Raw genomic sequence first — 43064 nt, forward strand, 5'->3', positions numbered from 1 at the left:
GCAGCTGCCAGAGTTTGTAGTCAAACCCCTGCGGATTTAAAAAACTGCGCGGCGGCTTAGCCCTCACCACCAACTCCAAAGGCGCCCCCGCTGGCAGACGCGCCAGCCAATCGGGAGCGCCATACCAACTAAGCTGCCAGCGCTGTGGCAACCCGGGGGCTTGCGTTTGCAAATCAAAACGCCAGCGCCGCCCTTGACGTTCAGCCTCATTGACTAAATGTCCTTGTAGCGTGATATCTTGCCCGGCCAGGTGATTCGGCAAAAGGTTGGCCGTTAACTGTAACCCGTGCCACACCGCTAATACCAAACCTAAACTCAATCCCAGCAACGCAGGACGGGCTGAGCGGTAACGCCAGGCAAGCATTAACGCGATGGGCACAGCGAGATAAATACCGATCAACGGGGGTAATTGGGGCGCCAAGGCAATGGCGAGTAAACTTGCGGTAAAGGCGATGGCAAATAAATACATATTCATCCTTGAATACGGGGTTTTGTGCCTTCAGTGTAGCAAGGGTTGCTCAGTTATGCGGTTATCGGCAATGAGAGATAGCGACCCGACACATTTACGGGTAAAATGCGCGCACTTTTGAGGTGAAGAAGTAACTATATGGCTCGCAAGGTAATAAGACGGTATCTACCTGACCCTGCCGCCTTCAAAGAAAAACCAGCCCTGCAGTTTTTAGGCGACCTGCTCCACGACCCTAATCTGTTCCACTTAAACCGTCACTCGGTTTCGCTGGCCTTCTTTTTTGGGGTGTTTTTTGCATTTCTGCCGCTTCCAGGACAGATGGTGCTTGCAGCCCTGTGCGCCCTTTGGGTGCGTTGCAATATGCCTATTACCCTCGCGTTGGTGTGGATCACCAACCCTTTGACCTACGCGCCGGTTTTCTTTGCCACCTACCAACTGGGCCGCTGGATACTGGATGCGCCCCCGCTCGAACGAACATCGGAACACAATTGGGCTTGGCTGCTAGAGGAGTTTTCACTGATTTGGAAACCCTTGATGCTGGGCTCGATTTTAACCGGCCTGGTGTTAGGTGGGGCCAGCTATATAGCGATGCAATTGTTTTGGCGCTGGCATGTCGTGCGCGCTTGGGAGCAACGCAAACGCACACGTCAAAACCGCGAACAATAAACTATTCGTACCGCAAGGCCTGGGCCGGTTCAATTCGCGCCGCTTTTAGCGCTGGATAGATGCTAGCCACCACACTCAACACCACCGCTGAGCCACAAATGTAAGCAACGTCCTGCCACAAAATTTGTGAAGGTAGGTAGCTGACTGGATACACATCCGAATGCAAAAACTGAATGCCGGTTAGCCGCTCTAAGCCGGCCACCGCCGAGGTAATAACCTGCGACAAAGCAACCCCTAAGAGCGCACCGATAACCGTTCCCAATAAACCAATGATCGCCCCCTGTACCACAAAAATACCGACAATATCACCACGGCGTGCACCTTGAGTACGCAAGATAGCTATGTCCGATTCTTTATCCACCACCACCATAACCAAGGTGGCAATTAAATTAAACGCAGCAATACCAATCAGTAGCAGCAGCAATAAAGCCACCAGCTTTTTTGACATTTGAATGGCTTGGTAAACATCGCCGTGAGTGCGCATCCAGTCGCGGCCGTAATAGCCCACCGGCAATTGCGCGGCAAGATCAAGAACCGTTTGGTTGGCTTTAAATAAATCTTTAACGGTAAAACGAATACCGCTGACCATCCCTGGATGCAAAGTTAGCTTTGAAGCCGCCATTAAATTCATCAGGGCGAGGTGTTGATCAACCTCTGTGCCGGAGTCAAATATATCGACTACAGTTAAAGCCACAGTATTGGGCGCGCCGCGAGCACCACCGCGCGGTACAATTAACGTGAGCCGGCCGCCCACATCAAGACTTAATTGTTGAGCTAGAGCGCCGCCTAAAATAACCGCTCGTGGATCATCGGCGAGAGCATCAAGTGCTTTTAAGCGCAAAAATTTATCGATGGTAGACGTTAGCCGCTCCTGCTTAGGTACTACCCCAAACGCCTGTACCGGCACCACTTTACCGCGCGCATTCATTAACCCCTCTAGACTGACATAAGGGGCGCTGGCAACGACTTCTGGGTGATCTTCTATTTGCGCCATAACAGCGCCCGGGTTTTTGATCCCACTGTAATTATAGATAGTACCCTGGGGCATCAATTGCAGAATTTGTTCGCGTAATTCGCGGTCAAAGCCATTCATCACTGACAATACAGTAATCAGCAAAGCCACCGAGATAATCAGCCCGCCCACCGACATGCGGGAGATAAAACTCACCAAATGACTGCCGCCTCTGGCCAAGGCGTAACGAGCACCCACCTTTACTGTAAACCGATTAAACACTCTGTTCGACCTGAGTGGCTGAGGGGGTTGCAGTCAATGTCCCTTCGTGCAAGGTCAGGGTACGATCCATTTGCGCGGCCAGGTTTAGATCGTGAGTCACAATAATAAAACTGATGCCGATGCGAGTGTTCAGCGATTTGATTAACGCCTGTATATCCGCTGCGGTATGAGTATCGAGATTACCGGTTGGCTCATCCATGAGTACGCAGGCAGGTTCTGTGACCAGCGCTCGGGCAATCGCAACGCGCTGTCTTTCACCGCCGGAGAGTGCCGATGGTTTGTGACCGACCCGGGACTCCAGCCCAACACTTGCTAACATAGCCCGGGCACGCTCTTGGGCTTGGGCTGGGCTCAGCTTGCCAATCACCAATGGCATGGCGACGTTTTCCAGCGCGGTAAATTCGGGCAGCAAGTGATGAAACTGATAGACAAAACCCAACGCCTGATTGCGCAGCCGCCCGCGGGCATTATCACTCAGGCCGGACAAGTTTTGCCCCGCCACACTCACCTCTCCCGTATCCGGAGTATCCAAACCGCCCAAAATATTCAGTAAAGTTGATTTGCCCGAACCCGAAGCACCGATAATGGCAACCCGCTCGGCGCGCTCAATGGCCAAATCAACGCCCTGTAAAACAGACACCGCCTCTGGCCCCTGGCGATAAGTTTTCGCCACAGATCGACACATAAGCACCGGTGAATTACTCATAACGCAAAGCCTCTGCAGGTTGTATTTGTCCGGCCCGCCAAGCGGGGTAACAGGTTGCCAGCAAACTCAAAATAAAAGCCGCCAGACAAATAATAAATACATCTGACAGGTACAACTGTGAGGGTATTTCACTGATGAAATAAACACTGGGGTCGAATACTTTAAGCCCCACCATGGTCTCAATCGCACTGACCAGAGCACTGATATTGAGCGCAACCAGAACACCCAAGACACCACCAATGGTGATACCCAAAAGCCCTACGCCTACCCCCTGCACCATAAAAATCTTAATGACTTGCCCTGAGGTCAGCCCCATAGTGCGTAAGACGGCAATATCGGAGCGCTTGTCGGACACCATTAACACCAAAGAAGAGACGATATTAAACGCGGCCACGGCAATTATGGTACTGAGCAAAATCCCTACAATCATTTTTTCCATTTTAACCGCTTGAAACAGACTGCCTTGACTGTGACTCCAGTCGGTTAGCGTCATATTTTGTTGCAGGTCTGTGGCCATTTCCGATTGCAATTGAGCCAGTACCCGCCCCGTCTGATAGATATCGTTTACCTCTACTTGCAGCCCAGTGGGTGCGCTTAATCGCAACAAACGCTGCATGTCGTCCAAATGCAACAAAGCCATGCGTTGGTCCACCGGCGCTCCGACTTCAAACACACCTATCACCTCGAACCGTTTTGCCCTTGGGTAGACACCTGCCGGGGTGATGCGTACCTCAGGCAAGGTGACGGTGACTTTATCGCCGGGCATCACCCCGAGCTGACGGGCTAACAACACCCCAAGCACAATACCAAAACGCCCCGGCTGCAACTGCTCCAAATCCCCGAGAATCATACTGCGCGCTACTTGTGACACCTCGGGCTGTAAGGTCGGCTCTACAGCGGCGTACTCAATTCCCGTGGTGCGTCTTGCGCTACTGGCCAGGGCATAACCATTAATACTGGGCGCCGCACCCACAACATCGGGGTGCTGCAAGACGTTTTGACGCAGCGCCTGCCAATCGTCTATTCCGTTTGGTTGCTCAATAAAGCCGTGTGGAACCACTTGCAAGACGCGGGATTTCATTTCCCGGTCAAAGCCATTCATTACCGAAAGCACCACAATCAGCGCCATCACGCCCAAAGCCATCCCCAGCAACGAGAAGCCACTGACGAAAGAGATAAATTGAGTGCGGCGCTTAGCACGGATATAACGCAAGCCGATCATTAGAGGGACGTTTTTTAACATTCGCGCATTTAACCTTAATGGCGGCACTATCACAAGAGACGCCGCTTGGCAGGCTGTGCTATTGTGAGATAACCGGTGTCGTGTTGGCGGAGAGATAACAGTGAAAGAACGTCGCGAATACTTCCGAATGGAAGTACAGGCCAGTATCAATATGGCAACCCTAGCGGGTAAACCCACAGAGCAGGCTGATCCTGCCAGTCATTTTTCTGCCAGCCCAGTGCTGCGCACCATGGCCGAACTTAAAAAGCTCGATGGCGATGCCATGCAGCTACAGCAGCAAATCAAAGTCAGTGATCGTGCCTTGGGCGAGTTTCTGCACGTTTTATCGCGCAAGATCGATGTACTGGCGATGTACTGCCTAACCAGCAGTGCCGAGGAATTAGGTAGCTACCACACCACAACACTCAGTGAAGGCGGCATCAGTTTCGCCTACTCCACCCCTGCCCAAGTGGGTGACTGGGTCGCCCTGATGGTGATCTTCAGCCACCCTACCATGGCAATTGCCTTACACGGCCAAGTAACACGATGTGAACCAGATCCAGACACAGGCTACCAACTTGCGGCAGAATTCAGGTACGAAAACAGCGCGCAACGTCAACAGATTAGCCAGCAGATTATGCGATCCCAGATGGAGTCCATCCGCAGCAGCAAATCTTGACCGCGCCCCTTTAACGTTTAGGAGACGCCAGATGAAACACCGGTATAGCGCTTTGCTGCTTTCATTGATAGCAACTTTTATCACAAGCACCAATGTCAGTGCCGACGTAGTGGAAATACCTATCGGCCAGCAAACCGAGCAAGCCGAGCTGAAAACCCCAACCACCGGTCAAACCAAAGACACCGTCGAGCAAGCGTTTGGTGAACCCGAGTACAAATCGGGGCCAACTGGCGAGCCCGCTATTTACCGCTGGGAGTATTCAGATTTTGTGGTCTACTTTGAAGATAACTGGGTAATTCACTCAGTGGTAAAATTTACCCCCAAGCTCACCAGCAGATAGAGCATCGTTATTAGAAACCGATGAGGTTCACAATATCGGCAAATAAAAAAGGCGACTCAATAGGTCGCCTTTTTTATTTGAGCGCTGAACGCTCGAGAACATTGCTCATGCTTTTTGAGTTTGGTAACAGTGGTCACCAGTTCAAAGTCTGAATCTGTGCCCTACCCAGTTAAAAGCTATAGTTGACCGACAGCCGGATATCACGCCCCGCCTCCCAAGGACCAACCACCAAGCCATAACCCTCTACCGCTGAATAATCCCCCACACTGGAGTGATCGCGGTAATGCTCGTCAAACACATTGATGATAGCGGCATTAAGGCTCAAGCCATTAACAACTTCCCACTCGGCAAACAGATCAACTGTGGTATAGCCTTCCTTTTCTAATTCATAGAGTGAGGGCAACCAACCTGCATCAAAATCTTGATAAAGTGTACCGATGGTTAAATCGTCAACGTAACCGATGTTAAACCCCGCTTTAAAACTCTCTACCGGACTGTACTCCAAACCCAGGTTCCAAGTGTCACCGCGGGAATTACCCAAATGTCTAAACTCATAGGCACTTAAATGAATAGTGCCAAAGTCTTGCGTATAAAAGCCCGCTTTGGGGTCGAACTCGGAGTCGACATTGGAGTAACCCATATGAGCATAGAAATCACCCAAAACGTAACCGAGATCGAACTCAACGCCACTGGTGTTTACCGTGCCCGCATTGTCGTAGAACGGGCCGCCGTAGAGTTGATCAAACATAGCGTTTTCAATTTCCGAATCGAAAATCGCTAATTTTGCATTCAAGTTTGACCCCGTGTACTCCACCGATGCTTCCACATTACTGACCGTTTCACCGACGATATCCTCAGCAAAGGGAGAACCTGCCGCTTCAGGCGTTTCAATGGTAAAACCATCGCCAATTTCTTTGCCTCGAAAGGCTTCAGCGTAACTCAAACCCAGCGCCCAATGCTGAGTCACTTCATACAATAGGCCGGCATTGAAGCTGACATCCGAGTCTTCAAATTCACCCGGCTCGCCCGCGGCCCCGGCCAGCACCTGCTGTTGGAATTCATAGTTGTCGTAGCGAACGCCATAGCTTAGTAACAACTGATCAGTGACTTGCGAGTAAGCCTGAACATAAGCGCCGAGCACTTCACCCTTCTCTTGTGCATACAAAGGGTCGCCACTATCGACCTGGTCATCGCGATAATCAACACCATAGGTCAGGCGATGATCGCCTATTTCGGTGGTATTTCTCAGATCAAAACCAAACGTAGCAATTTCGGTATACCAATCGAAGCGGCCACCTTTAAAGGATGAGACCGTATCGTATAGCGTGGCCTCAAGGTTTAGCGCCGGCCCCTGGTGTAGCGCATAATTAGCGACAACAGTGTCGCGCTCGGCCTTGCTCGGGTACAACAGCTCATCGGGCTGTACGTGCCAATTGGGGCGGCTGCTGAACATCGCCTCTTCCTCACGGGTTTCATAACTCAAGGAAAGATTTTGGTTCGAGCCAATCGCACCGCTGAGTTTCACAAAGCCCATATTTTGGTCGGATGCTGTGCCCAATACCTCGTCGCCATTACCGTCTTCAAAATTGTCGCGGCTGGTGTCGTTGTAATAACCCAGTAAACCCCAATCGTCGGTCAGACGGCCATAGAGACTGACATTGTACTGCTCGCCGGCATTGGTGAAATGGCTGGCACTGAGTTTGCCGCCAAAGGATTCATCGCTCGCTAGCAGGTCGTCAACACTTTTCGTTTTAAAGCGGATCGCACCACCAATGGTTCCGGCCCCACTGCTCGCCTCGCCGGCGCCCGCTTGAACATCCACCTGCTTTAACAGATTGGGGTCGATGCTAACCCGGCCAATATGATGAAACAGGGTTGAAGCTTGGGGCGCACCGTCGACAGTGACGTTAACGTAGTTATCTTCCAGGCCGCGAACATAGATTTTCTGCGCGATTCCGAGTGAACCGCCGACATTGACCGAAGGCGTCAAACGGAACACATCTGACAAATCGTTCGCCTGATAGGACTCTAATTGCTCCGAGGTGACCTCAAAGTTGGTTGCCTGCCCGACCACGGTAACCGTTTCAATGGTGCCCAGCTCGCTGTCATTGGCCAGAGTTGATGCGGACACACCGCTCAGCGCTGCAATAAACGCGGCGAGAATTCTTTTCTTTCCTACAGTAATCATAGACACCCTACGTTTAAGATAATAGAAGAACACATGATACTGATAATTATACTCATTTGCATAATTATCTCAAGCACCAGACGTAAGACTTCACAGCCCGCCAGTTAATGAGCCGACAAACCGTCAAGAAACGTAATACAAGTGGGCTTTTAGCCACGCACCTGCCACCCCTCAACGCAGTGTGCTACATTCGTTCTACTTCTAATAACCCTTCGGAAAACGGAGACAGCGATGAAACTCGAATCCCTTGCCCTGCATTGTGGCTATACATCAGAACCCACCACCAAGGCAGCAACCACGCCTATATATCAAACGACGTCTTATACCTTTGACGATACCCAGCACGGCGCCGATTTATTCGATTTAAAGGTCGCCGGCAACATATACACCCGTATTATGAACCCGACCAACGCAGTGCTAGAAGAACGCGTAGCAGCAATGGAAGGAGGAATTGCCGGCTTGGCCCTCGCCTCGGGCATGGCCGCCATTACCTACGCGATTCAATGCATTACCGAGGCCGGCGACAATATCGTCAGTACCAGTCAGCTGTACGGTGGCACCTACAATCTGTTTGCCCACAGCTTGCCGCGCCAGGGTATTGAGGTACGCATGGCCTCGTTCGACGACTACGACAAACTGGAAAGTCTGATCGACGACAAAACCAAAGCGCTTTTTTGCGAGTCCATCGGCAACCCGGCGGGCAATATTGTCGACCTACAAAAACTGGCCGACATCGCCCACAAGCACGGCGTGGTTTTAATTGTCGACAACACGGTCGCCACGCCCTTTTTGTGCAAACCTTTCGAGTACGGCGCCGACATCGTGGTGCACTCGCTGACCAAATACATCGGCGGCCACGGCACCACGGTAGGCGGCATGATTGTCGACTCCGGCAAATTTGACTGGGTGGCCAACAAAGCGCGCTACCCCATGCTCAACGAGCCCGACCCCTCTTATCACGACGTGGTCTATACCGAGGCTTTGGGTGAAGCTGCCTATATCGGCCGCTGCCGTGTCGTGCCGCTGCGCAATACGGGCTCTGCCCTAGCGCCCCACAGTGCGTTTTTAATCATGCAGGGTCTGGAAACTTTGGGCCTACGCATGGAGCGCCACTGTGAAAACGCACTGGCCGTGGCCAAGCACTTGCAAGCGCACCCCAAGGTAACCTGGGTTAACTACGCTGGGCTTACCGACAGCCCCTACCACGCCCTCAGCCAGAAAATAACCAAAGGGCAAGCGTCCGGCATTCTTAGCTTTGGTATTCAGGGTGGTAAGGAAGCGGGAACTCAGTTTATCGATGCGTTGCAGATGATTCTGCGACTGGTCAACATCGGTGACGCCAAATCTCTGGCTTGCCACCCAGCGACCACCACTCACCGCCAGCTCAATGAAGAAGAGTTAAAGTCGGCCGGGGTTTCTGAGGACTTGGTGCGCCTATCGGTAGGCATCGAGCACATCGATGATATTATCGCCGACATTGATCAAGCACTAGAAAAAGTCAGCTAACCCTCTGCAGCCGGCGCGAGATAACGCGCCGGCTATCTTTTCACTCCTCGCCATCACTCCTCAGAAAAAATAGTTGACAATATCAACCTTACTTTTATATAGTTGACATTGTCAACCATTGGGGCGAGACGATGACTACAAATATTGCTTTAAACGACACCCTTCATCGACTTATTCATATCTACAAAAAGCAGCTAGTACAAAACATTCGGGCTGAGGGTATAGCCCTGCCCATCACTCATATCCGCACTCTCAAAAGTATTCGCGCCTACCCTCTCAGCACGGGAAAATCGATTGCCTCTAGCCTCAATCGAGACAAGGCCCAGGTTGCCCGGGTACTGAATGATTTAATTGCCACTGGGTTTATTGAAAAGCAGCCAAACCCAGACGACAAACGCAGCCAACTGCTCGCACTCACGCTAACGGGAAACCAACTGCTGGATGAAATACAACGCATAGAGCAACGGGTCGGCATTCAATTAACCCGTGGTATCGACCCGCTAGCGCTAGAGCAATTTATGCAAACCTCCGCTCGCATCATAAAAAATGGGGCTGAGGAATCTGATCACAACCAGTGTGGGGATTAATATTATGGCAAAACCACCAGTCTTTGACTTGAGTGTCGAGCGAGTCCAGCAAGTCTCTCGTCATATGCGTCGCGTAACGCTCGGTGGGCAGGCACTTGAAGCCTTTCCCGCCAACCAAGCCAGTGCCTACGTTAAGCTGTTATTCCCACAGACCGGCAGCTCCCCGTTGATGCGAACTTACACTGTTAGCGCCCAGCGGACGGGGGAAATTGATATAGACTTCGTCTTGCATGATGCGCCGGGGCCCGCTGCCCAGTGGGCCAGCACGGCGCAGCCCGGTAGTCGACTATCGCTAGCAGGCCCCGGCCCCAAAAAATTAATCAACCACAATGCCGATTGGTTTTTATTGGCGGGGGATATGACGGCACTGCCAGCACTCCACGTCAACCTCGCTCAACTGCCGGCCCACGCACAGGGATACGCCGTGATCGAGGTGCCCTGCAACGAAGATATACAACCCCTAACCCACCCGCCCGGGCTCGAGGTGCACTGGCTGATCAACCCAACTCCCGACCCAGAGGGCAACCCCTTGCTCAATAAGGTGGCCACACTGCCCTGGCTACCCGGAAAAGTTGCCGTTTGGGCCGCGTGTGAATTCAACAGCATGCGCGCTCTGCGCCAGTATTTTAAACACCAACGCGAAATCGAAAAAACGCACCTATATTTATCCAGCTATTGGAAGCTGAGCGACAACGAAGACGGGCACAAACGGGCTAAACAGCAAGCTAACCTATCGCTCTAAGGCGACAGGTTAGCCGATAAAATTATACTTAGACTAGGCTGTGTTGATCGCAATAAAGGCTTCTCGCTCAGCAACCGAATTATCGATAGGCAAGCCACCGCGCATAGGACCGTTCATTAAAAAACAGGCCTAGGTTATGATGGTAACGATAAGGTGAATCAAGTAAAAACTCGGCGATCGCTGACGCATCAAAAAATCCTATACTAGATTAAATGACGTTAGTCTGTGGGCGATTAAGCTTTTTTAATAACCCGTATCAGCGCCAGCAGTATGACAGCCCCCACAGTCGAAGTGATTATAGCCCCAATGATACCTCCGGCCGTGATCCCCAAAAGACCAAACACAAAGCCTCCGACTAGTGCACCGATAATACCGACAATGATATTACCCAGTATGCCAAAACCTCCGCCTTTCATAAGAGTACCGGCCAACCAACCGGCGATGGCGCCTATGGCTAAAAAAATAGCTAATTCAGTAATACTCATACCTTAATCCTCTGTGATTATTGTTATAACAAGACTGCAGGAACAACAGTGCCATAGCCCCCGGGGATTGTAAATACGATATAAACGGTTGCTAGAACGCCCATAACCTGCAGGGACGACAACCACCAACACCATCGTTGGCCAGCACTTCAGCCCTGTACGGTTTTTCGCAAAATGGGCCTTCGAGACAGGCCAAAGGCAATTTTTGGCCTTTGTTTTTCTGCGGGCAAATGACTGCCAAAAAGCCTGTCCCAAAGTGCCAAGCAAGTGCCAAAGTTTTTATTGCGGTGCTCGCTTAAGCGACTGTGATGCAGTTGATGCCCGGCCGGGGAGATAAACCAGCGCTCTAACCGGCCAAAGCTGAGCCAAATATGACTGTGGCGAAGGTTGGCTCCCAAAAAGTTAAACGCAAAACCTAAAGCATCGACTCCGAGAATATCCCAACCACTTAGCTGGCCGCCAAACAAATATACAAATACACCGCTTACGCTGCCAAACACGAGTAAACCGCGCAGATAATAAAGTGTCATCTCAAACGGATGAACACGAAACAGGGTAAGCGGCGTAAGGCGGCGCGCACTGTGGTGAACTTGATGCAAGCGCCATAAGAACGGCACCTTATGCATGGTTCGGTGCAGACCAAACCGACTAAAGTCTTCCACCAAAAAAAAGCACAGGGTATAAAGCGCAGCGACCGTCATGCCCGACAGGGCAAACTCAGGAGCATTGCCCAGCTCTGATTGTAAACCTCTGGTTACCCACAAAGTGACCAGCAGATGACTGCCGAACAGCGGTATGACGATGCCGAGCCGCAGTAAACTGTTGGCAAATAAGTAGGCAAGGTCCACCAAGGTCGAGCGCCGCCACCAGTGACGCGGCGAGAATAACTGCACCATCGCCCGGCCCAGATGAAGTTTTTTATCTCGCCACTGACTGTATAGAATAACCAGCAACGCAATACCCAGCGCGCTGCACCAGAATAACCAGTACATTCTACTGGCGGCATCCAGCGCATAGCCAAATGGAACCAGTAACCACTGGCCCATTGATTGGATAATTGCGGCTAACTCGTTAGTCATTAAAATTGAACACTCACACCCGCTTGCACAAGGCGCGGCGCATTAGAGCGAGCACCAAATGGGCGGCGAGATACAATCTGTTGCTCATCGGTTATGTTCTCGACCACTAACTCTAACCGCCATGCCTCGTTCAATTGATAATGGGCGGAAAGGTCAATGGTCATGAGAGAGTCGACTGCATAATCGGGCTCAAGCGCTCCCTGCCCGGGTTGCTCACGCATCTCGCCATTAAAATTGAGTGCCAGCGACAACTGCCAGTTGATCGCTTCCAGAGCACCCTGTAGGCGCAGCTGATGCTCTGGGGTGTAAGGCAACTCATCCCCAGCCTGTACACTGCCCCATTGAGAAAAGCCCGAAATAAAATCCGATTGAAACGCACTTTCACTGTAGGTGTACACCAAACTAAACGGCACATCAATACGCTGGTTAATAGAGCTTAAGTAACGAGCGGTTATCTCCACACCGGCAATCTCGACAGCGCCGCCGTTAAACTCTTCGCCCACCTCACAACCGGTATCGGATACGCGGCACCGCCCCAACAAGTTTTTATAGTCGCTAAAAAAACCGATGGCATCCAGCGTTAACGCTCCTTCTCTATAGCGAACACCGTATTCAACATTGGTGCTTTGTTCTGGCTCAATCGATGAATCGGCACCGGGGCCTGCGGGCGAATAGCCCTGATTAATACCCGCTAAAATACCCACCGAGTCACTTAGTGCATAGAAAAAACCCGCACCGGGGGTTAGTACATCCTGGGTGTTGCTCACCTGACTGCCATCCACATGGTCAATCACCTCGCCCTCAATTTTCTCGGCGCGAGCACCCATATTAATTTTGAGTTTGTGCCAGGTAATTTCGTTACGCAGGGATAACGCTAAGGCATCGCTCTGGGCGTGATTGATCACTTTCGCGGGGCGATCAGTTACGCCATCAAACACCAATTCACCCGAGCGCATCACATACCCCGCCACCTGATGATAGCGGTCCACATAGTCGTGGTGATAGCGCAGCCCCACTTTGACATTATGGGCAAGTGTGCCAGTTTGCACTTGCCAGTGCACCTGCGAATCCACCCCCGACGAGCCATATTCACGCGCATTATTGGTAATGTCTAAGGTTTCTGAAAGGCGGTCACGCAAATCGATTTCACCCCGCACAATCGCCATGCGGCGGGTAAAAAGCTCGGCGTTAGACATCAAAGTACCCGCATCCAGCGCGCCGGCATAGGGGTTATCTACGCCGATGGTATCCGGAAGAAAACCATCAAACTTATTCCAAGCACGATCAAACCGGTTGATATAAGCGCGGTTAATCCACTGCACATTACCCGTATCCAGCGAATGGATAATATGCAGCTGGCTGTGCTCGGATGTAAATTCGTCTAAAGTACTGGCGCTGTAACGGCGCAGTGAATTCTCGGCAAAGTCTGCATCGGTGGTGCCCAAATACGTTTCATCGGAGGTTTCGTCGGCGTAGCCAAGCTTGATCACGAGGCTCTGACTAATATCGGCGCCGGCCGCCGAGTGCCAGCCTAATTTGGCATTGATGTCATTGCGTATAAAACCAGTATCGCCACCGCCATCGAGTTGCTTAAAGCCATCGGCCCCATAACGCAGCCCATCAATAGCAAACTGCCACTGACCGACACCATCGCTATAGCGTAAACGTTCTTTATGATAGCCGTAGTCACCGGCCGCGAGAGAGAGCTCACCACTGCGCTCGGTGGCGAGCGGCGCGGTTGCCATATTAATCGCGCCGCCCACGGTATGGGGGCCATACACAATGGCGGCCGGGCCTTTAAACACCTCAACCGCATTCATACGGTTTACATTAGGCACATAGTAAGCCGCCGGCGCGGAATACGGCGCAGGCGCTATCAATATACCATCTTCCATCAGGGTAATTTTTTGACTGCGCTCCGCAGTGGCACCGCGGATACCGATATTCGGGCGCAGCCCAAAGCCGTCTTCTTGACGAATATAAACCCCTGGCACCTGTGCCATTAGATCACCCAAATCCGTGGTATCAAATTCGGCAATAGAAGTTTTATCGATATAACTGGCGGAGCCGGTGCTTGTACGCACAGCCTCTTGACCACCGGTCACCAGCATTTCTTCAATCAATGGCATCGGTTCAGGGAGTTGTTGCGCCTGTACCGCAGGCGTCAATACACACAGTGCCAATGCACTTAAACGGGTTGGTTTAATCATTGTCAGACTGCCCCCTGTCCGGTAAATCCAAATTCACAATGGTAATAAAATCGGTACGCAAACGATCGGTAATGCGCTTTAACAAACCATGCAGCTGACACGCTGGGTAGGCAGAATTAACCTCGGGATTGGCAGCGGCATTTAGACACTCGACTTCACCACCCATTGCCAATATTCGCTCACTTTGTGCCAGCAGTGGTTCATTGATTGATTGGACTAAGTCGATGGCGGCATCAATGTCTTGATTAAACGCATCGGCAATATCGGCAAAACCCTCGGTGCGAATAATATCGGCAAAGCCGAGAGCCTCTCCATTAAAGGCGCGCTTAAAGCCCACAAGATTGCTGTGAATATTATCGTTAGAGATTTGAGCATAAGGCGACTCGACAGCGTCGGGGCACGCTTGCGCCGAGCAGTCGAGATGAATAGACAGTGGCACACCGAGCTTGGCGTCTTTAGTGGCAAGCTCAATGTAAAACAATGCATCGGATAAAGCCTTTAACGACGCCTCGTGATTGGCAGGCAGAATAAACTCATAGCGATAATCTCCAGCGTCGCAGCGCCACGCTTGCTCCAACTCAGCCACGCCTGCCTCTACGTCTTCCGCGAGTAGCTGTGCGTACTGACAACGCTCTAATTGACGATCAGCTTCAGCGCGTTCATTCCAGCCTTGAGTTTGTGGAATTTGCGCAGGGCATGTGTGAGCGAGAGAGTCATTAAAAAGCAGATACTCAATCGCCGCTAAGCCCCGCGAATTAAAGGAACGAGAGGTCAGATCAAAACTATTCCCTTGGGCTAAGACCACAGATTGGTCCACGGCACAGCTAGAAAAAGAGGCGCTGCTAGCGTAGGCATAAACTCGATTGCGCAATGCTCCGCCATTAATTGCCGCCGGGCCGACCTGAAACAACTCCGCGTGCTGCCAGCTGGACATAGTGTTGCGCCATTGCGCACGAGCGTCGTCTAGCCTGGAGGCCATACTGGCTGAGTCTGCCACACAATATTGAGCTATATCGTCGGCCAACTTTTGTGCATTCGCACGACTTTGAGACAGCTGTGGAACGATGATGTCATCGACATAACTCGCCAGCATTTGAGTGTAATCGAACTCGGCAATTTCTTGTCCTGCCTGTTGGTTGCTGTCACCTTCACCGGCACAGCCACCCAAAAGTAGGCTCAATAGACAGCTCATCAAAATAGGTTTTACAGTCACCTTCTACTCTCCTTAAACGCAAAAAGGCGAGAGCTTTTGCCCTCGCCGTATTCTGATAGGCTTTACCGGTTTTACCAGCTTTCGACGTTTTCCTCATCAAAACCATAAGCCGAACGCAGTAAGTTGCGGATATGGGTTAAATCTTCGATGTACTCGTCTGTGCCACCGCTAAAAGCAACCCCAGCTTGAGTGCCGTCCGCCAGAACAGGGGCATCACCCATACCGTTCAAAATTAAGCGCAAACTATCCACACTATCTTGGTTGATGGCAAAAGGTGACTCGGGGCTAAACTGTAAACCCAGAGCAAAACCTTTCATTTCACCCCAGTGTTTGGCGAGGTTTTTAAAGTTGTCTAGGCTGGCGAATTTACCATTTTCGAATTCACCCATATCGGCAATCACATCGTTGATATAATGCACAACCGTAGCGGCAATACACTTTTCCCATACCACCGCCGCCGTACTAATGTGTATATCAAGCTCGTTTTGTTTCTGAGTTGTCATTTCACCCGCAGCAGAAGCTTGAGCTAAGATATGACGACCGGCCACAAAGGCGTCAAAGGCTTCTTGAGTAAAGTCGGTGGGGTTGGGGTTGCCTGCCGTGCCGACATCTCGTTTGGCACAGTTTACTGAGTTACCAAAGTTGTATTCACTGCGGATATCAATTAAGCCATCACCATTGGTGTCGTGATAGCCGTTTTCATAATCGACGCGACCGGCAGAGGCACGAAGCTCAGCATCGGTGTAATCGGCATAATCGCGCGCCGCACCAAAATAACCAAAAGCTTCGTCCCATTTATGCTCGGCATTGGTGTAAGTGTAGCCTTCTTCTGAATCCAGAATATTGGCAAAATCAGACTGCAAGTAATCACCGGTTCCCTGTGAAAAGCTAACCGCGCCCAGCAAGAACTTTTGAATTAGCTGAGCGTAATCTAAACCTTGTGCACTCACTGTAACAGTATCGAGCGGAACATCACCGGTCACTGTAGGAATCTGCGGCGTTACGCCGTCGGTAACATCAGTGGCAAGTTCTGCGATTAGGTAATCTACCAACTCGACCGGCAGCGGATCGGTATCCATACCGGCTTGCCAACCAAAGAAGTCATTGACTAAGGTGCCAGTCTCGCCGCCGCCTGCACCGTCACCACCAGCGATTTTACCCACCAAGTCTTTACCGCCGGCAATCGCACCATAGGTAAATTGGCTGGCGTCGTTCTGTGGCAGCAAACTCTCACCGTCAAGGGCAAACGCCGGCACTAAGTCATCAGAGGTCGCAGCATCGTAGCGAAAATAGAAATTCAACTGAGCTTCTACATCCGCCGCAGCGTCCTCCGTTAGCCCAGCCATTTCTGCAACCATATCGCTTATCAGAATTTGGCGCTTAGTTTGGCCTGTGTAGGACACCGTATCTTCGCTCTGTGCATTACTAAATTGATAAGCGCTCGGGGCCTGATCGTTACCTTCGTCGCCACTGCTTGGCTCATCGACAGTGTTGCCATTATCAGGGTCGGGAACCTCAGCCACAGGTTCCGGGTCACTACTGGAACCGCCACCACAGGCGACCAACACCAAATTCACCGACAAGATAAGTAAGACTGTAAGTAAACGTAAACCTTTCATAGTTCTCCCTTTTATGATTTTGTACAAAACCTAACAGATGTCATTGATTTTGATTCTCATTAACTACTGATGCGCACCTTAACCCAAATGAGATGCAATCGCAAACAGTTTAGAAGTGTAAATTTATACCAAATAAGAAAGCCCTATCAGCAATACCTGCGGGTATGCTTGTTCTGTAAGCACGCGTAATGATGAACGAGCCGTAGGCAATAAGTAGGAGCAAAAGCCGTGTGACGCAAAGCCGCCTGCTTGGCGATGTCTTGTAGCAATACACACGACAATAAGTGAGAATGACCAAAGCCGCGGACCTGAACTTACGATGTCTAGCTCGGAATGGGAGTCAAGGCGCTGAAATTTTATGCCAGCATTAGTCGACACACGGGGACAATCCTGCAAAATCGGCCTCCTCATGCCACTGTCCCTTCTCTGCGGTGGCGCAAACTGCTAATGTCGCTTCTCACTCTGGCGATCAAAACTGAATACTCGCCTAGAATAGACGCCTCTATAGGCCAACGTTAACGTCAATCATTGCAATAGGTATCCGCAAATGAGTAAAACCCCATTACTGACTGTATTGTTCGTGTTTATCAGTGCACTGATAGGAGGCACCGCTATGGCTCAATCCGAGCAACCAGCCACACCAACGCCCAAAGTTATTATTTTTGATGTTAACGAAACCTTATTGGACTTAACGTCTATGCGAGCGTCAGTGGGCAAAGCACTCGGCGGTCGCGATGAGCTTCTTCCGCTTTGGTTCTCTACCATGCTGCATAACTCGCTGGTGACTACCACCACTGGTGATTACCACGATTTTGGTCAAATTGGTGTCGCATCGCTGCTGATGGTGGCGCAAAACAACAATATTGAGCTGAGCGCCGAAAACGCTAAAACCGCCATTGTGGAACCTCTGCTGAGCTTACCCGCCCACCCGGATGTCAAGTCGGGCCTGCAAAGCCTAAAAGCTCAGGGTTTTAAAATTGTCAGCCTCACCAACTCCTCCAATAACGGGGTTAAGACCCAGTTTGCCAATGCCGGGCTTACGGATTATTTCGACAATCGCTACAGTATCGAAGATATTCAAATCTATAAGCCCGACCTTCGAGCTTACCACTGGGCCCTCGAGCAACTGGGTATAGAACCACAAGAAGCACTGATGGTCGCCGCGCACGGCTGGGATATCGCCGGTGCCGCCAAAGCGGGCTTACAAACAGCCTTTGTTGCCCGACCAGGTAAGGCACTCTATCCGTTAGCGCAAAAGCCAGATTATATTGTCAACAACATCCAAGAACTGGCGGCTATTTTCGAAAAATAAATCACCGCACAGGCGCCGGCTGCAATCTGGAGCCCCGCTCTAAGGGTGGCTCCATTGTTGGTTCCGGCGTTTATTCTTTATACAACTATCCCCCGCCACTTTAAAAGTTAAGCAAAGCGCGTTAGGCTTCGCACCCATCTTCCATCGACCCTAGGAACAGGTATGAAATTGCTCGTAAAACTGCTGCGCGTTGGCTTAGGTAGTATTATTGCCTTTATTAGCTGGCTCACCCTCCCACGTAAACTTAAGCGTAGCCCCGAGGCCCAAGCCACTGTCAATAGTGAGCTAAACAACCTGGCCCTGTACCAGTTCTTTGCCTGTCCTTTTTGCATTAAAACCCGGCGCACACTGCATCGCCTCAACCTGCCCATGCAATTGCGCGACACACAAGCCGGCAGCCCCCACCGAGATGAGTTGGCCCAAGGTGGCGGCCGGGTAAAAGTTCCCTGCTTACGAATTGATGAGGGCGATGGAGACATCCGCTGGATGTATGAATCATCGGATATTATTGCGTACCTGGAATCTAGATTTGGCTAGCCACCTTGTTACCAATCGGTTTTAGCACGCCGTTAATGTAAGCCAGAAAATACTGCACAATCTCTACCCTCGTGCCCATTTATTGTCTCACATCGGGTTTACAGAAAATGGGCCAGTTTTACCTGTCGATCCGCTTTCACGCTTGAAGTGCAATTGTACGTAGTGCATTTCAGTGTCTACTTCAAATACTACACTCTGCTCCCAACGCCTTTGTCCGGGCACAAAAAAACCGGCCTATAAGGCCGGCTTTAAAATAACCCCTAACGAGCGGGCTTAAGGTGTCGCTTCGGGCGCATTAGGGCCAACATCACTGGCGGTTAACGGAGTCGGGGCATCAATCGTGGGCTCACTGCCTAGCACCATAACCTCCGAGGCGCCCAGTGCACCGCCACCAACCGCAATCGCGGTACCGGTTGCATAAGCCTCGTTGCCAGACCAATCGTTAGACGCCTTATTGGCGTGGTTGTTAAACAGAATACCTGAGTTACCCATTACCACGTTATCGTCAATGGAGATATTACTCGGCATGTTGCCGTAATTATCACTGCCGATATGAATACCACCACCAACACTGTTGACGATAGTATTGTTATAAACCTCGATCATTGTCGGGGTTTCGTGACCATCACCGCCGCTGCTGTTAGAAGTATCACCTGAATCGATAAGAATCGGACGGCGCCAGCTTTCACCGGTTAAGTTCTCCATGTAATTATCAAAAACTCGATGGCCACTACCGTAGACGCGAATACCACCGGTCTGGTAGTTATCGTCTTCCCAGGTACTGCTCGCGCCTTCACCGTAGAAATAGTTACCGTAGGCTTCGTTGTTGGAGCCCAAACGGAAAGACAAAGAGCCCATAGAGTTTTTAAAGGTGTTGTAGCGGAAAGTGTTGTTCGAGGTCTTTACCGTGATAATTTCATTTTCACCATCGGTGTTCTCAAACAGGTTGTACTCCACAATATTGTTGGTCACAACGTCTTGTGAGTCAGAAATACCCATCGCCATAACTTCACGATCCGAATCACCCGCTGGGGTATCCTCGCCCTCCTCCAGGTACGGCAAAATATCTCGGAAATAGTTGTGATGAATATGCATGCGCTTGGTCATTTCCGGCTCATCGTACTGGGTTTTGATGTAGCTGCCCGTCAGTTTTTCACCATCACTATTAAACATTTGATTCTTGCCACGAAACTCGTTGTAACCAACTTCAATATCTTCACTTGCCTGCGTGGTCACCAAAGACGTTTGGTTTTCTTGCATATCAGTGTGGTCAAACACGTTACGAAGAATCTTAATATTGGTGGAGTTCACAATCTTTAGATATGTGCTTTCGTCATTCGGCCCAAAAACAAAACCCTGCAAAATAATGTTATTACTATTTTGAATTGCCGCGTTGTCCAGAGTAATGCCACCGGTAGTTTCTGCCCGAATGAGCACCGGCTCACTGAAATTCATATTTTTAATGGAGATTTCACCCGAACTGGTTACCACAATTTCATCGCCGGCAGCGGCCCCTGCCAACACATCACCCACATCGTCAGCTGGGGTATTATAGGTTGTCGTTCCGCCACCTGAAGGTGGAATAACCGAGGAAGAGGAGCCCTCGCTTGAAGATGACGAACTTTCACTGGAGGAAGAACTGCTAGAGCTGCTAGGCGTCGTCGGGCTATTGCCGTTGGCTCCGGACTCGCTAACGGTAATTTCGGTTACGGAATTCCAATCGCTGGAACTGTTGCCTTTACCGATATAGCGTATGTAGCGGGCATCTGTTTCGGCGAGCGCGAAGGTCTCTAAATCGTTACTGGTGCCAGAGCTAGCACCACCCTCGAGTACGGCTAACCAAGTGTTGCCGTTTTCGCTGGTGTGAATATCAAAAAAAGTATTGCGTTGATCACCATTGTGGAAAGCAATATTGATACTGCCGATTTGCTGCTCAGCGCCCAAATCAATTTGCAACCACTGCCCTACCCCTTCAGCCGACCAGCGGGTATTGAGGTCGCCGTCTAAAACATTACTTGCTTCATTACCATCATCGGCACTGGCCGTGGCGCTCATTGGCGCAGCAGAGCTATCACTGGATGAGCTACTACTAGAGGAGCTACTGGATGAAATCGATGAGCTAGAGCTCGATACACTTGAGACCACCGAGCTTACACTGGACGAGCTGGTAGGCGGGGTGACATCATCATTGCTAGAACCGCCACAAGCGGTAAGACCGGCCAACGCGAGGGCAAGTGTCGCCTGGCGGCTCATTAAACCAAGGGTGCGTGACATAACAGTTTATTCTCCCAGAAATACTTAGATTTATTGGTTCTGAAGATTAGTACGTCTACCCATAAGGGATGACGAAAATCGCTCTACACGGTAGCCGCTCTCCTGCCGTTATGCTGGCTGGTAAGTCGAGTTATCTAGTGATGAAGTTCGGTTAGCCAGACAACTGTTGACTTACACGACTATTAATTGGAGTGTACGACGGCATACTATCTTGCTACTGCCCTTGGTGGCAAATCAAACTCTAGCCTATAGCGTGTTTTTATTGATTTCTAGCCTACGGGATAGAGAGTGAAATACTGATATGGGATAAAGTTGTACAGCGTATAGACAGCTTTATCCTAATCCTACTCCAGTACACCGCATTTGATGCACTCCCAAACCAGCACAGCATCTGCTCTTTACGGCACCCTCCTCTCTACACCGTCAAGCTCATGGTTATAACCAGTAACGCCCTTAACAACAAACTTATGTAAAGCCGGTTGAAGCTTATCAGCCTCGCCTACATTAAAAGAGATAAGCCACCGATAAAACAGAGGCGAGACATTACTTACACTGGAGGCACTATGACCAAGCACACCGAAATTCAACTGAAACACTATTACGAGCAAGGCACTATTGGGCCCGATCTATTTGATGTGGTGCAAACCACCACGCCCGAGCCACAAGAGGGTGAAGTGCTAATTAAGCAAACCTATATGTCACTAGACCCCGCCATGCTCGGCTGGATGATGGACGACCATGACAGCTACATACCACCGGTGACACTGGGCGAGGTAATGCGCAGTAATGGCATCGGTGAAGTGATCGCCTCTAAGCATCCAGACTTTGCTCAAGGCGAGCGCGTTATGGGAATGATGGGCTGGTGCGAATACGCTATCAGTAACGGTCAAGGACTGACTAAGCTGCAACCTGGCCTTAACGAAGAAATGGCTTTAAGCGTACTCTCGTTACCTGGACTAACAGCGGTGCAAGGGTTACTCAACATCGGCCAACCCAAGTCCGGTGAAACCTTGGTGGTGACCGGAGCGGCCGGCTCAGTCGGGTCTATTGTCGGTCAGTTGGGTAAAGCTTGCGGTTTGCGAGTGATTGGCGTGGTAGGCAGTGAAGAAAAAGCTGACTGGATCGTCAATGATCTAGGTTTTGACGGCGCCATCAACTATAAAACCGACAATCTAGCGGCTCAATTAGAGGCTTTAACTCCCGATAAAATCGACGTTTTTTTTGAGAACACCGGCGGCCCCATTCAAGAGGTAATCTTTAACCGTATGAACACCCACGGCCGAATAGTGGTGTGCGGAATGATTGCTGATTACCAAGCCGAGCAGCCACGGCCAGGCCCGAACTGGATTACCGTTATTAAACAGCGCCTAAGCATTCAGGGCTTCGCCATGCCAGACCATTTGCAAGATGCCCCAGCACTGATTCAACAGTTAATGCCCTATGTACAATCGGGTAAAATTCAGTATCGCGCTCATGTGCTTGAAGGCTTAGTTAGTGCCGTTGATGGTTTGAACCTGTTTTTTTCCGGCGAAAACAAAGGGAAGTTAATGGTTAAGCTTTAAGGATTTTGATTTAAAGAGGTTACATTTAGAGCAATGTTAACTCAAGGGGTGGGTAAAGAGTTTGTGAAAGAAATTTATCACTCTGCACCTATCCTATTTGCTGCCTGACTATTTTTTGTAACGAACAACCGACAAAGCTCGATATTAGCCACCAGCATTAACTTAGACATAAAAAAATAGCGCCACATATCATGTGGCGCTATTTTCTGTAACTTAATTAAAAAGCGATTGCTTTAAAATTTAGTCATTCGCGATTTCAGCAACAGTCGCATCTTGCGTTCTATCCGCGAATACAGAAGCATTGTCTTCGGTTGGCACCAAGTCAGTATCGACAGCCATGCCCTCGAAGTCTTCACTAAACACTACGGATCCACCGTCTACAGCATCATAAATGACGATGTCATCAACATAGATACCACCTGATGAAATAACAGTACCAGAGTCACCAATGCGGAAAGCTACATTGGTCACCGAACCATCTTCGTCAGCACTAGAAGTACCCGTAGTGGTAAAGGTACCACCAGCTACTTCTTCACCATCAATCTTGATAGTAACTTCTGATAAAGTTGTTGCATCTGGTGCGGTCCAAGTGACTTCTACGTCAAACCACTGATCCAGAACCATTGCAGTTTCAATATCCAGATCGTCTGCATCTCGAATTTCAAAGCCACTGTCGCGAACTTTTAGATCGAGGATAGATCGGTTACCGCTCGTGCTACCCGTGCTGTTAAACAAGGTAACGTAGGCATCAGGGTTTTTCTCTTCACCATCTTTTGCTGCTGTGATTGGAGTTCTTAGCATCGATGCGGTCAAACGACCGGCAAGCTGGCCATCGCCAAGACTCACTCTAATTTCACCGGCATCATCAGTGGTGCTGTCATCAACAAAGGCCGCTTTGTTCGCGCCGCCTGAACCGCCTGTACCACCTGAACCGCCTTCACCACCGTCACTGCTTCCAGCCACTACGGCTTCGTGAGTATTGGAATGATAAGGCTCAGCGTCCAATGATTCATCTACACTGTAGCTTTCAAAGTCATCCTCAAAGACTAACGCTGTACCTGCAACATCAGAGTAGACTTTCAAGTTATCAACTTTGAAAGCACCGCCCGATAGAGTTTCGGTATTGAAGCCGTGTCTAAACGATACATGGGTTACACCACCTAACGCACCCGGTTGCGCGGTAAATGGGTCTGTTGTTACGGCTTCACCATCAATAGTCACCGTAATCACTGGCAGTGTCTCGCCATCTGGAGTATTCCATGTAATCTCAACGTCTTGCCATTGGTCATTGTTTGGTACAATGTCACCATCATCGATAGAGGCGATGTCTTGATCACGTATTTCAAAGGCATCACCTTTAACGCGAAAGTCTATAATTGCACCCGCATTATTAGTATTTTCGTTAAATAACGTGATGAAAGCATGTGAAGGGGTACCCACCTCATCTTCATCTCCAGGCTTGCGTGTTGCCCACACTGCAGAAGAGTCTTTTAAGAAAGACAGTGTTATTTTACCCGAAGACAAAGGACCATCGTCATCCAGTGCGTAGCGAAGCTCGCCGGTATCGCCATCAGTTGTGTCGGTAATGGCGGCGTATTTATTCGCGCCACCGGCAGCATCAACACCTGTAACGGTAATGGTCACAGTCGCTGCAGTGCCGTCAGCAGATTCAATGGCGATGGTATCTGTCAGCGTATCGTCGGCGCCATCTAAGGCGGCTACATCAGCACCAGCGGTATCTAAGGTGTAAGTCCAAGCGCCGTCAGCGTCTATAGTAAAGGTGCCATAGGTCGCGGTAGCATCAGTTAAGGCGACAACGGTGTCTTCACCCGCATCAGGGTCAGTAACAGTAACGGTACCACTTAAGGTGGCTGTATCGTTAGCCACAGTACCCTCAAGCCCAGCAAAAGTTGCAGAGGTATTCGCGGTAGAGCTAACGCTTGAGCTAGAAACCACACTGGAGGTGCTTGAGCTTGAAATAGAGATTGAGTTATTGCCGTCGCTGTCGTTGTCGCTACCACAGCCAACAAGACTAGCCGCAATAATTGACGCTGCTAAGAGCTTAAGTTTCATCACATTGTATCCTTTGCTTATTAGTTATATTTGATACAGCTAAAGGCGCATCCGAGAGGGCACTCGTTTAGTGCACGCCCACCGTACCTTCCCAAAACACGAAAATTAACCAATTATTCTGCATTTTGGTTTACGCCAGTCTATCTAACCACAAAGAATTAGCCGATTCTAGATGTCAGAGGGATTGATTTACACTTTTTACTACAAAACTAACTCATAACGCCTTTAATATGATCAACAGCGGTATATTTCTAAACTCCACAGGTAACAATTTATCTGTATGCTCCGAAATCGTGCGTATTCTCCTTGCGACAATTTGGAGCAACCGGCAAGGCCAAACAAAACCCATGGCGCATTAATCAACACTCTGGCGAGTAGTTAAGTATAATGATTGTAAGGGGTAGCAGCGGCTGGTCGCCCTCGCGGCCTTTTGGTGCACTGGCTGAGAAAATATGCCCTACCCGTCGGACGGTATTCCATGTGCAAACTAAAGCTGCCTCGTACTCAGAGCTAAACCAGTGATTGAGCAACAACATCGGCTAAATAAGGGGCCACTGAAAACTTCCCAGTATCTATGGGGTAAACTCGTCCAACCTCGTATGCAGTCATGCCCGTGGCATGAATGGCTATGCAATTCCCGCTTCACTTACGACGAGTTTTTGGTCATTTTTGCAAGCAGTGATTTTCCTATACAGCCCTCGGCGCTCATCTTAGCCCTAAGCCGCCGATGGCGGTTTGGTTTAACAACTCTCAGGCACCTCGGTTTTGTTCAAACCAAACAGTGGCTTTTGCAGCCCCCACTGACAGCTCTAAATGGCCTATAAAAAGTAAACACTAAAGATCAGAACACAAATGACCGGCGAGACCCGCCCAGTGGCCAGGGCATCAAAAATATCTCCCTTAACCACGCTGAATAATCCTGAAACGACACCACCCCTTAAACCAGATGAATTTCGATGCGCACGATTAATTTAGTATCGGTATCTTCGTAAAATTAATCTACTGCGATTCGTTACTTACTCAGGTTTGATGCGACGAAAGTCATGCCAAGAATTCATAATTTAAGGCTTGCCCCTTGTGATCGGTTTACGGGCAAGCCGGTAAGCCTTGCAAAAACTTGGCTGCATCTTTCAAACGCTAGACCTCGTAAGTGCCAAAAACACCACGTCCTACACCGCTGCTAGCCCTAACTTCACATTTAAGTTATTCAAAACATAGTCGATAACATGCTAACCTCAGGGTGCCCCCCTAATTGCGACCTTATCAGATGGAAATACTATGTCCATTAACCGAAAATTCACACTCGGACTGATCGTCCTTGTCTTTGCTCTGATCACCCTAGCCGCCGTTTGGATCGTATCAATCGAAACTAGCTTAGCCAACAGCGCAGCCACGCGAGCCGCCGCTGAAAAAAGCGCACAAGCTTTAAACATGCTGACAATTACCAACACAATCATGTCTGAGCGTGTGCAAAGCAGCATGAATGTACTGGTGAAACGAGGAAAATCTCTAGGCACTCCCAGTCTGGGCGCAATCACTGAGGTGGCAGACCGTAAGGCGCCTGAGCTGTATTTGGGGGATGATGAACAAAGTAACAACTACCGGTTGGTGGACGACCTTACCTCCGATATGGGGGGAACCGCCACTCTCTTCGCTTACGATGGGCGCGATTATATTCGAGTCTCTACCAACGTAAAAAAACAAGGCAAACGAGCCACAGGGACAATCCTGAACCCCGAGGGTGCGGCGTTTAAATCTATCGAAAACGGTTCGGCCTTTTATGGCCAGGTCGATATCCTAGGCTCTCCCTACCTGACAGGCTATGCCCCCATGCACAACCTGTCAGGTGACACCATCGGCATATGGTACGTAGGCTATTCGGCAGACTTAAGCTCTCTAAACCAGCAAGTGGCGAGCGCTCGTATATTAGAACAAGGATTTGTCGCCATTTTAGATAACAAAGGTCGACTTCGGTTCCACTCCGACAATCACAGCAAAATCGACATTGAATCCATACTCGCCGCCCCTAACGCCTGGAATCTAAAACAGACTGAATTTACACCATGGGGTTACACCATTGTCACCGCTTACTCCAAAAATGAAGTCGCAAGTGTTGCCCGAAATGTTTCAGCCAAAGTCGCAGCAGCTGTCGCACTGTCTGGCTTGCTGGTCATTGGCTTAGTGCTCTCGCTACTCAAAGTATTTGTCACCCGCCCCATGCAACATTTAATTAATGCCATCAAAAGCATTACCGAGGGTAATGGTGACCTCACGGTCCGGCTCGACAGTGCAGGCAAGGACGAGTTTGGTGTTGTTGCCAACGAATTTGATCAGCTAATGGAAAAATTTCAAAATACCATCCGGGCAATCACCGACTCTTCCGGCCAACTGCTCGACTCCGCCGATTCTCTTACCCAAATAGCCAAAGACTCAAAAGCCTCCGTAGAACAACAATATCAAGGCATAGACAGTGTTGGCGAAGCCATGCTGCAAATGAGCTTGGCGGCTCAAAACATTGCCAAAAGTACCAGCGATGCAGACCAATTAGCCAAAACTGCCAGCTTACAAGCCAATAGCGGACAAGACTCTTTACATCATACCATCGAGATTGTTCAGCAACTGACCCAGAGCACGCAGCAATGTGCCGACACGATCAACCAACTAGGCGAGCACAGTTTGAATATTGCTGGGGTGCTTGATGTCATTAACAGCATCGCTGAGCAAACAAATTTACTCGCCCTAAACGCCGCCATAGAAGCCGCAAGAGCTGGTGAGCATGGTCGCGGCTTTGCCGTTGTCTCCGACGAAGTTAGGCTTCTGGCCACCCGAACACAAAACTCCATTGGTGATATACGTGAACAAATAGAGAAGCTGCAATCGGGAGCGCAAGAGGCCACCCGAACAATGGCTGAAAATCGAAACATTACCACTCACTTAGCAGAAAAAGCGACAGAGTCTGGCCAAGCTATTGGCGAGTCAATGAAGTCTGTCAGAAATATTTCAGCGCTTAACACTGAAATAGCCAGCGCGTCAGAAGAACAAAGCCATGTATCCGATGAGATCAATCAAAACGTCGAAAACGTTAAGCAATTAGCGCTGCAAAGCTCGGAGCAAACCGAAGCTACCCGGCGCGCCGGTGATGCCCTAATGAACCTAGCCGAACGGCTAAAAGAGCAGCTAAGCCTTTATCGCGCATAATTCCCGTATCATAAAAACGGTAAAAACCTGCGCAGCCTAGTGAAATGTGAAAGTAGCAACCGCTGGCAGCGCTGCTGAGTAAAAAAAGGAACAACCTGTTAGCAGAGTTCTATAGTCTCTGGGCGCAGAATACTGACCTCTGCGGGCTTGATTAAGGTCCGGCAATACTGCCCAGGCGATACCCCCAATGTTTGCTTAAAGCGCTCGGCAAACCGGGTGCGCGACTCATACCCACACGCTATTGCCGCTTCGGTAACCGTATGCCCTTTTTGCAGTACAGTCAGACTATACCCCATACGAATATCCGCTAGAACCTGTCTGAACGAGCTATTTTCTTGTTTTAACCGCCGGTGTAATGTTGCGCGGCTAACTCCCAGCGCTTGCGCGACGGCCTCCAGTGAATGTGCGGCTCCGGGATCTGCCATCAAAAAACGGGCAACACGATCACGCCAGGTAAGCTCCTCACCGGGAAACAACAAGGTTAGCTTGTTGGCCTGGCGCAACTGGGCAAACAAAGCCAGTGCTAAATGCTGTTGGGCGGTCTCATCCACTCGGTGCGACACACCATTAACCAGAGCGTCAAAACAAAATGCCAACGCCGTGTTGGCGGCCAGACACGGCGCCTCCACGGCGGGCACAGCCTCGATCAGCCACTCCCCCGGCGGTTGCGCTAAAAAAGACAGAGTCACCGACTCAAATCCCCGATCACCTGGTTGATTAACAAACGTCAGCGATTGGCCTGCCGATAATGCCAACCAGCGTCCAGGGGTCACCTCTACCCGCTCACCGCGCCACACAAGCGATTTACTGCCACGCAGCACCCGCACCAGTGTCGGCGCGGGTATATAGACATTGCGCAGAAGTTGTTGCCGCTGCCCCTGGTAGCGAGTAATGTACACCGCGTTCTGGTGAGCCACAGGCTTAGCGAGCGTAGGTAGCCGTCAGGGTATCTTTGGCGATTACCGCGCTATTGAGCTTATACCCTACAACCGCCGCCGGCGTTTCAGCACTGACATCCAACGCAGACGTGTTCAGCGCCCAAACCGTAAACTGATAACGGTGCATTCCGTGGTCAACCGGCGGGCAAGCACCGCCAAAGCCAGGGGTGCCGTAATCGGTTTCCACCTCCAGCCCTTTTTTCAATTTGCCGGAAATACCGGCGGGCAAGCTTGCGGTATCCACCGGTAAATTCACTACTAACCAATGCCACCAGCCACTTCCCGTTGGGGCATCCGGATCATAAGCGGTAACAGCAACACTCTTGGTGCCCTCTGGCAGGTTCGTCCACTTAAGGTGCGGCGATATATTATCGCCCGAGCAGCCAAAACCATTAAACTCCTGAGCCTTATTCAGCATATGCCCCTCTTGCATATCATCACTGTGAAGCTCTAGTGCGTGGGTACTCGCAGCCATACAGGCCAATACCGTCAATAAACCAAAACGTCTCATAGATACATCCTTTATGTTGGTAAGTGGTATAGATGAGATAGTACGCGATTACAGCAAAAATGTGACGCCGAGAAGTATCATTATAAGACGCAAAACCCATTATTTGATACTTTATGCGCTTATTGGTAGTTATTGTCGGATCGGGCCAAAACAGCCCAGGCCTGCCTTAACGCCTTAATAAGCACGCCTAACGACAAAACCTTAGAAATGCGGCCAAACAAAAGTGGGATTAGAGGCGAAAGGCTCCTTGGACAAGAACCCCTCGGTCTTTTTATCTCGCACAAACCAGCTAGCCGTGGCAACGCTCAATATAAAAACGAGCAAAGTACCGGTAACAACGGCGATTATAATATGCCCATCGGTGGCAGAACCGAAATTCGCGGTAACGTTACTGACAAAAAGCAAGTGTACCCCTACTATTAAATACGCCATAAGCCTTCGGTCCCACTTATCCTGAGCCCACTTATCCAAAGCCAAGTAGTAAACCGAACCTGCCTATTGCACGTATACCAAACAAGCGCCAATACCCTGAACACACATTAGGACTCAATATGCTGTCACTCTTTCGCAAAGACCCCACGCAAAAACTGCAAAAAAAATACGAGGCAATCTTAGAAAAAGCCATGTACGCCCAACGCAGTGGCGACATTAAAACCTACTCCCTGCTAACTGAGGAGGCCGAGCAAATTCGCGCAGAAATTGAAGCCTTGCAAGCCAACAAACACTGAAAATATATCCTTCACAGATCTCTACAAGCTCCGCCATTCTCTCAGATAGGGAGTAAAATCGAGGGTAGGAGTTGGCCCCCTCAAATTTTCCACCAGGAAAAATTGGGGGCGGGTAAAAGATCACGGTATTTTTAAGCCGCGACAATTGAGTTTCCAATCTTGCCTGAAATAATTTTTGAGAGGTTATGCCCTTCACGAGCAGCAAACAATTCAAGACTCATCCCTAAACCCCCAAGGTTGGCGTCCGGTTTTATTAGACCACTACACACATGACGAGCTTAGGGATCGTAAGGAACTTTCTTACTGAGAGAAAAATCTACTCAGACCTGGAAGATAGATACATGACATTTTTCTTAATACACTCATTGTGACTGACAAGATGGGACCCCCACCCATCCCAACCCTTGGCCGCCATTGATGCTAATGCCAGATTGTTTAGGTTTTCAACAACCTTGGGTGCAGAATCGTTGAAAGGCTTCAGCCGTCTTTTCACTCGTTCATCATTGAGTTTTTTATAAATATTTGCTGCAATCCGTTCTATCTCATCATAATCACTGGCATCAACATCAGTGACTGCCCTGCCCTTTCTGAGGCGGTAGACCGTTCCTTCAATATGCATGTAATCACCTCTCAACGCGGTGAACTGGTGCCAGGCAAGCGAGCGCAAATACATCTCTTTTGCTTTATCCAGCTGCCCAGATTCTTTAAAAGCTCTTGCCTTGGCTTCATAAGCTAGCATTATAGGAAGCAAAGAAGGCCCGGTTGAGCCATAAACAGCGGATTCATACGCAGCTTGTAGCTTAATATCGTCTGCACCACTTGTAGCAAGCACTGCCATTGCGGTGGTGTCACCTTGATTCATTAATTGTTCTAATGTGTCTTGGCTATATGATGAATATGCATTTTTATTTTCCATGATATAACCGTGGTCTTTTAACCAACTATCGTGGTCTTCTTTAGCTTTTTCACTGGCCTCCTCTGTCAGTTGTATGCTGTTGCACCACTGCGAGTCATAACTCATGTTATCTTCAAAAATATCACTATCCTGCTCAGGCGGATTGAGTCTCACCTTTTCCACACTGTGACTGGCACTATCAACTCTACGGCTAGGCATAGAGCTTGGCAATCTAGAATCATGTGCCCGATACTTATTGGAATTCCCCAATGAGAATTGATAATTAAGAAAACACCAACCGAGACCACAAATACATAGCGCGGCTACGCTCGCTACAACCATCTTAGCCTTCACTTGTAGTCCTCCTACAGAAAATCGCAATTTTGACTGAGCTCAGCCTGCTTACACCTTAAAAACGGGCTCTGGCATATTCTCTAACACATTTGAGGACATATTTCTTCCCTCTAATTAGAGGATGGTCAATCTACAAGAGCACTCGTAAAATATCGTTTCTTGACAGTATAAAGGGAACGGGTATGGCTCAGCGGCATCGATTAATCATCGCACTAATAACAACACTCGCCAGTGGTCACACATTTGCCGGTGCTATCGAAGATCCGGCAGGCAGCGGCAACTGGACCATTAGTGGCACCAGCGGCCCTAGCGACCATTACTTGATTGACGGGGGGTACTGACCCCAACCCCACAATCACTGTGGACGCTACAACCGATATTGCAATCAACTCCTTCACCTTGCCTTTTATAAGCATAGCGGCACCAGATTACACCGTAAATATCGCTTCCGGCGCTAAAATGATCAACTCGAATTCTGGCGGATTGTTTACACTCGAAGCCGGGCATACAAACTTCAATATTGCCGGAGAGTTATCGGGAGGCGACTATAGAGTAATCGCTGCAAACGTGGCCGGCGCCCCAAGCTGGAGCATCAACCTAACCGGTTCAGTCATAAATACACATTTTAATTCACTGTTTCTCGGCCAGGGCGGAAATGACTCGCTCACATTAGAGTCCGGTAGCACGCTGGCCTCAGGTGGGGGAAGTGTCACTTTAAGAGGCGGGACCGATACCGTTACATTTAATGGCGGGACCATGAATAATGTAAACGGCTTTCGCTTCGAAGATGGTGACGATCAGCTTCAACTGAACTTTGCCCCATCAAGTACAACCCGATTTTTAGGCGGCAGCGGAACGGATACGGTTACTCTGACCAACAATGGTAGCTATACACTCGACACACTGGAGTCAGGTTGGGAAGTGCTTACCATGAACGGCTCCAGCTGGACCCTGACCGGCACCACCACCAACACCTTCAACGATGCCATTAACCTGAACAGTGGCAATCTCACCCTGAGCAATACCGCCGACATCACAATAGCCGGCGCTCTAACCGGAGCAGGTACACTAACCAAGTCTGGCGGTCATACATTGTTTTTAACGGGAAGCAGCACACACACCGGTTTAATCGATATTCAAAGCGGCCAGCTTACGGTTAATGGCAGTACAACCTCAAACATTCAAATTAGCGCTACAGCGCGCCTTGCCGGTGGCGGCAGCTTGGGGTCTGCACAAATGAACGGCACACTTGCTCCCGGCAACTCACCGGAAACGCTCACCGTTAACGGTGACCTCGATCTGACAAGCACATCTGTGCTGGAGTTTGAGTTGGACACCTCAGGCACCATCGGCAGCAGTGTCAACGATTTGGTGGAAGTGAACGGCAACCTAACTCTGAATGGTACACTCAACATCACCGATTTAGGCAACTATGGTCTCGGTACGTACCGATTAATCAACTACACAGGCTCACTGAGCGATAACGGCCTCACAATTGGCACCCAACCCAATGGTTTTTCCGGCAGCATAGACACAAGTACTGCCGGTCAGGTGAACTTAATCGTTAGCGCTTTAGGTACTAATACCAGCGGTAACGTCCACGCGCTTCCAGCTATTGGTATCCCAGGGCTCGCACTACTGATTTTTACCTTAATTTTAACGGGGCTAACCGCGGTTCGGCACGGAAAATTAACTCGGTAAAATGTTAAGAACGTTAAAATTGGTTTCACCGAAGGGCAAAGAATTTTGGCCGCCTGAGTACATACATTAGAATATGGCCTCAAAATACTTTGCCCTATTTTCCCTATCACCAAACCGATACAGGGCATGGGGCAGCACTCTGGCAAACAGAAGGCGTCAAGGTTTGGCCGTTAATACGACGTTATAGCTGTAAATGTGACTCACACTTCAAAACCTTATCTCAGCATCCGCACAACGCCCTAAACAGCCCCCGGAACTCGCCGCCATGCACAAAGTAATCACCTAAAGCGTCGGGGCAAACGCCTCGACAAGCCACAGCCCGATGGTAAGGCTCACCAAGCCGAACAGCGTTGTTTGCACAATCATAGTCGCCGCTAAAGCGGCATTGCCGCCCATGCCGCGAACCATCACAAAGCTTGCTGTGGCGGTGGGGGCAGCCGCCAATAAAAAGACCACCGCAACCGCATCGCCCTTAAGCCCCAACAGTAGCGCCAGCGCCACCGCTATGACTGGCGAGATCAACAGCTTCCAGCAGCTAGCGGCCAGAACGCCGTCGCCCATTTGGCCCAGCGATTTCATATTGAGCGTTCCACCGACGCACAACAGCGCCAGCGGCAAAGACATGTCTCCCAGATAGCCCCCCGCGCGCCGAACCGGCTCGGCAATAGACGGGCCCCAAGCGCCGTAAATAAGCCCAGCGACAATGCCGATAATCAAAGGGTTGCGCGCAATGGCCACAAATACGCCGCGAAAACCGCGCTCGCCGTCTAGGTCCCGGTTGAGAGCAACTACGGATAAAACATTGTACAGAACGATGGTGACGGCCAAGGGCAGAGCCGCCATAGCGATGCCTTTTTCTCCGTAAGCATTTGCGCAGTACGCCAGGCCGATAATAATCAAGTTGCCGCGAAAGGCCGCCTGGGTAAGAACCCCCCGGTCTTTTTTATCACGCACAAACCAGCAGGCCGAGGCAAAGCTCAACACAAAAACGAGCAGAGCACCGGTAACAACGGCGATCATAATGCGAGCATCGGTAGCCGAGCCAAAATCCGCGGTAGCGTTACTGAAAAACAAAAGCACGGGTAGCCCGACGGAAAAAACCAAACGTGAAGCGGTGTTGATAAACGCTTCATCTATCAGGCCCACACGACGCAATACCGCGCCCAGAGCAATCATCAGGAAAATCGGTGCGCTTACCGATATCGAAAAAATAAAGGTGGATAGTAGATCGCTGTTGTTCACGGAGGCTAGCACCAAGGTATGAGTGTTTAGGGCCTGTTAACACTAATTAAATGCACCTGCTGGAAGCCCCTGTTTTGAAAACAAGTGGTGTCTCCAGCTAGGCGCCGTGAGCGCAGTTTGGTTATTCCAAATAAGTGATCGCAACAACGCTGGGGGCAAAATTGGCTCCAGCCCTCGGCAATTACTCCTGCATTGCTCTAATACCTGCGTCCATGTAAGTATTCGGGTTGCGGCTAAAAATCCGCCACCCTGCGTTGCTCGTCGTTCATTTGGAGTGACCAAACCACTCTCCTCGCGCCTTGATTGGCAAATTTTTAATCGCAACAGGCTGCATCTAATTAGTGTTAACAGGCCCTAGTTAGCTTCCGCTTTTTAACGAGGTTTTGTCAAGGTAAAGGCGGTGGTTTAAAGCGTTTAGCTTGCCGTGAGTGTGTCTGGGTTGAGTTGGCTTTGTTCTTGGTCATTTTTTGTTCGAACCGGAGCGGTAACAGCGTCGCCTAAGCAAAATAACTATACCTCTACTATTGTGTACGCCATAGGTCTCAGCTGACGCCACTTATCTCACACTTATATCTCGACTTCCTCAAGTGAAAAATTACCGCTGTAGTTATCTAAAAGATTCAACGCAGATTCTGGCGACACTCGAAAAAACTCCTTTCTTCGATTAACTTGATTTATCCTCTTTTCTGAAAGCTGGTCATGGAAGAATTTTTCCAGCGTCGGAGCATCATCTGTATAAATAAAGTGATGAACGGTAAATAATTCAGGTACGGATGCATCGCCCAACTCTTTTACTCGGTCATTGGGATCGAGCCGACGAGTCATCCCAATCTTACAGATACCCGATCCGAAAGAGGCCTCATTAGTTATAATATAAACAAATCCTGACCTGGTCTGTTGAGCCATAGAAAGGGCGCGCCGTTCTTTTTCGCGCAATATCTCTAACTCTCTCTGATGAAGCGCCAGCCTATCCCGTTGCACTACCGTAGCTTCATCAATCTTGGACAGTTCCTGCTCAACCAATATCTCCATGCGTTGACGTTGTAGCTCAACTTTCGCCACCTCAGACTTAAGCCGCTCTTCGTCGCGTTGCTCTTCGCGGATGCGCTGACGCATTTCGCGCTCCTCCTCCTTCAAATCAGCCTTGAGCTTCTGAACCTCAAATGAAAGGCGAAGCTCCAGCAACTTCGCAGCTAGATATTGTTCTGTAAGGAATATTTTTACTAACTTACTATCAGTATTAATTTCCGTGAATTTTCGATGAATTCGCTCCACAAGTCGTCCGATATTGTTCCAATCGACAATCGCAATAGCTGCCTTCACCTCGTTATCCAAACACCGGATTCGAAGTCGAATTTCACGATTAATGAACGTTTTGGCGGCTCCCTTTTTCCCATTCAGCCTTAGATCATCCCCCAAATGGCACCGGCAGGCGCTATCCGCTTTAACTAAATCCTTCCCTCCCTTTACAGCTTCACTCAACCTCTGCTCCAACTCTGAAAGATTCCGAGTATCGTATAGCGGTTTGTAAGTTGACACGTCCATAGTCCCCACACCAACGTGGTAAGTATCAATGACTTTTTCGAACTCTTTCAATTCCCTTCTACCAATGCGATATTTACTCTGAAGATCGGCAAACTCGGAGTTCAATCTGCGGCAATCTCTGCGAAGAGAGTCCACAGGTGAAAATTCAGACTCTACAACGGCAAGAGATTTTTTTTGTTTGGAATACCTTAGATAAGAAAATATCAGAAATGTCAGAGCCGCCAGCATCAAAGTTATTGCTGAAAAATATTCTTTCTCCATGACTAAATATCCTCTGGCAGAGTTATAAGCGCGGCCTGCCTAGCCTCTTTAGCTTCTTCTTTTGAAGCAATTAAGAGAACTGATTCTCGGTATTCTTTAGCATCACAATCAAAATACCACGATGATTTCACTCCGAGACCTTCCATCGCCGTTTTAACTTCTGATGGAGAGACTTTAAAAAACTCTTTTCGATGGTTTTCTACATTTACACGTCGATCATGAAAGAGGCTGTGAAGATTCTTTTCAAGTCGTGGAGCGTCCTCGACAAAAGCCAGAGTATGAACATCAAAACGGAAAGGCACTGAAGCATCGCCTAGCTCTACAACACGATCCATTGGCTCTAGCCGACGAGTCATCCCAATTTTACAAATACCTTCACCAAAACTACCAATATTGGAAATGACATATACATAACCTGCGCGAGTGATTTGGGCTTGGGATTGAGCTCTGTCAAACTTAGCCGTGACCTTAGCCTTTTCCTCTTCAATCTCTCGAATCTTTAACTCAAGATTTGCCAGTTCATCTCCGGCGAGATTTTCTGCCATTAACTTCGCTTTCACAAGCTCTTCTGAACAGAATTCGATTTGTGCATTTAGCTCTTCATCGTACTCATCTTCGTCAGCGTCATCGGAGGCTCGGCCTAGAATCTTATTCTGCTCGCGAAGCAAAGCACGTTGTTGTTTGGCCTCTTCTTTTTCATTATTCTTACGAACTAGGTAGGAGTGCCATACATTAATTTCCTTTTCCTTTAGGAGAATGTATTCAGGTGAAATGCGAACGTTTACAGTTTCAGCTAGCTTTTCCAGCGCTTTAAGGCTAGATTCTAATTTTTTTATCGCAGCTTGCCCTGTCGAGTGACGCATTTTGCTTCTTATAATGTCGAATTCAGCATTAAATGCCCCGATTAACAGCTTGTTGTAAGTCTTGATCAGCATGGCTCCGTCAGCCTCGCTCCCAAACCAGGACCAACGCGACAAGGAGGTAGCGGCCCTGCCGGTTTTAATGACTTCGTACTGTTCAACCCGACAAGTGCGCACAGCCTCTTTTAGCTCTTCATCGTCGGTATACTTAAAATTAGGCGGAGGTAAGCCAACTTGAATTTGGCTGACCGTCGTTTTAGTTGCTGCATGAGAGGAACTTAGCTTTGCGAATATATATTTACCGCTTTGTATCTTTTTCTCCAACAAATCTTTTTCCGCGCTGAGGTCAGAAATCCATTCAGTTACCGACTTCTTTGAAAGATTATCTCGCTTAGTTTTTAACGCCTTTTGGACTCTATGTTTGAGCGCCCACAAAAACAGCGCAAGCAACACAATGAGCGCACTCATGGAAAATATTATTGCGGGGATGTTTTCTGTCTGAAAATTCATTGGTTTCCCTATTTGACCTCACACATCACCACTCACGCCCTAAAATAGATTAGGGAGCTCCGAGGACAGCTTCCACAATTCAGAATAACTAAAAAAACCAGTCGAAACTCTCAACTGACTACCATGCTTCAAGCCGCTTCCGAACTAGTACTACAGATTGCCTTAGACAGCTCGGCCGAGGAAGCCCCCAAAGCCAGCAATGATTTAATCAACGCGTCAATCGACACACTGGGATCACCAGCCTCCATTTTGGCAATGCGTGATTGGCTTGATTTTACTCGCTTAGCCAGCGCTACCTGACTTATTTTCTGGCTTTTTCGACGCTCTCTTAACGCGTTTCCGAGCGATATTTTCATATCAATATAAGCTGACTCTTCGGGCGTTAACCCGAGAAAATCGCTTGCGCCTCCAACTGCCCAGCCGGCGGCCTCTAGCTTTTTGCGTTTATCGGCACGCATGGTCGCACCCCCTGAATAAGGTAGAGCCGAAAGCATGCCATATATGACATACCATGAATAGCCCAGCAAATAACTCTGAGCAGACGTGACCCTATTCCCGTAGCGGTTCTAATTGGACTTAATATGGACTTAAATTTCAGTAGCTCATCTAAAACCCTCCAGATCTCAGCTACGAAGCGGCCACTACCCATGTGATCGAGCCGAGTGGAGGTCTGTTCTATTGGGTAAGCGAGCATGGATGCACGCGCAAGTATCTTCACGCCATGGAGGGCGTGTAGATACGGCCCAATAAAACAGACCGGAAGGAGGGAAGCCGAATGCCCGATCACCGGGTGTCCTCTTTTGGTTCCATTTCTGGACAAGCAGAAAAGGAACTCGCCATCGCCCGGCGATAGAGGGCGAGAATTACGGGAAAATGTTGATTTATAAAGATAAAACTGCAGAACTGAAAACAAAACCTGAAAACAATAAGCCGAGCTTCGAAGGTAATTGTGGGACTTTGACGATACGCATAGCGGTGGCTGCTCCTGCGCTCAGCCCAGGCTGCTCTCTCTGCGCTTGCAGCGCATTCACCTTGTCCCTGCGCCCGCGACAAAGCTGGCCCCGCGAGCGCAGCGAGTGTATTGGGTCTTCGTGCATCCATGCACATCAAACACACTGGCGTCAGCGGTCTCACCCACAAGACCCACAAACAAAAAACCCCGTCCAAGGGAAGATATCTATCGTAGTGGAGGGACTTCGACGATCCGCGGGATGCACTCGGGCCATCCTTGGCCCTCGCCCTTCGGGCAGCGTTCGCTGTGCAAAATGGCTGTCCTGCCATTTTCTGAACCGGAGCTAAACCTCGCTCCCGCTGAGCTTTCAGCGGAATAAACAAAAAACCCCCGTACTCTCGCGAGTACGGGGGTTTTTTGTTTGTTTGGTGGAGCCTAGCGGGATCGAACCGCTGACCTCAACACTGCCAGTGTTGCGCTCTCCCAGCTGAGCTAAGGCCCCAAAAGAGGTGCGCATAATAGGCCTGAGGCGGTGACCTGTCAATACTTTTTGCCAATAATTTTCAACGAGTTAGCCCATTTGCACGGTGATTATGCAATTTGCCGATTTTTTCTACATTTTAGGGATATCCCCTAACCTCCCACCTACTCTCTAGCCCACCAACAACCCTAGCTACGGAGTATTACCCCCATCGCAACCAGCCGAAGGGACGCTGATTTTGCGGGTGAATTGCACAAGGACGTGCAATTCAGGAAAAACACCGGGAGGTGATTTTTTCCGACCCGTAAAATCTGTGTGCATTCGGGAACCCGTAGGGCTGAGCTGCGCGGGTGCGCTTTTTCGTCTCTTTTTGCCGCATAGGAAAAAGGGGCTCGCCATCGCCCGGCGACAGAGGGCGAGAAGTACGCAAAGAATTATAAAATGGAAACCAAACGAGGAACAGAGAAGTAAAGCAGAAAAGAAACCGGCACATCCATGTGCCCACAAAACAATTAATCCGCAGGATTACTCCCCAAAGCCTGATACGCTTTCTCCAGCTTCTTAAGCTGCTTTTTACCTGGCTCCCCCAAAATATTAATCGCCTGACGCAAACGCGCGCGGCTCATATCCGGGCCCAGTAGGGTCATGGAGTCCATCACCGAGAAAGAGGCGGTGGTGCCGGCAATGGCGACGAAGATGGGCGCCAGAAAGTCTTTAAGTTTGATACCCATGTGCTCGGCCAGCTCTTTTAGGGTTTCAAAGATGGCGTCGCGCTCCCAGTGGCGCAGAGCTTCCAGCCGCCAGAGGGCAAATTGCAGCAGTTGTTTTTGCTCGTCCAGCTCGAGCTTATTGCTGGCAAAATGAGCTTCGCTGAGCGGCAGTTGGCCGGCGGCCAAAAATGCGACCAGCGGGATAAAGTCGCCCAGGGTTTCCATGCGCGACTGGGCGTGAGGCAGCACCTTTAACAGGTTGTCGCGGTTGAGTGCCCACTCGCCTAAACGATCCGCCAGTTGTTCGGTGCTTAAGTCTTCGCGAATCCACAGGCCGTTGAGCCAGCTGAGTTTTTCCACATCGAAAATCGGCCCGCCCAGGCTGACGCGATTAATGTCGAAGTGCTCCTGCATTTGCGCCAGTGAGAATTTCTCGCTCTCATCGGGCATGGACCAGCCCATGCGGCCCAGGTAATTAATCACCGCCTCTGGCAGGAAACCGGCCTTTTGGTAATACTGAATACTGGTGGGATTTTTGCGCTTGCTAAGCTTGGATTTATCCGGGTTGCGCAGCAGTGGCAGGTGGCACAGTACGGGAGCCTGCCAACCAAAGTATTCGTAGAGTTTTAAATGTTTAGGGGCGGAGTTAATCCACTCCTCGCCGCGAATCACGTGGGTAATACCCATCAGGTGATCATCCACCACATTGGCCAGATGATAGGTCGGCATGCCGTCGGCCTTGAGCAGCACTTGCATATCCACTTGCGCCCAGTCGATTTCGATGGTGCCGCGCAGCATATCATCCACCACACAGACGCCCTCTTCGGGCAACTTCATACGCACCACATAGGGCTCGCCGGCGGCGAGCTTGGCCTGTACTTCCGCCTCAGACAGCTTTAAACCCCGGCCGTCGTATTTGGGGGTTTCGCCGCGCGCTTGCTGTTCGCGCCGCATTTCGTCCAGCTCGTCACTGGTGGCAAAGCAGTAAAAGGCGTGGCCTTTTTCGATCAGTTCATCGGCGTATTGTTTGTAAATGTCCATCCGCTCGCTCTGGCGGTAGGGGCCGTGGTCACCGCCGACATCCGGGCCCTCGTCCCACTCCAGCCCCAACCAACGCAGGCTGTCGAAAATAGCCTGCTCAGACTCGGCAGTACTGCGGGTTTGGTCGGTGTCTTCAATACGCAGTAAAAACTGGCCGCCGTGCTGACGGGCAAAGCACATATTAAACAAAGCGATATAGGCCGTGCCTACATGGGGATCGCCGGTGGGCGACGGTGCAATACGGGTGCGAACGGTCATACGAGTCTCTTGTGTCGGTTCGGGAGTAAAGTCAGCGCTGAAGCGGCATAACTGTCAGCGTCTAAAAGCGCGCTATTGTAGCGTAAAGGACAAATGTGGGATATGGGTAGGATGCGGGACGCTGGACGCTGGACGCTGGACGCTGGACGCTGGACGCTGGACGCTGGACGCTGGACGCTGGACAATATCGTGCTGTTCTGCCCAAAACCGTGTCAACGGCTATCTATTGTTTTGCCCTCTCGCGCTCTGCGCCTTACGTTCTGCCTTCCGCATCCCGCGTTCTGCGTCATACGTTCAGCTTTCGGTCTGTAACGTTAACCGCTCCATTTCCACTCCCAAATAATGCCACACCGCATCGACGGCCCGGCTGCGCGCCTGGCGACCGAGACACACCAGATGTATCGGCGAGGCCTCGGGGTGGCGCCATTGCTCCAGTACGGGCACCAGCTGGCCGGCGGCAATCTCCGGCTGAATCAACAGAGGGTCGACAAAAACTACGCCCAAACCCATTGCGGCCAAGGCGGCAAGCGAGCGGCCATCGTCGGCGCAAATGGCATCGGTAATGGCCACGCTAACGGTGTCACCCTCGCTGCAGGCAAAGGTCCAGTGGTTCATAGCAAATTGCGAGTTTTTAAAAATTAAGCACGGATGCTGCGTCAGATCCTGCGGGTGGGTAATCCGCTGAGCACGAGCCAGATACTCCGGCGCGGCATAGCAACGCCAAGACTTTTCACCTATTTTTTTCGCCACCAAAGACGAGTTCGGCAAGCGCCCTACCCGCACCGCAATATCGACCCGCTGGCCAATCAAATCCACCAGTTCATCGGTGATATTAAGCTCTAGTGCCACCTTGGGAAAGCGCCGTTTGAGCTCGGGCACCAACGGCAGTAAATAGCGCTCGCCAATCAGGGTGGAGCTGCTGATTTTAACCCGGCCGGCGGGCTCGGTTTCGGGCGCGCGCTTTAGTTTTGCCGCCGTCTCTAGCACGCCCTGCAGAGCCTCGGCCGCGGTTAAAAGGTTGGCCCCCTCATCGGTCAAACTCAACTGCCGGGTACTGCGTTGCAGTAACCTTTGGCCCAACGCCTGCTCAAGCTGAGTAACCTTTTTACTGACTGACGAGCGCGGTAACTGCAAAGCACTGGCCGCCGCCTGAAAACTGCCCAGAGAGGCCACCTGCGTAAATACGTACAACTGCGGCAGGTGCTGGTGCAACTGGCGCACAATATCGATACTCATAGCTCGCTTTGCCCAATACTGTTTCCCATAAAGAAACACTAAATTTCCCTATAGGTCACTTATAAGAATTAATCAGCCAATTTACACTGGTTATCCAGAGCAACACAAGTACAGCAATCGATAAGGAGATTCTCTTGAGTAAAACCGTATTAATCACCGGGGCCACCTCCGGCATTGGCTATGCCAGCGCGCAAATGTTAAAAACAGAGGGCTATCGCGTGTTCATCACCGGGCGCAACCAAGCGCGCCTGGACCGCGCCGCAAACGAGCTGGGTGTGGATGCATTTCTGTGCGACAGCACCGATGCCGACGGCATCCATAACATGGCTGGGCAACTCAAGCAGCGAGGGGTCACTCTGGATGGGCTTGTGCTCAACGCCGGAATTTTTTATCCCCGCACACTGATGGACGAAAGCTGGGACAATATCCAAACCACGATGAATACAAACTTTGCAGGCCCGTATCTAACACTGCAAGCGCTGTTGCCAGTAATGCGTCAACCGGCAAGCGTGGTGTTTATGTCCAGTGTGGCCGTGACTAAGGCTCATCCGGCCTGTGCGGTTTACGCGGCCAGCAAGGCGGCATTTGAAGCTGCGGCGGCTGTTTTCAACCTAGAGCTGGCCGCCCAAGGTATTCGGGTCAACAGTGTTCGCCCCGGTGTCACTCTGACCGAAATTCAACAAAAAGCCGGCATGAGCGAAGAGGATATCGCCGGGCTTGCCGAATCGCTCAAGGCGCTACCAGTCGGGCGTATTTTATCACCCGATGATATCGTACCCGCCGTGCAATACTTGCTGAGCGATGCCAGTATCGCCCTGCGCAATAGTCATATTGCCATCGACGGTGGGTTTGGGTTGTAGGGGTGGACGCTGGACGCTGGACGCTGGACGCTGGACGCTGGACGCTGGACGCTGGACGCTGGACGCTGGACGCTGGACGC

At 50.2% G+C, this 43064-nt stretch carries 35 protein-coding genes and 1 tRNA gene (1 of these 36 running past the window's edge); 14 read left to right on the plus strand and 22 right to left on the minus strand.

Features of this window, described 5'->3' with window-relative positions; translation table 11 throughout:
* Nucleotides 1-469, minus strand: partial view of a DNA internalization-related competence protein ComEC/Rec2 gene (locus Q4563_RS02775; protein ID WP_303603507.1) — the beginning only. 1805 nt of this gene lie to the left of the window's left edge; 469 of the gene's 2274 nt are visible here — the first part of the coding sequence; its start codon is at nucleotides 467-469; its stop codon lies off the left edge, out of view.
* Nucleotides 470-607: 138 nt separating this feature from the next.
* On the opposite strand from Q4563_RS02775, the gene Q4563_RS02780 reads away from it, so the two are divergent.
* A complete protein-coding gene (locus Q4563_RS02780) occupies nucleotides 608-1135 on the plus strand; it encodes a DUF2062 domain-containing protein (RefSeq protein ID WP_215977734.1) in 528 nt (175 codons plus the stop codon).
* Nucleotide 1136: 1 nt separating this feature from the next.
* On the opposite strand, the gene Q4563_RS02785 is transcribed toward Q4563_RS02780, so the two are convergent.
* The 3 genes from Q4563_RS02785 to Q4563_RS02795 are packed head-to-tail and all read right to left on the minus strand — an operon-like array spanning nucleotide 1137 to nucleotide 4318.
* Complete coding sequence (locus Q4563_RS02785; protein ID WP_303603508.1) at nucleotides 1137-2369, minus strand: lipoprotein-releasing ABC transporter permease subunit; 1233 nt, start codon at nucleotides 2367-2369, stop codon at nucleotides 1137-1139.
* Nucleotides 2362-3075, minus strand: a complete 714-nt coding sequence (gene lolD / locus Q4563_RS02790; RefSeq protein WP_303603509.1) for a lipoprotein-releasing ABC transporter ATP-binding protein LolD — start codon at nucleotides 3073-3075, stop codon at nucleotides 2362-2364. The genes Q4563_RS02785 and lolD overlap by 8 nt, the downstream gene beginning before the upstream one ends.
* Nucleotides 3068-4318: a lipoprotein-releasing ABC transporter permease subunit gene (locus Q4563_RS02795; RefSeq protein WP_303603510.1), complete on the minus strand. Its 1251-nt coding sequence runs from the start codon at nucleotides 4316-4318 to the stop codon at nucleotides 3068-3070. The genes lolD and Q4563_RS02795 overlap by 8 nt, the downstream gene beginning before the upstream one ends.
* 100 nt (nucleotides 4319-4418) lie before the next feature.
* Between Q4563_RS02795 and Q4563_RS02800 the strand changes: the two genes are divergently transcribed.
* On the plus strand, nucleotides 4419-4976 hold the full coding sequence (locus Q4563_RS02800; protein WP_303603511.1) for a PilZ domain-containing protein: 558 nt from the start codon (nucleotides 4419-4421) through the stop codon (nucleotides 4974-4976).
* A gap of 31 nt (nucleotides 4977-5007) precedes the next feature.
* Nucleotides 5008-5316, plus strand: a complete 309-nt coding sequence (locus tag Q4563_RS02805; protein ID WP_303603512.1) for a hypothetical protein — start codon at nucleotides 5008-5010, stop codon at nucleotides 5314-5316.
* A 169-nt stretch (nucleotides 5317-5485) separates the two neighbouring features.
* Here Q4563_RS02805 and Q4563_RS02810 read toward each other — a convergent pair whose 3' ends face one another.
* A complete protein-coding gene (locus Q4563_RS02810) occupies nucleotides 5486-7504 on the minus strand; it encodes a TonB-dependent receptor domain-containing protein (protein WP_303603513.1) in 2019 nt (672 codons plus the stop codon).
* A gap of 231 nt (nucleotides 7505-7735) precedes the next feature.
* On the opposite strand from Q4563_RS02810, the gene Q4563_RS02815 reads away from it, so the two are divergent.
* From Q4563_RS02815 to Q4563_RS02825, 3 genes are all read left to right on the plus strand, one after another.
* Nucleotides 7736-9010 (plus strand): O-acetylhomoserine aminocarboxypropyltransferase/cysteine synthase family protein, encoded by a 1275-nt coding sequence (locus tag Q4563_RS02815; RefSeq protein ID WP_303603514.1) that lies wholly within the window; start codon nucleotides 7736-7738, stop codon nucleotides 9008-9010.
* A 131-nt stretch (nucleotides 9011-9141) separates the two neighbouring features.
* Nucleotides 9142-9597, plus strand: coding sequence for a MarR family winged helix-turn-helix transcriptional regulator (locus Q4563_RS02820; protein WP_303603515.1), 456 nt, complete (start codon nucleotides 9142-9144; stop codon nucleotides 9595-9597).
* 4 nt (nucleotides 9598-9601) lie between these two features.
* Complete coding sequence (locus Q4563_RS02825) at nucleotides 9602-10339, plus strand: siderophore-interacting protein (RefSeq protein ID WP_303603516.1); 738 nt, start codon at nucleotides 9602-9604, stop codon at nucleotides 10337-10339.
* Between the two features lie 233 nt (nucleotides 10340-10572).
* Here Q4563_RS02825 and Q4563_RS02830 read toward each other — a convergent pair whose 3' ends face one another.
* The 5 genes from Q4563_RS02830 to Q4563_RS02850 all read right to left on the minus strand — a co-directional run bounded on the left by Q4563_RS02830 (nucleotide 10573) and on the right by Q4563_RS02850 (nucleotide 16945).
* Nucleotides 10573-10824: a GlsB/YeaQ/YmgE family stress response membrane protein gene (locus tag Q4563_RS02830; protein WP_303603517.1), complete on the minus strand. Its 252-nt coding sequence runs from the start codon at nucleotides 10822-10824 to the stop codon at nucleotides 10573-10575.
* A 149-nt stretch (nucleotides 10825-10973) separates the two neighbouring features.
* Nucleotides 10974-11903, minus strand: coding sequence for a sterol desaturase family protein (locus Q4563_RS02835; RefSeq protein WP_303603518.1), 930 nt, complete (start codon nucleotides 11901-11903; stop codon nucleotides 10974-10976).
* Nucleotides 11903-14113, minus strand: a complete 2211-nt coding sequence (locus Q4563_RS02840) for a TonB-dependent receptor family protein (protein WP_303603519.1) — start codon at nucleotides 14111-14113, stop codon at nucleotides 11903-11905. The genes Q4563_RS02835 and Q4563_RS02840 overlap by 1 nt, the downstream gene beginning before the upstream one ends.
* Nucleotides 14106-15326: an imelysin family protein gene (locus tag Q4563_RS02845; protein ID WP_303603520.1), complete on the minus strand. Its 1221-nt coding sequence runs from the start codon at nucleotides 15324-15326 to the stop codon at nucleotides 14106-14108. The genes Q4563_RS02840 and Q4563_RS02845 overlap by 8 nt, the downstream gene beginning before the upstream one ends.
* Before the next feature lie 71 nt (nucleotides 15327-15397).
* Nucleotides 15398-16945: a DUF4856 domain-containing protein gene (locus Q4563_RS02850; RefSeq protein WP_303603521.1), complete on the minus strand. Its 1548-nt coding sequence runs from the start codon at nucleotides 16943-16945 to the stop codon at nucleotides 15398-15400.
* A gap of 547 nt (nucleotides 16946-17492) precedes the next feature.
* On the opposite strand from Q4563_RS02850, the gene Q4563_RS02855 reads away from it, so the two are divergent.
* Nucleotides 17493-18257: a haloacid dehalogenase type II gene (locus Q4563_RS02855; protein WP_303603522.1), complete on the plus strand. Its 765-nt coding sequence runs from the start codon at nucleotides 17493-17495 to the stop codon at nucleotides 18255-18257.
* 162 nt (nucleotides 18258-18419) lie between these two features.
* On the plus strand, nucleotides 18420-18794 hold the full coding sequence (locus Q4563_RS02860) for a glutathione S-transferase N-terminal domain-containing protein (protein WP_215977749.1): 375 nt from the start codon (nucleotides 18420-18422) through the stop codon (nucleotides 18792-18794).
* Between the two features lie 273 nt (nucleotides 18795-19067).
* Here the strand turns inward: Q4563_RS02860 and Q4563_RS02865 are convergent, their stop codons facing one another.
* A complete protein-coding gene (locus Q4563_RS02865) occupies nucleotides 19068-21068 on the minus strand; it encodes a chondroitinase-B domain-containing protein (protein ID WP_303603523.1) in 2001 nt (666 codons plus the stop codon).
* A gap of 563 nt (nucleotides 21069-21631) precedes the next feature.
* Between Q4563_RS02865 and Q4563_RS02870 the strand changes: the two genes are divergently transcribed.
* On the plus strand, nucleotides 21632-22630 hold the full coding sequence (locus Q4563_RS02870; RefSeq protein ID WP_303603524.1) for an NADP-dependent oxidoreductase: 999 nt from the start codon (nucleotides 21632-21634) through the stop codon (nucleotides 22628-22630).
* A gap of 240 nt (nucleotides 22631-22870) precedes the next feature.
* Here Q4563_RS02870 and Q4563_RS02875 read toward each other — a convergent pair whose 3' ends face one another.
* A complete protein-coding gene (locus Q4563_RS02875) occupies nucleotides 22871-24703 on the minus strand; it encodes a VCBS domain-containing protein (RefSeq protein WP_215977752.1) in 1833 nt (610 codons plus the stop codon).
* 1278 nt (nucleotides 24704-25981) lie between these two features.
* On the opposite strand from Q4563_RS02875, the gene Q4563_RS02880 reads away from it, so the two are divergent.
* Complete coding sequence (locus Q4563_RS02880) at nucleotides 25982-27901, plus strand: methyl-accepting chemotaxis protein (RefSeq protein WP_303603525.1); 1920 nt, start codon at nucleotides 25982-25984, stop codon at nucleotides 27899-27901.
* Between the two features lie 98 nt (nucleotides 27902-27999).
* Here the strand turns inward: Q4563_RS02880 and Q4563_RS02885 are convergent, their stop codons facing one another.
* Nucleotides 28000-28818 (minus strand): helix-turn-helix transcriptional regulator, encoded by an 819-nt coding sequence (locus Q4563_RS02885; protein ID WP_303603526.1) that lies wholly within the window; start codon nucleotides 28816-28818, stop codon nucleotides 28000-28002.
* 4 nt (nucleotides 28819-28822) lie between these two features.
* A complete protein-coding gene (locus Q4563_RS02890; protein WP_215977755.1) occupies nucleotides 28823-29350 on the minus strand; it encodes a YbhB/YbcL family Raf kinase inhibitor-like protein in 528 nt (175 codons plus the stop codon).
* Nucleotides 29351-29901: 551 nt separating this feature from the next.
* On the opposite strand from Q4563_RS02890, the gene Q4563_RS02895 reads away from it, so the two are divergent.
* The gene (locus Q4563_RS02895) at nucleotides 29902-30078 is read left to right on the plus strand and encodes a DUF6435 family protein (RefSeq protein ID WP_303603527.1); all 177 of its coding nucleotides are present in this window, start codon (nucleotides 29902-29904) and stop codon (nucleotides 30076-30078) included.
* Between the two features lie 316 nt (nucleotides 30079-30394).
* Here the strand turns inward: Q4563_RS02895 and Q4563_RS02900 are convergent, their stop codons facing one another.
* On the minus strand, nucleotides 30395-31327 hold the full coding sequence (locus Q4563_RS02900; protein WP_303603528.1) for a hypothetical protein: 933 nt from the start codon (nucleotides 31325-31327) through the stop codon (nucleotides 30395-30397).
* 182 nt (nucleotides 31328-31509) lie between these two features.
* On the opposite strand from Q4563_RS02900, the gene Q4563_RS02905 reads away from it, so the two are divergent.
* Nucleotides 31510-31668: a hypothetical protein gene (locus Q4563_RS02905; protein WP_303603529.1), complete on the plus strand. Its 159-nt coding sequence runs from the start codon at nucleotides 31510-31512 to the stop codon at nucleotides 31666-31668.
* 19 nt (nucleotides 31669-31687) lie between these two features.
* Nucleotides 31688-33028, plus strand: coding sequence for a hypothetical protein (locus Q4563_RS02910; RefSeq protein WP_303603530.1), 1341 nt, complete (start codon nucleotides 31688-31690; stop codon nucleotides 33026-33028).
* Between the two features lie 282 nt (nucleotides 33029-33310).
* Here the strand turns inward: Q4563_RS02910 and Q4563_RS02915 are convergent, their stop codons facing one another.
* From Q4563_RS02915 to Q4563_RS02945, 7 genes are all read right to left on the minus strand, one after another.
* Entirely contained in the window at nucleotides 33311-34270 is a 960-nt protein-coding gene (locus tag Q4563_RS02915) for an AEC family transporter (protein WP_303603531.1), read from the minus strand.
* Nucleotides 34271-34837: 567 nt separating this feature from the next.
* Complete coding sequence (locus Q4563_RS02920) at nucleotides 34838-36076, minus strand: DUF4041 domain-containing protein (protein ID WP_303603532.1); 1239 nt, start codon at nucleotides 36074-36076, stop codon at nucleotides 34838-34840.
* 2 nt (nucleotides 36077-36078) lie between these two features.
* On the minus strand, nucleotides 36079-37446 hold the full coding sequence (locus Q4563_RS02925; protein ID WP_303603533.1) for a DUF4041 domain-containing protein: 1368 nt from the start codon (nucleotides 37444-37446) through the stop codon (nucleotides 36079-36081).
* 128 nt (nucleotides 37447-37574) lie between these two features.
* On the minus strand, nucleotides 37575-37904 hold the full coding sequence (locus Q4563_RS02930; RefSeq protein ID WP_303603534.1) for a helix-turn-helix transcriptional regulator: 330 nt from the start codon (nucleotides 37902-37904) through the stop codon (nucleotides 37575-37577).
* A 920-nt stretch (nucleotides 37905-38824) separates the two neighbouring features.
* Nucleotides 38825-38900 (minus strand) — tRNA-Ala (locus Q4563_RS02935).
* Between the two features lie 491 nt (nucleotides 38901-39391).
* A complete protein-coding gene (gene gltX, locus Q4563_RS02940; RefSeq protein ID WP_303603535.1) occupies nucleotides 39392-40888 on the minus strand; it encodes a glutamate--tRNA ligase in 1497 nt (498 codons plus the stop codon).
* A gap of 294 nt (nucleotides 40889-41182) precedes the next feature.
* Nucleotides 41183-42124, minus strand: a complete 942-nt coding sequence (locus Q4563_RS02945; RefSeq protein ID WP_303603536.1) for a LysR family transcriptional regulator — start codon at nucleotides 42122-42124, stop codon at nucleotides 41183-41185.
* Between the two features lie 134 nt (nucleotides 42125-42258).
* Between Q4563_RS02945 and Q4563_RS02950 the strand changes: the two genes are divergently transcribed.
* Nucleotides 42259-42984: an SDR family oxidoreductase gene (locus Q4563_RS02950; RefSeq protein ID WP_303603537.1), complete on the plus strand. Its 726-nt coding sequence runs from the start codon at nucleotides 42259-42261 to the stop codon at nucleotides 42982-42984.
* Nucleotides 42985-43064 lie beyond the last annotated feature (80 nt).

Source organism: Gilvimarinus sp. 1_MG-2023 (assembly GCF_030548285.1).

What these genes read in the sequence shown, in the direction of transcription:
- Q4563_RS02780 (WP_215977734.1), top strand. Translation starts at nt 608, where the DNA reads ATGGCTCGCAAGGTAATAAGACGGTATCTACCTGACCCTGCCGCCTTC.
- lolD (WP_303603509.1), bottom strand. Translation starts at nt 3,075, where the DNA reads ATGAGTAATTCACCGGTGCTTATGTGTCGATCTGTGGCGAAAACTTAT.
- Q4563_RS02795 (WP_303603510.1), bottom strand. Translation starts at nt 4,318, where the DNA reads ATGTTAAAAAACGTCCCTCTAATGATCGGCTTGCGTTATATCCGTGCT.
- Q4563_RS02805 (WP_303603512.1), top strand. Translation starts at nt 5,008, where the DNA reads ATGAAACACCGGTATAGCGCTTTGCTGCTTTCATTGATAGCAACTTTT.
- Q4563_RS02810 (WP_303603513.1), bottom strand. Translation starts at nt 7,504, where the DNA reads ATGATTACTGTAGGAAAGAAAAGAATTCTCGCCGCGTTTATTGCAGCG.
- Q4563_RS02815 (WP_303603514.1), top strand. Translation starts at nt 7,736, where the DNA reads ATGAAACTCGAATCCCTTGCCCTGCATTGTGGCTATACATCAGAACCC.
- Q4563_RS02820 (WP_303603515.1), top strand. Translation starts at nt 9,142, where the DNA reads ATGACTACAAATATTGCTTTAAACGACACCCTTCATCGACTTATTCAT.
- Q4563_RS02825 (WP_303603516.1), top strand. Translation starts at nt 9,602, where the DNA reads ATGGCAAAACCACCAGTCTTTGACTTGAGTGTCGAGCGAGTCCAGCAA.
- Q4563_RS02830 (WP_303603517.1), bottom strand. Translation starts at nt 10,824, where the DNA reads ATGAGTATTACTGAATTAGCTATTTTTTTAGCCATAGGCGCCATCGCC.
- Q4563_RS02835 (WP_303603518.1), bottom strand. Translation starts at nt 11,903, where the DNA reads ATGACTAACGAGTTAGCCGCAATTATCCAATCAATGGGCCAGTGGTTA.
- Q4563_RS02840 (WP_303603519.1), bottom strand. Translation starts at nt 14,113, where the DNA reads ATGATTAAACCAACCCGTTTAAGTGCATTGGCACTGTGTGTATTGACG.
- Q4563_RS02850 (WP_303603521.1), bottom strand. Translation starts at nt 16,945, where the DNA reads ATGAAAGGTTTACGTTTACTTACAGTCTTACTTATCTTGTCGGTGAAT.
- Q4563_RS02855 (WP_303603522.1), top strand. Translation starts at nt 17,493, where the DNA reads ATGAGTAAAACCCCATTACTGACTGTATTGTTCGTGTTTATCAGTGCA.
- Q4563_RS02860 (WP_215977749.1), top strand. Translation starts at nt 18,420, where the DNA reads ATGAAATTGCTCGTAAAACTGCTGCGCGTTGGCTTAGGTAGTATTATT.
- Q4563_RS02865 (WP_303603523.1), bottom strand. Translation starts at nt 21,068, where the DNA reads ATGTCACGCACCCTTGGTTTAATGAGCCGCCAGGCGACACTTGCCCTC.
- Q4563_RS02870 (WP_303603524.1), top strand. Translation starts at nt 21,632, where the DNA reads ATGACCAAGCACACCGAAATTCAACTGAAACACTATTACGAGCAAGGC.
- Q4563_RS02875 (WP_215977752.1), bottom strand. Translation starts at nt 24,703, where the DNA reads ATGAAACTTAAGCTCTTAGCAGCGTCAATTATTGCGGCTAGTCTTGTT.
- Q4563_RS02880 (WP_303603525.1), top strand. Translation starts at nt 25,982, where the DNA reads ATGTCCATTAACCGAAAATTCACACTCGGACTGATCGTCCTTGTCTTT.
- Q4563_RS02890 (WP_215977755.1), bottom strand. Translation starts at nt 29,350, where the DNA reads ATGAGACGTTTTGGTTTATTGACGGTATTGGCCTGTATGGCTGCGAGT.
- Q4563_RS02895 (WP_303603527.1), top strand. Translation starts at nt 29,902, where the DNA reads ATGCTGTCACTCTTTCGCAAAGACCCCACGCAAAAACTGCAAAAAAAA.
- Q4563_RS02905 (WP_303603529.1), top strand. Translation starts at nt 31,510, where the DNA reads ATGGCTCAGCGGCATCGATTAATCATCGCACTAATAACAACACTCGCC.
- Q4563_RS02920 (WP_303603532.1), bottom strand. Translation starts at nt 36,076, where the DNA reads ATGGAGAAAGAATATTTTTCAGCAATAACTTTGATGCTGGCGGCTCTG.
- Q4563_RS02925 (WP_303603533.1), bottom strand. Translation starts at nt 37,446, where the DNA reads ATGAATTTTCAGACAGAAAACATCCCCGCAATAATATTTTCCATGAGT.
- Q4563_RS02930 (WP_303603534.1), bottom strand. Translation starts at nt 37,904, where the DNA reads ATGCGTGCCGATAAACGCAAAAAGCTAGAGGCCGCCGGCTGGGCAGTT.
- gltX (WP_303603535.1), bottom strand. Translation starts at nt 40,888, where the DNA reads ATGACCGTTCGCACCCGTATTGCACCGTCGCCCACCGGCGATCCCCAT.
- Q4563_RS02945 (WP_303603536.1), bottom strand. Translation starts at nt 42,124, where the DNA reads ATGAGTATCGATATTGTGCGCCAGTTGCACCAGCACCTGCCGCAGTTG.